This window comes from Paenibacillus taihuensis (assembly GCF_003386535.1).
Taxonomy (GTDB): domain Bacteria; phylum Bacillota; class Bacilli; order Paenibacillales; family Paenibacillaceae; genus Paenibacillus_Z; species Paenibacillus_Z taihuensis.
The window spans coordinates 1-57,671 of sequence record NZ_QTTN01000018.1 but is presented as its reverse complement, the minus strand read 5'-3'; the positions used below and the strand labels follow the sequence as shown (position 1 = coordinate 57,671).

Below are 57,671 nucleotides of genomic sequence, written 5' to 3'. Positions count from 1 at the left end.
CATTTCTTTCGGAATCGTCAACCTCCTGCTTCTCCTGTACTCACATCGCAGAGAGCTGCGCCGGTTTATCAGTGCGCTCGAATTACATATCAAGCGATAAAGAACGGCTCCCCCGCGGGAGCCGTTTGTTGTTGTTGCCGCATATGCGCATAGGACGGGCCGGCTTGGCTATATGATCTAAGAGGACTTGGCTTGTTTGTGCGAAGCTTGTTTGTGAAAGGAATCTGCAGCAAAGGAGTGCGCCGTTTGGAGATCATCGAAAAAGCCGTTTCCGCGAGTAGAATCGCGAGCAGGCGGAATGGGGCTTTGATGCGGATACGCCGCAGGATCTGGTGGACTTTGAAAGGTTTTTGTAAACAAGATTCGTAAATGTAAAGCGTCTTCGTGTAATATCGGCCATTTTGTCGAATAAAATGTAGTGTTTACAAGATAATAGCCGAGTATTATAATCAAAATCATAAAAACTGTTTATTGTTTACTTTACATTTTTGTATTTTTGTAAACTTAATGACGATTACATCTCAGGGGAGAGGTGCTTCTTGAACGATGAACGGACGCGTGCTTAATGTAGGACTGATCGGCCTTGGCGAAGTCGCACAGGTGATCCATCTGCCGGTGCTTCAGTCACTGCCGGAGCAATACCGAATTGCGGCATTATGCGATATTTCGCCGAAGCTGCTGGCGCATATCGGCGGCCAGTACGGAGTAGACAAGCTGTACACCGATATGAGGGAGCTTGTCAGGCAAGAGGATCTTGATGTTGTGTTCGTTCTCAACAGTGATGAATATCACGCGGAGTGCGCGATTGAAGCGGCGAATCAGAAGAAGCATGTGCTGATCGAGAAGCCGATGTGTCTGACGTTTGCCGAAGCGGATGCCATTATTGAGGCAAGGGATCGCAACGGGGTTCATATCATGGTTGGCTACATGCGTCGTTACGCGGCGTCGTTCGTGCAGGCGGTTCAAGAGATCGGCGGCCTAGGCAATATTACATACGCAAGGATACGAGATATTATTGGGCAAAATCATTTCTTTATCCGTCCGACGAGCCGGACGGTCATGTTCGACGATATTCCGGATAGCGCGAAGGCGGACCGCAAGGAGAGAGCGGAGCGGCTGGGGCGCGAGGCGACAGGACTTGAACCGGAGTCGCCGTTGTTTGGCTTCTATCGGCTGCTGGCCGGGCTTGGCAGCCATGATCTGTCGGCGATGCGCGAGGCGATCGGCATGCCCAAAGCTTGCGTTGGGGCGAAGCTGTCGATTCATCCGGACAGTATTTTCTTAAATGCGATTCTCGATTATGGGACGTTCTCGGTCACTTACGAGACGGGGATGGACCAGCAAGGACGCTTCGATGCTCATGTGGAAGTGTACGGGAGCCGCAAGACGGTGAAGGTGCAGTATGATACGCCGTACATCCGTCATCTGCCGACGAAGCTGCACATCTACGAGACGGAAGGCGAAGCTTATACGGAATCAGTCATCCGTCCGACCCTTACCGATCCGTATACGCTGGAGATGAAGTATCTATACGATGTCATTACGAACGATCACGCGCCGAAGACGACGCCCGAGGATGCGCGCGAAGATTTGGAAGTATTCCGCATGATTATGAATGCGCTTCAGCTTCAGTCCTAGGAAGGTGGGGATTCTGTGAGTCAGAGTCAAGATCAGCGAGGTCAGTTGCAGCGGGAATATAACGGTGTCTATACAGGTGAGCGCAATGGCTATATTGCGTTCCCGCTTGGCGGCATTGGTGCAGGAAATCTCTGCTTGGAGGGTACCGGGGCGCTGTCGCACTTCGCCATGCATCATCGGCCGAACAATATGAATGAGCCGATGGTCTTCTCCGCACTGAGTGTGAAGGGACCGGGCGGTGTAATGGCGCGAGTGCTGGAAGGTCAGGTACCGCGGCGTAAAGTATTCGGAAGCCGGACGAAGGATTATGAGCCGGGACCGGGAAGCGGGCTGTACGGCAAACATTACGGGCTGCCGCGGTTTGGGGAGAGCAGCTTCGAAGGCAGGTTTCCGTTCGGCAAGGTAAAGCTGAGCGACGAGCAGGTACCGGTTGCGGTGACCATCACCGGCTGGAGTCCGTTCGCCCCGCTGAATGCGGATGATTCCAGCTTGCCGGCGGCAGGCTTGGAGTTCACGTTCGAGAACACGACTAATGAGCCGCTCGAGCTGGTGTATTCGTTTCATGCAGCGAACTTCATGACAAGCTGGGGCATGGAGGGACAGCGCGTGCTTCGTGCCGATGGTGACGTTGCGGCGGGATTCGTGCTGGACCAGCCGGCTACTGCGGGAGAGCCGTGGAAGCAAGGTGCATTCAGCGCGGTAACCGACGATCCGCGGGCGAAGGTGGATTGCGCTTGGTTCAGAGGCGGCTGGTTCGACTCGGTGACGATGATCTGGAACAAGGTATCAGCGGGACAGTGGCGCGAGAATTCGCCTGTCACGGAAGGCTCACCAAGCCCCGGCGCAAGCCTCTACGTGCCGCTGGAATTGCTACCGTATGGGCGGCAGACGGTGAGGGTTATGCTGTCGTGGTACGTGCCGGTGTCGAATTTGAATGCAGGTGTACCAGTCGAAGCGGTTTCTAAAGCGGCAGGTGCGAGTGGAGGCAGTGGCTCGGCCGGTTACTATAAGCCGTGGTACGCAGGAAGGTTCGCGGATATTACGAGCGTAGCAACCTACTGGTCAAGCGAGTATTCTCGTCTGCGCGCGGAGAGCGAGACCTTCACGGACAGCTTCTTCGGTACATCGCTGCCGCCAGAGCTTGCGGAAGCGTCTGCTGCGAACTTGTCGATTCTGAAGTCGCCGACGGTGCTTCGGCAGACGGACGGCAGGTTCTGGGCGTGGGAAGGCAGCGAAGACTTGCAAGGCAGCTGCCACGGTACATGCACGCATGTGTGGAACTATGCGCAGGCGCTGCCGCATTTGTTCCCTGAGCTGGAGCGGACGATTCGCGACACGGAGTTTGTGGAAGGCCAGGATGCGGCGGGCCATCAGAATTTCCGGGTGCCGCTGCCGATCCAGCCGGCCGACCATAACTTCCATGCCGCTGCCGACGGGCAGTTGGGCGGCATTATGAAGGTATACCGGGAATGGCGAATTAGCGGAGATACAGCGTGGCTGCAGGTTATGTGGCCTAAGGTGAAGCAAAGCCTGCGTTACTGCATGGACACGTGGGACCCTGACAAGACCGGCGTTCTCTCCGAGCCGCACCATAACACCTATGACATTGAATTCTGGGGACCGGATGGCATGTGCTCGTCCATCTATCTCGGCGCGCTGAAGGCGGCTGCCCGGATAGCGGAAGCATGCGGCGACGCAGTGGATGCCTATGCTTATGAGGAGATTTTTCAGCGTGGCAGAGACTTTCTGGAGCGGGAGCTGTTTAACGGGGCGTATTTTGAACAGCGGATTGTATGGGAGGGACTGCATGCGCCTTCGCCGCTGGAGACGAAGGATGCATGGAACGTCAATTACTCCGCCGAAGCCCGTGCGCTGCTTGAGGAAGAAGGACCGAAATATCAGTACGGCCAAGGCTGCTTGTCCGACGGCGTTATCGGTGCTTGGCTGGCGGAAATGTGCGGCCTCGGCGAGATTCTCGACCGTGCTATGGTACGGAGCCATCTGCTGAGCGTCTACAATTACAACCTTAAGCGCAATCTGACCGAGCATGCCAATCCGCAGCGGCCGGGCTTTGCGCTTGGCGCTGAAGGCGGTCTGCTGCTGTGCACATGGCCGAAGGGCGGCAAGCTGTCGCTGCCATTCGTGTACAGCGATGAAGTGTGGACGGGGATCGAGTATCAGGTAGCGTCCCATCTTATGGCTCTTGGCAGTGTGCAGGAAGGACTCGATATTGTGCGCACCTGCCGCGACCGCTATGACGGGCGAACGCGTAATCCGTTCAACGAGTACGAATGCGGCCATTGGTACGCTAGGGCGATGGCGTCCTATGGATTGCTCCAGGGCTGGGGCGGCGTGCGTTATGACGCAGTCGAGCAGGAGCTCTATATATCTCCGCGCATGGCTGGGGATTACAGCGTGTTTCTCTGTACCGCGACCGGATATGGTCATGCTGGCGTGCGGAACGGGGAGCCTTTTGTAGATGCAATTGCAGGACAGATCGCCGTCCAAAGTATGAAGCTTGAGCTAGTGTAACCTTTTGCAATTGCTAGCTTTGCCGGAAGGAAGCCATCATTTCTAATCATTCTATTTATCGAGGAGTGTTATGGGCATGCCGAAAGTGTTGACAGAAGCGCAAGTGCAGCATTTTAAAGAAAAAGGCTGGGTGAAGGTTGAAGGTGCCTATCCGCGCGAGGCTGCGCTGAAGGTGCAGGACTTTCTATGGGATGAGCTGGCGAAGAAAGGCATACATAAGGACGATAAGAGCAGCTGGACGGAGCCTGTCGTTCGGCTGGGCAATTATTTGCATCCGGTGATGGATGATCTGAACTCCGAGCATCTGACTGGGGCGATTGAGGATTTACTTGGAGAAGGGCGCTGGCAGGACGGGAAGAAGATGCAGGGCGCGATGTGGGGCGGCTATATTATCAACTTCGGGCCGGAAATTCCGGGCGGTTGGCATTATGACGGCAGTCACTTCCGTCACTACTTGGACAGCTGGGAGCAAGGGCTGCTGCTGGTCTGCCTGTTCTCGAGTGTGAAGAAGGGCGGCTCGGGCACGCTTGTTGCCGAGGGCTCGCATAATATCGTCGCGAAAGTGCTGGCGCAGCATCCGGAAGGCATGGGGCTGGGCGAGGCGCTGCGTGAATGTGCGAAGCATCCGTGGCTGGCGGAGTTGATCGGCAAGAAACAGCCGGCTTCCGATGATATCTACGCGGATTCTCCGGAGCAGGACAAGCGGGAGCAGGCAAAGCTGTCGAAGAAAGAGCATCTGGCGAAGTTTATGGACAATACGTATGAGGATCCGGATGGTTATTCATTGCGCGTTGTGGAGACGACAGGGGAGCCGGGGGATTTGGTGCTTTGCCATCCATTCCTGTATCACGCTCCTTCGACGAACGAGCTTGGCGTTCCGCGTTTTATGTGCAACCGCGTGTCTCCGACGCATGAACGGATGAATTTCAACCGGGAGAATCCGGCGGATTACTCGGTTGTTGAGGTAATGATTCGCGAAGCGCTCGGCCTGAAGGATGGAGAGCGCTGCGAGTGGGCTAGAGCAGAATAGAGAGTTGGAATAGATCGTCTGGCGGGTGGCCTCGTGTTGGAGTGGGGCTGCCTTGCTGGACGATTTTTTTTGTTTTATCGGCGGAGTCGTAGTATGGTTAGTAGGAATTGATGTACGTGAGAAGGTGTTTGGTTTATGGGGAAGACGTTATTAACTGCGCTGCTTGGCGGCGTGCTGTTTAAACTGCTGCATGCGCCGATTCCGTGGCTGCTCGGGCCGATGCTGGCAGTCTTGATTGGTTCGAAAATATTCGGCAGAGCTCCGGCGTCGGCGTACAAATGGCCGTCCTCCGTAAGGAATGCGGGGATGATCATTGTCGGCTATACGATCGGGCTCTCCATGACAGCCTCGGCGCTTGCGGAAATGTCCCATCAGCTGCTTACGATGATGCTGATGATTGTGCTGCTGCTCTTGTTTTGCGCAGGCATGGCGTTCACCGTTGCGAAGCTGTCGGGCACGGATTTCAAAACCGCCCTGCTCGGCAGTGTGCCCGGGGGGCTGACACAGGTGCTGGCGCTGGCGGAGGAAACCGAAGGCGTCAATGTCACAATCGTCACGGTCACCCAAGTCATCCGGCTGATGATGATTATTGTGTGCATTCCGATTGTGGTGTTCAGCCCGCTCTTCGGAGGCGGCGCGCACGGCGCTTCGGCTAGCGTAGCTGACGGGGCTGGGGCGCTGCACCACGCGGCTGCGACGTGGAGCGGGCTGTTCCCCGGCATGCTATGGTTCGCGCCGGTGGCGGTATTGTGCGCGCTGCTTGGCGCGCGGGTTAACTTCCCGACCGCGTACCTGCTCGGCCCCGCGCTTGGCACCGCGGTGCTGCAGCTGAGCGGCCTTGCGGGACCGGGCCTGCCGGCGCTGTTCATTGATGCGGCCCAGCTTATGATCGGCGCGTACGTCGGGCTGCTTCTGAAGCCCGAGCAGCTGGAGCATAAGGTGCGGACGATCTCGCTCGCGCTTGGCAGCGGGCTGCTGCTGATCGTCGGCGCGTGGGGCTTCGGCTTGCTGCTGACGAAGCTGCACTCGGTATCGCTGCCAACGGCGCTGCTGAGCCTGGCGCCGGGCGGCATGGACCAGATGGGCATCATCGCGCACGAGATCGATGCCGACTTGTCCATGGTCGCGGGATACCAGCTGTTCCGGACGTTCTTTATCTTCTTCGCAATCCCGCCGCTGCTGCGGCTGTTGTTCCGCCGCTCGCTTAAGCGGGGCGCGAGCGGAGGGTAGAGCGATTAGTGGTCGCGCTTGGCTGAGCTGAATTGAAAGAGCTGAATCGATCTGGTGTCGATTCGGCTTTTTTCGCTGCTGAGAGACCGAAATACGCTCTCTCAGCATTCGAAAATGGCGAAAAACCAGGTGAGAGAGCCATATACGGTCTCTCGCCACCGGAGTCGCACCAAGTAACCCGGTTTCGGCCGCCGAGAGAGCGAAATACGCTCTCTCAGCATTCGAAAATGGCGAAAATCCAGCTGAGAGAGCCATATACGGTCTCTCACTGCCGGAGTGGCACCAAGTAACCGGATTTCTGCCGCTGAGAAACGTATACGATCTCTCAGTTCGTATGACGTGTACCCGAGAGTCGGAGTATCCGCCTCTCGGTCCCGCCACGAGGCGAAAGACAAGCTGAGAGTAGGGAAATCCGACTCTCGGTAAAGAAATGCCCAATAAATCGGTGCTTTGTATGCCCGAGAGTCGGAAAATCCGACTCTCAGTCTCGAAGCAGGACTAAAAACAACCCGAGAGTCGGAAGAACCGACTCTGATCCCCGCTCGCGGCAGGTCCCCGCCACCTGCCGCCGTCTCACCCCACAAACCCAAAAAACGGCCATGCCAGCGCAACCCGCGCTTCCATGGCCGTCTTCCTATACCTTCACACTCGCCATCGTGCTCTCGCCGAACACGACCTTCGTCGCGAGGCGGACCGTCTCGTATGCGCGGCCCGGCTTGCTTAGCCGCTGCAGCAATTGCTCCGTCGCCCGCAGGCCGAGCTGATGCTCGTCGTGCGCGACGGTGGTCATCGTGTAGCCGAGGAATTCGGCTTCCTCGATCTGGTCAAACCCGGAGACGGCGAGGTCGCCCGGGATGGATTTGCCGATCTCGCCGGCATACTTAATGACGTTAAGCGCGATTTTGTCGTTCACGCAGACGAACGCGGTAGGCAGCTCTGCCATTTCCTTCAGCGAGCGCGTGAACCCCTCGTAATGCTGGAAGCCGTCCGCGCTTGCCGATGTGATGCAATAAGCCGGATTCACGGACAGCCCTGCATCGAAATGCGCGCGCTGGAAGCCGAACCAGCGCTCCATGAAGCTGCGGCAGGAGCCGATGTCGCCGATAAATCCGAGCTTCCGGTGACCCGCTGCAATAAGCTGGCGTGTGATCTGGTAGATGCTGTCCTCGTTCTCCATGAAGACGACGTCTGTCTGAAGGCCGGATAGCGGCAGCTCAGGATTAATGTTAATAAATACTTTCGGAATCGGAAGCTGGAGAAGCTTCTCTGTGTAGGGCTTGTCCATGCTGCCGGCTACGATGAAGCCGGCAATATCGCCGCTCGTCAATACGGCAGGAAGCACGAGCGAATCGATATCTTCATTCTTAACGAAGCTAATCTTCAGCTCATAGCCGCCGCTGCTCGCAACTTGCTCCACGCCGCTCATGACGTTCATCCAGAATCCGGTGCCGTGATGCAGCTGGTGCTTCGTAATATAAGCGATGTTCTGCGGCTTGCCAGGCGAAGGCTCGGAGGACTGCGACTGTGCGGCAGCAAACTGCTTCACTTTCTTATAGCCCATCGCTATAGCCTGCTCGATGACGCGCTGCTTCGTTTCATTCGTTATGCTGGGATGGTCGTTAAGCGCCTTGGATACGGTGTTTCGGGAAAGGCCGAGACTTAACGAAATATCGTGGGTCGTCACCTTTTTGCTCAAACGTATCAATCCTTATTCATAATAGAGTCCTTGATTCAATTGTAGAATAGCGACTCGTTTTGTCAATAAACAAAATACCAAAAATGTAATGTTACAAACTGAGAACTAAAATAAACAAATGTCATATTTACAGAAGGCTTGTAGGTGCATTATAATCAAATCCGAAGGAAAATATTACATAATATTAAGAAATGTAACATTTTAAGGTTACAAAACTCTCGGAAGAAGGAGGATCTTCGGTACACGAAACGGTGGAATGTTTCCAACTCTGTCACAAGTACACGCCCCAGATTAAGCAGAAAGAAGCTTCAGTATTGCAGCAATTTTGAAAGCGCTTAAATCTATTTCAGAGGTGAACGTGAACATGTATAGAATTCGCCGATTGGCCGCACTATTACTGATTATGAGCATGATCGCGGCAATGATTGCCGTACCTGCAGGCGCTGAAGCAGCCAGCGACCAGGCTTTATTCAATTTCGAGAATGGCACGCAAAACTTTACAGGAGCAGGCGGTGCATCGCTCTCTTCCAGCAGCGAGCAGTCTTACGCAGGCGCGCAATCGCTGAAGATGAGCGTAAATGTAACAGGCGCATCGACTAGCCCTTTTGCGAAGCTGGGCAATCCTGCGGGACTTACGGCGGGGAGCACCTACGAGTTTCATATCTGGGTGCCGAGCAATGCGAATATCGCAGGCGTTCAGCCCTATATGATGGACAAAAACTGGTCCTGGACCGGTTCGCTCGTTTCCTACAGCAGTCTGGCAAAGGACAGCTGGAACACGCTTGCGCTTACGATTCCGGCGTCCGCGGCGAATCCGTTTAACGAGCTTGGCGTGCAGCTGCAGACGAGCGGCGATTTCAACGGCAGCATCTATATCGACAGCATCGCTCTTGTCGGCGGCGCGCCTGTCGAGACGCCAAGCCCTGCAAGCCTGAGCGACCTTCGCGTGAACGGCGTAACCGTAGCCGGCTTCTCGGATAAGAAGCTCTCCTATATCGCGCATGTTCCGAACGGTGCGACGGCTGCAGCCATTACCGCGACCACATCGGATCCTGAAGCAACAGCGGCAGTGAGCGGCGGCGGCAGCCTCGCGGTAGGCGAGAATGAAGTGTCTGTGCTCGTGACGGCGAAGGACCAAACGACGCAAACGTACACCATCAAGCTGATCCGCGATCTCCCTGGCGGTGGCAGCAACCGTATCTTCGTGCAGGGCACAAACTTCTATGCCGGCCATGAGCCGATCTGGTTCAACGGGGCGAATACGCCTTGGGATAACTGGAATGATTTTGGCGGCGACTTCGATTACAGCTTCTGGGATACGCACTTCGGACAGCTTCATGATAATGGCGTCAACGCGACGCGCGTCTGGATTACGAGCAACGGCGAAGTGGGTATCGATATCGATGAGTCCGGTCATGTATCCGGCGCAACAGCGGCGCATTGGAATGATCTAGACAGCCTGTTCTACCTCGCGCAAAAGCACGGCGTCTACATTATGGCGACGCTGATGTCGTTCGACCATATGAAGGACGCGCATCCGAACTATACCAGCTGGCGCAACATGCTGATGAACGACGATAACATCGATTCCTACGTGAACAACTACGTCATTCCGTTCACGAACCGCTACAAAGCTAACCCTTATCTGTGGTCGATCGACTTCATGAACGAGCCGGATTGGGTGTACGAGGAGAGCAAGCTGCCTTGGGAACAGCTGCAGAAGCTGTTCGCGAAGATGAGCGTGGCGGTTCATGAGAACAGCAAGGTGCTGACGACGGTCGGCATGGCGATGGTCAAATACAACAGCGGCACATGTACGGAAGGCTGCCAAGGCAACAAAGTCGGCGATGCGGAGCTAATGGGCGCAGCAGGCGGCAACCCGCTGGCGAAGCTGGACTTCTGGGCACCGCACTATTACGACTGGATGGGACAATACTGGGGCGTTCCGATGTATATGACGCCTGAACAATTCGGTCTTAGTGCAGACCGTCCGAGCGTCATCGGCGAGACGGCGGCACTTGGCACGGCAGGGCATACGCTGGAGCAGGATTATTTCAGCGCGTATGCGAACGGCTGGCAGGGGATGATGCCTTGGACGTCCAACGACGTTGACTGGCTCGGCGACCTGGCGAAGGTGGGTCCTGCGGCAAGCAGCTTCTACAGCCAGCATCCTGACCTTGTATTCCCGCCAATTCGCTCGAACAATGCTGATCTAAGCGACTTGCAGATCGACGGCGCAACAATCCCAGGCTTTGCGGCGAACACGTTAAACTACAGCGTACAAGTGCCATTCAAGACGAAGGAAGTCACCGTAACGGCAACGGCTGCGGATGCCAAATCGACGGTTACAGTGGATGGCGGCACGAAGCTGAAGAAGAACGTGAAGAAGCTGAAGGAAGGCGCGAATACGGTCACGGTGCGCGTGAAGGCGGAAGACGGCACAGAGCAAACGTACAGCATCATCGTAATCCCAACACGCGACTAATTCTTGCACAAGGAAGGCTGGTCCGAACGTCTTAATTGACTGCCGGGCCGGCCTTCAATAGTCATAGAATAGAGGAATCGATTGACGGGAAGCGGACCGATTACGTAAAATAATGAAAAATCAGACAGAAATGTAAATGCGCAAAAGATTTTGGCTCGTGCTGCCGTGGGGGGACAACCGAATTTTGCTACCCAAATCATCGTACTCGCTCAAGAACAGAGCCTATTTCTTCCTCGTGCTCAGTTCGATCATTCCTCTTGCCCTGATCGGTTATATCTCCTATATCTCTATGATTTCCTTGTTGAACAACAATATTGACGACGGTATCCGCAGCAATATGAAGCAGATCCAGATCAGCCTTAGCAATGTATTTTCGAATCTGGAAGATTCGGCGCTGCAGCTGGCGATGTACAACGGCCGAGTGGCCGACGATATCGAGACGTATATCGAGACGAAAGATATTCTCACCAAATACGAGAAGAAGAAAGCGGTAATCGAGAGCATCTCGCTCATCAACGCGGCGAAACCGGATATCGGACTTATTTTCTTCTACTACGCGAATAAGCATCAGGTCATGTTTGAGAATCAGAGCGTGCAGGACGGGTTCCGTTTAACGAACCTCCCTGCGCTTGCAAGCGGCATTAATGCCACCTTCTACGGACCGCATCAGACGATGAAATCAACCAAGGACAGCAACGTGTTCTCTGTCGCACGCAAAGTGAATCTCATTGAAGGCGCAGATCTCTACGTCTATATGGAGACGAGCATTAAATTGTTTGAGGATTTGCTAAAGTCTCAGCAGTACAAGCTCGCTGTTACTTCCATTATGCTTAATTCACAGGGCAAGATCATGTACAGCCAAGGGCAGAAGGATTTTCCGCTCGGCTCCTATGTGGAAATCAGCAAGCTGAACGAGACGGGCAAATCCGACTCCATTAAGAAAGGCTACTATGTCTTCGCAGAGAAGGGCGAGCAGGGCTGGTACATTCTATCTGCCGTCAAGACGAAGGCGTACAGCTCGGACGTGCGCAAGTGGTTCGGCAAGTTTGCGCTGCTGGCGGCGCTGTCGATTGCGATCAGCTTGCTTCTCGGTCTATCCATTTGGCGGATCGTCTACAGACCGCTGCGTACGATTCATCGCGAGATCAGTCTGATGTCGCATAACAAATTCAACTCCGAGTTGAAGAGGACGGGCATCATCGAGTTCGACAGCCTGCTCATTCAATTTCACGATATGAAGGATAAAATCTCAGATCTGTTCGTAGAGCTTGAGGAGAAGGAACGCAAGAAACGGGTCATTGAGGTGGAGAAACTGCTGCATCAGATCAACCCGCATTTCTTGCACAATACGCTCAATACGGTGCAGTGGCTGGCGCGGATGAACGGGCAGGACGAGATCGACCGGCTTGTCGCGCTGTTCACGCGAGTGCTGCATTACAACCTTGGCAAGGAAGGCGGTATCGTCTCCTTGAGCGAGGAAGCGGAGGCGCTTCAGAACTACGTCGACTTGCAGCGTATCCGGTATGCGTACCATTTTGACGTGCAGATTAAGGTCGACCCGGAGCTTGGCGATGTAGCGGTGCCGCGGTTTATTATGCAGCCGATTGTGGAGAATGCGATCTACCACGGACTGAAGGACGAGAGCGGTTATATCCAGATACGCGCATACGAGGAAGCAGGCAAGCTGACTATTACGGTGCAGGATAACGGCGCAGGCATGACGGAACAGGAGATCGAGCGGCTGCTGGAGCCGCAGGCAGATGCGCACAAGAAGGTCGGCATGGGCATCGGCTTAAGCTATGTCCGGTATATGCTTGAAGTCAATTACGGCAGCATGGCTTCGATGGAGATTAGGGGCGAGAAGGATCAAGGAACGACCTTCAAGCTTACGCTTCCGATAAGCCGGGCATGAACCTGAGGGGGAATCGCGATGATCAAAACGTTAATTGTGGACGATGAAATATTCGTGCGAAAAGGACTCATATCCGTACTTCCTTGGCAGAAATTCGGCTTTAAAATCGTGGGAGAAGCAAGCGGCGGCGAGAAGGCACTCGAGTTTCTGGCGAACAATCGCGTCGATATTGCTTTTATGGACTTGACGATGCCCGGCATGTCCGGCTTTGAGCTGATGAAGGCGACGCGGGATGCTTACCCGGACCTGAGGGTCGTCGTGTTGACCTGCCATCAGGATTTCAACTATATCCAGGATGCGATGCGCCTCGGTGCGATTGATTATATTGTGAAGACGCAGCTTGAGAAGGAGACGCTGGATGATGTGCTTGAACGGATCTCCGCGCGAATCCGGCATGACAGCAAGGAGCGGGGGAGCTTCGTTCCGGCGCCGGCTTTTGTGAATGAGCAGGGGAAGCGTTACTCGGACGAGGTTGTTGCCAGCATTAACAATGCGATTCAGTACTTGAACGATCATTTGTTTGACGGCATTAATCAAGAGGAAGTGGCGAAGGCGGTCAATATGAGCAGAGGGTACTTCAGCGTCTGCTTCAAGGACATCACAGGAACGCCGTTCAGCGATTACTTGCGAGGGCTCAAGATGAGCAGTGCGGAGGCGCTGCTGCGCAAGACGGCGAAGCCGATCTATGTCATTGCGGACCAGCTCGGCTTCCAGGACGAGAAGTATTTCAGCAAGCTGTTTCGGGAGCTGAATGGCATGACGCCATCGGAATATCGGGAGCGAAATCGATAAATGTTCGCATGTTCGCAAACGCTTTCATACACAAGGGAAACTTTTCATCAGTTAGTAGGAATGTTGTCATGTAAACGCGTTCAATTGATTACCAGACTCCTATCAGAAGAGGAAGATCGTCTATCCCGCGATCTTCCTCGTTTCGCTTAGTATAGAAATCAAGCAAGTCATCTTATTCAGGGCTGAGGGGGATTCAGGGTGAAAAAGAAATTAAAAGCAGTAGCATCTGTATCACTGGTCACCGCACTAATGTTGACAAGCGCAGCTTGCGGCAACTCTAGCAACGACGCGAGCAATACAAAGGAAAGCAATACGGCTGATAATGCGCAAGCGGCTAATTCGACGAACAGCAGCGGCAATACGGGGAGTTCGAACAATGCGGCGGCGAATACGACTGCGCCCGCTGAGAAGCCCGATCCGTTCAGCAAGATGTCGGAGATGGTCGAGTTCACGACAGGCATCTCGCTCTCTGCGGAAACGAAGCCGCCTGCAGGCGAGAGCTTCGAGAACAACGATGTTGAGAAGTGGTTCGAGCAGAACCTGAACGTGAAGCCGAAAATGGCCTGGTCGACAAGCGATCAGAACTTCGCGTTCGAGCAGAAGATCAGCCTCTTGATCGCGGCGAACAACATCCCGGACGTTCTGTCCATCAGCGTTGACCCGAACGGACTCAGCATCCTGAAGAAGCTGATCAAGGCGGACATGATTGAAGACCTGACGCAAGTGTATAACGATTATGCGTCCCCGAACTTGAAGGACAGCATCGCACTTGGCGGACCGGACGCGTTGAAGTCCGTATCCTCGGACGGCAAGCTGTACGCGATTCCGTCGATCGCCGACGTGGAGACTGCGATTCCGGTCATCTGGACGCGTAAGGATTGGCTCGACCAGGTTGGGCTGAAAGAACCGCAAACACTCGATGATGTAGAGACAACATTGAAAGCATTCAAAGATAAATTCGGTGCAGGCGTGCTTCCGTCGCAGCAAAATATTTTCGGAGCAGACACCGCTTCCTTCGACTTCGTCTTCGGTGCGTACAACTCGTACCCGGGCCAATGGATCAGAACGGCAGACGGCAGCGTAGGCTACGGCTCCGTACAGCCAGAGATGAAGGGCGCGCTGGAGCGTCTTGCGAAGTGGTACAAAGACGGCCTTATCGCTCAGGACTTCATTATGAATGACAGCAACAAAGCGGTCGAACCGATCGCGAAGGGCAAAGCAGGCGTGTTCGAAGGCGCATGGTGGTCCACATGGTATCCGCTGCCGGATTCCGTGAAGAACGATCACAATGCAAATTGGCAAGCGACTGTACTGAAGGGTGTTGACGGCATCGCGCATGCGAAGGGCTATGGCACCGTACGTTCCTTCGTTGTCGTGAAGAAGGGCTTCTCGCATCCTGAAGCAATCATGAAGATGCTGAACTACGCCCAAGAAGCGAACACGAAGAAGCTGGACTGGTACAACAAGCTGACGATCGACGACGGCGCGAAGTACTTGAACGCGAAGATGCCGTTGCTGCCGGTAAGCGTGAGTGCGAAGGATCCGCATGAAATTTCGGTCCGCTACAATGCCATTATGGACGTTATCAACGGCAAGACGAAGATGGAAGATGCAGATCCAGAGACGAAGGTGCAAGCGACTTCCATCCTGAACTTCAACAAGGCAACGGACAAATTTGCGGATATGGGCCTATGGAGCCTTGCGAACCAGTTCGCCATTGGCGCGGCTGGCCTTGTGAAGAATCCGGTTCAGCAGACGCTGCCAGCGTTCATCGGTTCGACGGATCTGATGCAGAAGAAGAAGGCGTCCTTGGACGACCTGGAGAAGAAGACGTTCCTCGAGATCATTACAGGCAAGAAATCCGTGGATGAGTTCGACAAGTTCGTAGAGCTGTGGAACAACATGGGCGGCAAAGATATTACGGCGGAAGTGAACGATATTGTAGGCAAGTAACGGATCACAAACAAGTGCTGAGCGAAGCAAGTCATCAGCTGCAGCGTCTCGGCACTTGTTTGATATGAACTGAGGTGAACTTCAAGTGAAAGCAAGTGGCAGAGTGCGCAACAAGGAAACGATCCATTATCACTTTATGCTCTTTCCGAGCATCGTCATCTTGGCTATATTCAGCATCTATCCTACACTCGGTTCGATTATGGCTTTCAAATATTTTGACCCGATTGCAGGCATTTGGGGATCTCCGTGGGCGGGTCTCGATCATTTCAAGATGCTGTTTCAAATTCCGGAGTTTAAACAGATCACGATTAATACGATCACCATCTCGGTGGTTAAGATCATTCTCAATGTCTCGTGTGCGCTGGCGTTCGCGCTTCTGCTGCATGAGATCAAGAGAAGATGGTTCAAACGATCGGTGCAGACGATCGTCTACTTGCCTTTCTTCCTTTCGTGGGTCATCATGGCCGGTATTTTCAAAGATTTCTTCTCCATCGACGGGATGGTCAACGGCGTCGTTCATAAGCTGACGGGCGGCGAGCCGGTCATGTTCTTCAACAGCAACGTCTGGTTCATGATCATCGTGTATGTAACAGATGTATGGAAGGGCTTCGGGTTCAACGCCATCGTGTTTCTGGCGGCGCTGACGAGCATCAATCCGAACCTGTACGAGGCGGCCGATGTAGACGGCGCTTCACGGTGGGCTAAACTTCGGAACATTACGCTGCCGAGCATTAAAGGCACGGTTGTGTTAATTCTCATATTGAGCTTGCAGGGCATCCTGAGCGGCGGCTTCGACCAGATTTTCAACTTGTACAACCCGCTCGTGTATCAGGTCGCCGACATTTACGACACGTATATTTACCGGATGGGCTTCCAGAGCAATCAGTACGAATTCGCGACGGCGGTGGGCCTGTTCCGTTCGGCAGTCGCTTTCATCTTCATTCTGATCTCGCAATGGCTGGCTGAAAAATATGGCGAATACAAGGTCTTCTAAGGCGGAGGTGAATAACAGTGGGGATTAAGTTAACCCGAGAGGATATCGCAATTAATACGGTCGTATATGCTATCCTGACCTTTCTGGCTGTCATTACGCTCATTCCACTGCTTAACATCTTCTCCATCTCGCTCAGTGACAGCGCGAAGGCAACTGCAGGGCTTGTGACGATCTACCCGCTCGGGCTGAGCTGGAATACGTACATCACCATATTCAAGGACCATGCGATACTAACGGCGGCCGGCGTTTCATTTGAACGTGTTTTGCTTGCGCTCGTCATTGACATGGTGCTCGTCGTGCTCGCATCCTACCCGCTCTCCAAGACGACCAAAGCGTTCCGCTCTCGGAACATCTACATGTGGACGGTTATCGGCACGATGCTGTTCGGACCGAGCACGATCCCGATGTTCTTCACCGTCAAGGATATGCATATGCTCGGCACGATTTGGGCGCTCGTCATTCCGGGTGCTGTCGGCCAGTTCTACATCATTCTCATGATTAACTATTTCCGAAGCATCCCGTCGGAGCTCGAGGAGTCGGCGAGCATGGATGGCGCGGGACCATGGCGCAGATTGCTCCAAATCTACGTGCCTCTGTCGATGCCCATTATGGCGACGATTGCACTGTTCGTCGTCGTCGGCAACTGGAACGCTTATTACGATGGTCTCATCTATGCGATTCAGACGAGCGATTATCCGCTTCAGACATACATTCAGCAGCTCGTCGTCAGCTATGACACGACGATTCGCGACATCGAGCAGGTGAAGAGCTTGCTCGCCGTCTCCAACCGCAGCCTTACTGCAGCGAAGCTTGTCGTTACGATGATTCCGATTCTGATCGTATATCCGTTCATGCAGAAATATTTTATTAGCGGTATTATGTTAGGCTCGGTGAAGGAATAGCAGCTTATAGGACCGTTCAATAAGTCATGCAGCGATGCGTTGACTTGTTGGGCGGTTTTTCGTTTTGGGATGGCGCGCCAAAGAGGCCTCATGGCAGGGGAAGGGCGGGAGCGGGAGCAAAGGCGATCCGGTTTTTGTGAACCGTGCCGCTAGGGGTATCAACGATTTGCTCTAACGGTTGAAGGAGCGGCTATTTCGTGAAAAGTGCGGCTTTTGAAATGTTAACGGTTGTTACAGCGGCTATTTGCTGCAAATGGGTTGATTTTGAGCAGAAAACCACCAAATAGGCGCGCTGACAACCGTTAGAAAATGTAGTTGACCTCTCGGAGCGATATAGGCGCTGTGACAACCGTTAGAAGTCGTAGCGCCCTAATATTGGAAAAGTGCATCAACCAATGTAAACGTTTATGGTATAAAAGAACTATAAACCTATGATGAAGCGACACAATGTTGGAGGAGCTATGGCGAATATTGATAATCAATCCCTATACAGGTCGCTGTTCGATCACAATCCGGAAGCTCTTCTTGCTCTTAACTTGGATGGTGTGCTTGTAGAAATCAATTCGGCTGCCGTGCACTTGTTAGGATACGAGGCGGACGAGCTTCGCGGAATGGAAATGAACAGCTTGATGACTTCCGAATGCCGTGCGGAATATCGGCAGCTGTTTGCTGACGTGGCGGCAGATGGCGTTCATCGTAAATGTGTCCTCGTGATGATGCACCGGGAAGGAAGAAGACTTGCTCTGCAGCTAAGCGGATTTCCTTTCTTTACAGACGGAATGATTGCTGGCATTTACATACAACTTCGCGAGTCTGCCGCAAGCGAGCAGCTATCTGATGATTTGCAGCTGACAAGGGGGCAGCTAAGCTTCTATATCGACAATGTCGAGGAAGCTTGTCTTGTGCTGGATACGAACCTGCATGTGCTGCGGATGAATAGAGCGTTCGAGAACATCTTCGGCTGGCGGGAGGAAGAGATTATCGGCTTCCAGATCCCGACCATTCCCGAGCATCGGAAAAGCGAGAAGGAAGCCATTCGCGACCGGGTGCTTGCCTCTCGGCAGGTCATTTCATATGAGGCGGAGAGGCTGCGAAAGGACGGCAGCCCTATCATCGTGAGCAACTATGCCTCCCCGCTGCTGGACAGCAAAGGTAACGCGGCAGCGATCGTCCTCATCTCGAAGGATATTACGGAACGCCGAAGAATGATCGAAGCGCTGCAAGAGAGCGAGAATCGGCTGCGGATCGTCATCAATGCGATGCCAGACCTTGTCTATTTCAAGGACGGCGAAGGCAGATGGATCGAAGCGAATCAGATTGCGCTCGCGACGATTCAATTGGACAAGGACAGCTATAAAGGGTTCACGGATCTGGAGCTGGCGGAGAAGTGTCCTCATCTGCGCGATGCCTTCCTGCTGTCGGCGCAGGGAGACGAAGTTGCATGGGCGCGAAGAACGGTCGTTCGAGCGGAGCGATTGATCACGAACCATCAGCTAGGCGAAAGCGGCGAAGAGAAAATCTACGACATTGTGAAGGTGCCGCTCTTCCATGAGGACGGGCGTCGCCACGGCCTGCTGACGATCGGGCGCGATATAACCGAGCTGAAGAGGACGGAGGAGCTGCTGCGGACGTCGGATAAGCTCGCTGTTGTCGGTCAGCTGGCGGCAGGCATTGCCCATGAGATTCGCAATCCGCTGACGACGATCAAAGGGTTCATCTCCCTGCTGAACAGCCAGACTACGGAGAAGAACAATTGGTATTTGGATGTCATGCGAGGCGAGATCGAGCAGATGGAATGGATTACAAGCCAGTTCATGTCTGTCGCGAAGCCGCAGTCGATGTCTTATAAGCTGCACCGGATGGAGCTTGTCCTGGCACAGGTGGCCTCGCTGCTCTATCCGCTTGCGCTCATGAACAATGTGCAAATTCACCTGGAGACAGAGGCGGACGTTCCGGATGTGGAATGCGATGAGAATCAGCTCATCCAACTGTTTATTAATGTGGTGAAGAATGCGATCGAGGCGATGAGTGCCGGCGGTCAAATCGAGATTATCATCACACAAAGGGACGAGCGCCATGTCTCCATTCGTGTCACCGACCATGGCTGCGGCATTCCTGCGGACCGCATAGCGCGTCTCGGGGAGCCTTTCTACAGCATGAAAGAGAAGGGGACGGGGCTTGGCCTTATGATCTGCTACAAAATCGTGAAGGAGCATGGCGGGAAGATCAGCATCGAGAGTGAGCTCGGCCTAGGAACGACGGTTGATGTGGTCCTGCCATTCAAAGGTAGAGCACGCTGATTTGTGCATTGACATCGTTATATATACGATTTAATCTATATATATTATATAAAATATATATTAGATCGAGAGGATGTTCAAATGATGCGTGCCATTCGCCCTTCTTCCGTTCCTCTAGTTACAGTTGATCCTTATTTCAGCGTCTGGTCTGCGGCTGACCGCCTGACGGACGATTATACGCGACATTGGACCGGCCAGCGCCATGCGATGACCGGCCTCGTGCGTATCGATGGGAAAGTATGGCGCTTCGCCGGCAAAGTAGAGCCGCGGGCAGATCGGTACTATACGGAGCCGTCAGCGATGGAGCAGACCGGTGTAATCGTTACGCCGCTTAGCACGGTGTACACGTTCGAAGCGGGAGGCATCGAGTTGTCGGTGCGGTTCTTGTCGCCGCTGCTGCTGGATGATCTCGATGTGCTGTCGCGTCCGGCTTCCTATGTATCATTCGAAGCGAAGTCGATAGACGGAAACGAGCATGAACTGAGTCTGTATTACGACGTGACGGGCGAATGGTGCGTCGATTCTCCGAAACAAGCGGTCCGATGTGAATCCGCGGACAGCGGCGAGCTGCTGGCGCTGCGCATGAGCCACGAGCAGCAAGCTTATATGAACCGTTCGGGCGACGACCACCGCATCGACTGGGGCTATTTCTATTTGGCGGCGAAGCGCTCGGATTCGGCCCGGATGTATGCGGGCTCGGACGATCTGCGCAAGCGCTTCGCCCGGGGCGAGCAGCTGAAGGGCGAGCCTTCGGATGCGCCGGCGGCACAGGTGGTGGCGGATGCCAGCCCGGTGATGGCGGTTGTGTTTGGCAGCGGCAGCGTCGGCGCGTCCCCGGTCAGCCATCTGGCTGTTCTCGCATACGATGACGTCTATGCCGTCGAGTACTTCGGCGACCGGCTGCAGGCGTACTGGCGCAGGAATGGTCAAGGCGCGGAAGAGATGCTCGCAGCAGCCTTCGCGGAGTATGATTCGCTGCGCGAGCGGTGCGCGGCATTCGACCGACAGCTGCTCGAAGATGGCGAGAAGGCAGGCGGCGCGCGCTACGCTGATCTACTCGCCTTGTCGTACCGGCAGTCCATCGCCGCGCATAAGCTGGTGACCGATACGGACGGAGCACTGCTGTTCCTGTCCAAGGAATGCTACAGCAACGGCTGCATGGCGACGGTCGATGTCAGCTATCCATCGATTCCGCTCTACCTGCTGTACAACCCGGCGCTTGTCGAGGGCATGATTCGCCCGATTTTGAAATATTCGCAGACCGATGCGTGGCCGTTCGAGTTCGCGCCGCATGACATTGGCCAATATCCAATCGGCAACGGTCAAGTCTACAGCGAAAACGCGCGCGAAGGACAGATGCCGGTTGAGGAATGCGGCAATATGCTCGTTATGGCGGCGGCCGTCTGCCTCGCCGGCGGGAACCGCGAGTATATCTTCGATCACATGACGCTGCTCGGCGAATGGGCATCGTACCTGCTGGAGCATGGCCTCGATCCGGAGAATCAGCTGTGCACGGATGATTTTGCCGGCCATCTTGCCCGCAATGCGAACCTGTCCGTGAAAGCGATTATGGGCGTTGCCAGCTATGCTATTCTGAAGCAGCTGCAAGGGGAAGCGGAGGAATCAGCCCGTTACCGCAGCGCGGCGCAGGACATGGCTGCGAAGTGGGGCGAGCTCGCAGCGGATGGCGATCATACGAAGCTTGCTTTTGGCCAGGAGAACGAAGGCACTTGGAGCTTGAAATATAACTTAATCTGGGATGTGCTGTTCGGCACGAATCTGTTCGACCGCGATATGATTCGCAAGGAAGTGGCTTGGTACTTGAAGCAGAGCAACAAGTACGGCACGCCACTCGACAGCCGCGCGACCTATACGAAGTCCGATTGGCTTGTATGGTCGGCTGCGCTCGCGGAGCAAGGCAGCGACTTCACGGCGCTCGTTGAGCCGATCTGGCTTATGTTGAACGACACGCCGGACCGTGTGCCGTTCTCGGATTGGACGGATACAATCACGACACGGCAGCTGAACTTCCAACATCGCAGCGTCGTTGGCGGCATCTTCATGAAGGTACTGAAGGACAAAGGAACTATGCAATTATAGGGAATTCGCCCGAGAGGCGGCGTAAATCAGCGATTTGCGCCGTCTTTCTTCATGTTTCCGCGCATTATAAGCGGATACTTCCATTAGACAGCAGATGGCGGCAGGTGGGATAATAGCTGAAGACATGATAGATCAGACACGGAAGCATAAGATAGGAGAGAGAAAAGCAAGATGAGCATGGGAGTAGGAGTAGGAGAACAGCAGGCGGGAGCGCTGCCGACTTGGCGCAAGCTCAGCCTGTTCGCGCTGGCGTGGCCGATTCTGGTCGATTCCGTTCTGCGCATGATGCTGGGTACAGCAGACGTGTTTATGTTAAGCCGCATTTCGGATGAAGTCGCCGGTGCGGTGGGACTTGCGAATGAAATGATTATTTTCTGCGCGACGATGTTCGGGTTTGTTGCGATCGGCACAAGCGTAGCGGTGACGCAGTATCTGGGTGCTGGGCAGAAGGAAACGGCGAGCCGCATATCGGCGCAGGCGATGACGATGGTGTTTATATTCGGCCTTGCGATTAGTGCGGTGCTCTTCTGCTTCAGTAAGCAGGGGCTTGAGCTGATGAATCTGGATCCGGCGCAGGTCGCCATTGCGAACAAGTATTTGAGACTGATTGGCGGATTCATCTGGATTGAGGCGCTCTCTTACGCCATCGCGTCGATCATTCGGGCGAATGGCAATACGAGAGGCGTTATGTACGTCACGTTCGGCGTCAATTTGCTGCATGTGGCAGGTAACTTCCTGCTTATCTTCGGACATTTCGGATTCCCGGAATGGGGCGTTACCGGTGCGGCGGTGTCTACCATTGTGAGCCGCGCGATCGGCGTTCTTGTCTTGCTATTGCTATTGTACCGCACAGTGCCAAGCAAGATTCGTTTGAAGGACTACTTCCGTTTCGAGAAGCAGCATGCTTCGAAAATCCTCGGCATCGGGCTGCCGTCCGCAGGCGAGCATCTCGCATGGCAGTCGCAGCTGATGATGATTATGGTGTTCATTAACATGATCGGCCAGCAAGCGCTGAGCGCCCATGTCTATGTGTACAACATCACGGCGTATTTCATGGCGATGTCGATGGCGATCGGAATGGCGACGGAAATTATCGTCGGCCATATGGTCGGCGCGGGCGAGAAGAAGGTGGCCTTCTTCCGCTTGCTGCGAAGCTTGAAGCTGAGCATTGGATTAACGGCAGGTTTGGTGACGGTCGCGGCGTTGTTCCGCTATCAGCTTCTCGGCATGTTTACGAACAATTCGGATGTCATCGCCATTGGCGCCAGCATCCTGCTCGTTTCGATTGTTCTCGAGCCGGGGCGCGTCTTCAACATCGTCGTCATCAACTCGCTCCGCGCAGCCGGCGACGCGAAGTTCCCGGTCCTCATGGGCATCTGCTCCATGTGGGGCATCTGCGTGCCGCTCGCATACTACCTCGGCATTCATCTCGATATGGGACTGATCGGCATTTGGATCGCTTTTGCCGTCGATGAATGGGTGCGGGGACTGATGATGCTCGCACGTTGGAAGAGCGGTATCTGGGCGCGTAAGTCGCTCATCAGTCACGAGCATGTGAATGCTGCCTAGGGCAGTAGAGGCTTAAAACGAGAAGAAGCGTTCGGCAAGTCACGGGGGTGGCTTGCTGGACGCTTTTTTTTGGTTGAGAGTCGGGTTAGCCGACTCTCACGCGCGAAAATGCCTGATGCGGACCTCGACAGCCGGGCTTTCCGACTCTCAGCACGAATAACCAGCATTTCGCCCGCCGAGAGAGCAAATACGCTCTCTCGAGATCCGAAAAGGCGAAACCCCGGCCGATTCCGAAGCGGAGAGATCAAAAAACGCTCTCTCAGCACAGAAACCCGGCGTTTCGCCCGCCGAGAGAGCAAATACGCTCTCTCGGAGCCCGGGCGTTAACGAATTGATCTAACAGATGTAGGAGCGGCTATTTCGTGAAAAAGGTGGCTTTTGAATGGCTAACGGTTGTCACAGCGGCTATTTGCCGCGAATGGGTTGTTTATTAGCTGGAAATCACCAAATAGGCGCGCTGACAACCGTTAGAAAATTCAGATGGTCATTTGGAGCACATTAGGCGATGTGGCAACCGTTAGAAGTAGGAGGGCGGAAATATTCGTCTTCCATGTTAGGTTTGATGCAAACATAGTGCTCTCGGGGCTAAAATCGGCGTAACCTGGCCCATTCCGGAGCCAACTAAGGGAGCAAAATATCGCTCTCTCAGCCCGGAACCCCGGCGATTCGCCTGTAGAGAGAGAATTAATCATTCGGCTGCCAAACCCTCAGCCCGGTGCCGTCGTGGATGTTCATTACCCGATTGTCGAAAAAGAACGTTAAAAATATAGTTTTGTCAGTCTATTCAAAATTTTATTGGAATCGCTTACAATAGCAGGTGGGATGGGGATATCTGGAAGACCTACAATGACATAGGAGTTGATGACACCGTTATGAAGCTGCCTGTCGTACACATGTGTGGGGATTTCGTCGTTCGACGTAATTGGAAGCTGGAGCTGCGCCGCTTGGAGCAGCATGAACTGGTCTACTTCCCGATTGGAACGGGAACGACGTACCATATCGCCGGGAAAGTTTATACGCTAGACAAGCCTTGCTGGGTCATTACTAGGGCGGGCGTGGAGCATGGGTATCAGTTCAGCGAGACATCGGCGACAAGGCATCAATTTATTCATTTTACGATAGATGAATCGTTCGAGCTTGCGCTGCTGGATGCAGGCGGACCGGACGTCATCCCAATCCGCGAAGGCGGGTTTGAGGAGCAGATGATTCGCCACCTGCTCGAGGTGTCGTATACCGGCAAGGACAGCAGTCGCAGCGGATTCCTGCTTGCCGCGCTGCTCAATGAACTCGACCAGCTAAGCGGTGCCAAACAAAAAGAAACCGTCGCCGGTTCCTCTTATTCCCTTATGGTCAACAAGGCGCTTGCCTATATGCGCCGCCATTTGGCCGAGCCCATCTCGGTCGCAGATATCGCGAAGCACTGCAAGCTGTCGCAAGAGCATCTGTCCCGATTGTTTGCGCGCGAGGTGGGCATTCCGCTTCGCCAAATGATCATCCAGCTTCGGCTGGAGCGCGCTGCCTATCATCTGCGTCACAGCACGCTAAGCATTAATGAAATTGCATCCCAGTGCGGCTACACCGAAAATCATTACTTCTCCAGAACGTTCGCCGCTTACTTCGGCATCTCCGCTTCTGCCTATAGAGGCAAATATGCGTCGCCTGCTGAACGGCATGTCGTGTACGAGCAGCATATCGACGCCAATTACCCGATCAATACCTACATCTACGTCAACACTAACCCTTGATACCAGTCATCGTAATACCCTCAATAATGTAGCGCTGCATAAGCAGGTAGACAACGAGAACCGGAATGACCGCAATCGTCGATCCTGACATCATGAGCGTCCAGTCCGTCACATACAGCCCTTTGAACGTACTCAGCATGAGCGGAACCGTAAACTTGTCCGTCGTGCTTAAGAAAATAACCGGACGGAAGAAGTTGTTCCATGTCCCGAGGAAGGCGATAATCGCAAGCGCGGCCAGTGCCGGCTTGACGAGCGGAAGCATAATTCGCATGTAGATTGTCAATTGGTTTGCTCCATCTACGTACGCCGATTCCGATAAGTCGCGCGGAATACCCATGAAGAACTGGCGCAGCAGGAATACGCCGAATGCGCTGAACAGGGAGTCCGGAATAATAAGCGACAGATGCGAATCGAGCCAGCCGAAGTTCTTCAGAATGATGTACAGCGGCACGATTGTGACTTGCTCCGGCACCATAAGCATCGACAGGAAGGCGATGAAGAGGACGTTGCGGAACGGGAAATTGATTTTGGCAAAAGCAAACGCGGCCATGGAGCAAGTGAGCAGCTGACCGATAACGATTAAAATCGAGATGTAGGCGCTGTTGAAGTAAGCCTTTCCGAATGGCATCGCCGTCAAGGAACGGTGGATGTTCTCCCAGTGCCACGGCTGCGGAAACATCGTCGGCGGGATGAGGAAGATTTGCGACATATCTTTGAGGCCGCTGGTTACCATCCAATAGAATGGGACGATCATGAGCGCCGAAGCCACGATGAGAATGAGATGGAGAATGATGCCTGGGATATTGAGTTTGAGTGAAGCGCGCTTAGTGACTGCACGCTGCTGCAGCTGTGTAATTGATTCGGTCTTAGCAGATTCCATGTTCATCCATCCTCCTTATTCGGCGTAATGTACCCATTTACGGGAGTAATAGGTTTGCAGCACGGTCAAGACAAGGATAATGATGAACAGAATAACGGCAGCCGATGCGCTCTTGCCGAACTGGAAGTTCTTGAAGGCAAGCTCGTACAGGTGGTAGACCATCGTGTAGCTGGCCTTTGCCGGTCCGCCGCTTGTCATGACGAAGGCGGTATCGAACACTTTAAAGGAATCGATAACGGCAATGATGGTGACGAACAGCGTCGTCGGCGACAGCAGCGGCACCGTAATGCGCCAGAACTGCTGAATTCTCGTCGCACCGTCAATCATTGACGCCTCGTAATAGTCTTTGGAAATGCCCTGCAAGCCGGCGAGGAACAGCACCATATTAAAGCCGATGCCTTTCCAGATGCTTACGAGCGCAAGCGATGGCAGCACGAGATGCAGGTCGGTCAGCCATTGCGGACCCTTGACGCCAAATACTGTTTTGAGCATGACGTTAATCAGACCGAAGTCGCCATTCAGGAGCCACATCCAGACGATTGCAACCGCAACCGAACTCGTAACGACTGGCATGAAGAAGAAGAGACGGTACAAGACGCGCATCCGCACGTTATTGAGGGCGACTGCGGTAAGGAGAGAGAGGAAGATACCTGCCGGCACCGTCAAGACGGAGAACAGCAGCGTGTTCTTCATTGCTTTCTGGAAGTCGGGATTGTGGAAGGCGTAGTTGAAATTGTCAAAGCCGACGAATGTCGCCGCTTTGAAGCCGTCCCAGTCGAGCGTGCTGAGCACGAACGCGCTAATTAGCGGGATCAGCGAGAAGGTAAGGAGCCCAATCAGCTGCGGTGCTATAAAGAAGTAGCCCCATATGGTGTTTGAACGTTTAGGATTCATAACGGACCTCCGAGGTGCTCGAATGGAATAGGAGAGAAGGGGCGGAACGAATTCCTCCCCTTCACTTAACCTTGCTATATTACTTGCCTGTTGCTTCAGCGATCTTCTTATTCACGCCTTCAGCCATTTTCGTCAGCGTCGTCGCCGCGTCTTGCTTGCCGAGCAGCAGCAAGTCGTAGTTGTCCTTCACGACGTCAGATGCGCCTGGTACCGCGGATTCCGACGGCCAGAGCGCGTAGCCGATTTCACGAGCGTCAAGGAAGTACTGCGCGTGCGCAGGCTGAGCATTCTTATCGAGAACGAGATCATCTACACCGGAGACGGAAGGAACGGCATTGCCGCCCTTCAGACGGAACGTTTGGCCTTCCTTCGATACGAAGTAGGACAAGAAGTCATAGGTTTCGTCCGGATGAGCTGTCTTCTTGTTCATAACCATGTAAGCGGTAGGGATGCCTGCTGGCTCCATTTTCTGACCAGTATTTGTAGGCAATGGAACGATATCGTATTGAAGCGCTGTGTTGGCGTTATATTCCGGTACCCACCAGCGTCCAGCGATACCGAAGCCGACTTGGTTAGCCATGAACATGGCATCTGGACCTTGGCCCTTCGGCAAGGAACCGGAGAACACGAAGTTCTTGTTCTTCACGTTATCAGCAAGGTATTGGAATGCTTCCACTGTCTTCGGATCTTTATCGCCAACGAATTGGCCGCCTTGGTCTTTATCGTATACTTTGCCGCCGTTCGTTGTGACCCACGAATAGATCGGTGCGGACCAGTCTTCCAGCACGAGGCCGTACTTGCCTGCCGCCTGAATCTTGCCTGTCAGCTCGGAGAGCTTCTGCCAGTTCCATTGGCCAGCTTCGTACAGCGCTTGCGGATCTTCCGTAATGCCGGCATCCTGAAGCACTTTCTTGTTGTAGTAAATAACAAGCGGGTTACAGTCAACCGTTACGCCGAAGATTTGGTCGCCCTTCTTGGAACCGCCCCATAGGCCTTCCGCGAAGTCGGAAGCTTTGATCGGGCTGCTCGGCTTGTCCATCAGCTGTGTCAGCTCGGCAATCGAGCCGTTCGCAATCAGCTTCACGACGGTTTGGTCGCCTGCGTAGAACGCATCTGGCGCAGTGCCGCCTTGCAGCTGAGTAATGATCTTCTCTTCATAACCGTCGTTCGGTACAGCAACGAGCTCCCATTGCGTCTTCGGATGATCCTTGTTGTACTGATCGGTTAATTCGTAGAAACGTTTCAGCTCGCCAGGGTTGCCCCACGTGCTCCATTTCAGGTGCAGCACTTCGCCATCAGAACCAGATTTGCCGCTGCTGCAAGCAGACGCAGACAGTGCAATGGATAAAATGACGATCGAGCCTGCTGTAATCTTCAAACTTCTCTTCATTTCCGAGTCGACCCCTTCCAAAATTGAAAATCTTCCAATAATGGCGATATCGTGACTGTTCGCGGATGTAAGCAGATTATAATCCTGAATGGTAGCGGTTTCAATGTGCGTAATTCGTACAAGATATGGACTTTTATGATATTGGGCGTATCATCCTTAACGTGCTTAAAGCTTGAAAAGCCTTGTCACGCTTGGGCGAAAAGGGTATAAAGAAGGTAATGCGCGCTTCCAAGTTTTTGGAAGCTTAGGAAGGGAGAGGTTTACGTGGTTTTATCAATTTCAAGTCGAGTGAAACTGAACAATGGCGTGGAAATGCCGTGGCTTGGTCTAGGTGTATGGCAAGGTAAACCGGAAGATGGCCCCCATGTGGAGGCAGCGGTGCGGACCGCAATCGCAGCGGGCTATCGCAGTATCGATACGGCGTCAGCTTATTTGAATGAAGGCGGCGTTGGCCGGGCTGTTCGCGAGAGCGGCGTGCCTCGGGAGGAGATCTTCGTAACGACGAAGGTGGCGAATCCGGATCACGGTTATGACAAGACGCTGCAGGCTGTAGATCGGTCAATCAGCGAGCTGGGCCTCGATTATGTGGATCTGTTTCTGATCCATTGGCCGGTTTCGATCAAGGCGTCGTTCCAGGACACATGGCGGGCGCTGGAGAAGGTGTACGCCGAGGGCAAAGTACGAGCGATTGGCGTGAGCAACTTCCAGATTCGCCATCTCGAGACGCTGCTTGCCGAATGCGAAGTTGTACCGGCGGTGAATCAGGTGGAATATCACCCGCGGTTGACGCAGGTAGAATTACATCAGTATTGCAAGAGCAAGGGCATTCAGCTGGAAGCTTGGAGTCCGCTTATGTACGGCCGATTGCTGGACGAACCTGTCCTTCTGGAGATGAGCGAGCGCTACGGACGGACGCCTGCGCAGCTTGTCCTGCGCTGGGACTTGCAGAACGGCGTCGTGACGATCCCGAAGTCGGCCAATCCGAAGCGGATCTACGAGAACGCCGATCTGTTCGGCTTCGAGCTGTCGGCTGACGATATCGAGCGGCTGAACGTCCTGAACCGGAACGAGCGGTCGGGCATGGACCCGGATAAGTTCGAGCAGTTGTGGAGCTGGTAGAGAGGGGCAAAAACTCTGCACGCGTTGCATTGCTTTGAATAACTGTATATATCCAGTTATTCAGGCCCAATCGCGGCGTTTTGGTCGAAATGAATGGATAAATCTAGCTATTTTCCGCCAATCCGTCCTGATCGAGTTCTATCCGACCCAAATAAATGGATATTTCCATTTATTTGCCCTAACATGCAAAAAACACCCTCGGAGCCCGAGGGTGTTTTGCTTTTGCTGGATTGCTTTTGACTACCCTTATGGCAAAATGTTGCCAGCCGAACGGTAGATCGCGTACCACTCTTCGCGCGTCAGGCGGATTTCGCTTGCCTTGATGCAATCGAGGATGCGGTCAACGCTCGTTGTACCTGTAACTGGCTGCATGTTCGCCGGGTGACGGAGCAGCCACGCGATTGCGATCGTCGTATTGCTTACGCCATACTTCGCTGCAACCTCATCGATTTGAGCATTCAGCTCAGGGAACTTGTCGCTGCCGAGGAATACGCCTTCGAAGAAGCCGTATTGGAATGGCGACCAAGGCTGAATTGTAATATCATGCAGGCGGCAGAAATCAAGAATGCTGCCGTCGCGGTTGATCGCGGAATCGTTCACCATGTTCACGTTGATGCCGTTCGAGATCATGTTCGCGTTCGTGATGCTGAGCTGCAGCTGGTTCGCGACGATCGGCTGCTTAACCACTTTCTTCAGCAGCTGGATTTGGAGCGGGTTCTGGTTCGATACGCCGAAGTGACGCACCTTGCCCGAGCTTTCCAGCTTATCGAATGCTTCCGCAACTTCTTCCGGCTCAACCAGTGCATCCGGACGGTGCAGCAGCAGGATGTCCAGGTAGTCTGTTCTTAATCGCTGCAGAATCTTGTCAACCGAATCCAGGATATGCTCCTTGGAGAAGTCGAACTGTCCTTGGCGGATGCCGCACTTGGACTGGAGAATGATTTTCTCCCGAATATCGTCATTCATATGTATGGCATCTGCGAAGATCTCCTCGCATTTACCTCCGCCGTAAATATCCGCGTGATCGAAGAAATTTGCGCCTGCCTCTAGTGATGTTTGGACGAAACGCTCTGCCTCAGTCTTGCTGAGCGAGTTGATGCGCATGCAGCCGACAGCCAGAACGGGAACTTCTAATGTGCTTGTACCAAGCTTCATCGTTCTCATTGGAATTGATGTCCTCCCCTTCGTTAGGAAAATGGAAATGCTGTGCATCCCCTACCGATTGTGACATAACGGAGGTGCCATCGCAAGGAGGCAGATTCAAGAACATCTGGTCGGAATTATGGGCTTGGCTGACCGGCGATTCTATGATATCGTGAAACATAGTGATTTCAACGTGAGAGAGACGTCAGGCGGCCGAGCATGTATTATCGGTCGCCTGTTTTGCGCGGTGGTCCGCAGTATACTAACGCGCCAGCGTACTAGAGTGATAGAGTGCTTGGATTCGATGGGAGCTTCAAGCAGCAACGACAGAGGTTTAGGCAAGTTTAGTTCGGCGGTTCGGTTAGGCGCACAACATGAAGGAGGCATCATTGTAGCTATGAATGTGAAAACACTGATCATCTGCTTGTATGTCATGATGATCTATTGGCTATCCTTACACATATCGTTTCTGGATACGTTATTTTTCCCGACGCTTGGCGCGTTCAGCTTCTTATTTATATCTCGGCACTTTACGATGAGGGAACTCTCGAAAGTCCTCTTAGGCGCGGTTATCACATCGATTATCGGCACCGTTCTCGTATCGGTGTACTCGAGTGCCATTACATTATTTATTAATGTGGCCATTGCCATCTGGCTCATTAAGAAGTTCAAGTGGAACGCGCCGCCGATCGCGGCGATTGCTCTCATTCCGTTCTTCTCACATTCCCCGCATAAGTGGGCGATACCGATTTCCGTACTGGCTGCACTGCTCGGACTCATGGGCGTGCTCTATGTGGCAGGGCTCGCGGAACGCAGGTTCGGACAACGGCTGGAGCTGCTCGCAGGCAGCCGGGAAACTGCGGGAGAACGCGATATTGCGAGCTAAATAGAGGTATGCTGTCATCCACAGCCTGAAGAGGCTGTGGATTTTAATATGTACAAATTGACTTACTCAAATTTGATTGGCTAAAATAATAGAAGCAAACTTTGTTAGCGGCGTTAAAGGCAGCAAATGGCGCAGGAGGCAGACGCAATGGATTCAATCGGACTCATACTTGAAGGCGGAGGCATGCGAGGCATCTATACGGCCGGCGTGCTTGATTATTTCGCGGAGCAAAATCTCTTTTTTCCATATACCATCGGGGTGTCGGCTGGGGCATGCATGGGGGCCAGCTACCTCTCCCGGCAGATTGGCCGGAACCGGGAAGTAAACGTGAATTGGGTGACCGACCCGCGCTATATCTCGTGGAGCGGTCTCTTCAAGAAAGGCGAGCTGTTCGGGATGGACTTTATCTTCGACGAGCTGCCGAACAAGCTGGTGCCGTTCGATAGCGACGCCTTCAACGATAGTCCGGAGGAATTCGTCATCGGGACGACCGATATCGAGACAGGCGAGACGGTCTATTACCGCAAGAGCGATCCGGAGTTCGATCTGCTGACCGTACTGCGTGCATCGAGCTCGCTTCCTTTTATCGCACCGATAATTGAGTACAAGGGACGCAAGCTGCTGGACGGCGGCATCTCCGATCCGATTCCGGTACGTCAGGCGGAGCGTGACGGCTATAAGCGCAATGTGCTTGTGCTCACTCGCAATGAGAACTACCGCAAGTCGAAGAATAAGTTCTCCTACTTCGTTCGCCGAGCATACCGCAAGTTCCCGAAATTCGTGCAGAAGATGCTGACGCGGGATACGACCTATAACGGTACGCTGGACTATATTGCCGAGCAGGAGAGCAAGGGAAATGTATTCGTTATTCGGCCGCAGCAGAAGCTGACCGTGGGCCGTCTGGAGCGCGATTCGTCCAAACTGGACGCGCTGTATTTGCAAGGTTATGAGGAAGCGAAGCAGCTGGCGCCGAAGCTGAAAGCGTGGCTGGAACAGGAACAGGAACAGGACTAGTTATAGATTAGATCATAGAAAAACCCGACCGCGTGAGGTCGGGTTTTCCTGATGTTTATAGATGCTTTTTAATGAGAAGCTCTCCGCCGCAGACGGTATTGCTTCCAATGGAAGTACATGAAGCAACCCATGCAGAATCCGCTTAGCGCGAGCACGACGGCGACGGTCAGCATGCCGAGGCTGATATAGCTCAGCAATGTGAGATCCAGCCCATACGCAATCAGCGTGACCGCGAGGAAAATGATCGCGAGCAGGTTGTTGAAGCGCAGCAGCTCGCGGCTTTCCGTTCGGACGCTCACAGGAAGAAGCGGGGCCAGTACGCGGACGAACAAGTTGTAACGGATGCCATACGTACGGCTGATGAGCTGTACGATGAGCGGCAATATAAGAATCCATAGCTGTCCGGTCAGGACGCTGGCGATGATACTGATCAAGATGCCCAGCTGATTGCCGCGAATGCGGTGGAGCGGGACTTCGTCTACGCATTCAAAAGATAAATTCACATTCGGACGTTCCATTCGAAGATCCTCCTCCATTCTGTGAACCCTGTTTGGTGAGGCTTTGCGTTCATTATACACCAATTCTGAGTTTTCAGGTAGGATTAATCGAGTAAAATTTTGAGCTGAAGATGCCATTTTTGAATGAGCGCGCGGCGGTACGATCGGATTAAAACCTAAAGATTCGTACGGCGCTTGTTATTACGAAAATAACCCTCTCTCAGCTGTAAGGAACTCCAGGCACGCTATTTGCTTTTTGACAGTCAATTAAGGCTCATCCGACTCGAATAGGGTGGCTACGGTTCCTTAGAATCCGAAAAGCCGCCATTTGGGGCCAATAGCGTTGCTGGAGTTCCTTAGCGCCCGCCGCGGCTGCAGCAACTCTTTACACCATTTCCTGCTCCATCCGCGCTTTATACTCCGCCGGCGTGTAGTCCGTATACTTCTTGAACGACTTGCAGAAGTGAGCCGCATCGAAGAAGCCGGTATCGAGCGCGATGTCGGTTACCTGCAGATGAGTCGTTCGCAGCAGCCGCTTCGCCTGCTCGATGCGGATCTTCATCAAGTAGCGGCCGAGCGGAATGCCGGTGACGCCTTTGAAGATTTGATTGAGGTACCGCTCGTTAAGCTCGTACTTCTCCGCGATTTCCGTAAGCGGGATCGGATCGCCGTAGTTTTCATTCAAATCCTTAATGATCTCCTGAATCATCGGCTCATGCTTGAGCGTCTTCGACTTCGTCGGTCCGTGGAACAGATTGACCGCACGATAGATTTTGACAAGAATGTGAATGAACAGATGTTTAATGAGATGAGTCGAAGGCTTGCCCGAGCGCATCTCTGTAATGAGCGCTAGAAAATCTTCCTCTAGTCCAGGCAAAGCCAGCGGCTTCGATTGCAGACCGATTGTCTGGTAGATCTGACGAAGTTGGACATTCAGTGCTTCCTCTCTGAATCGGAAGGCGAGGAAGATGACTTTGAAGCTGCCTTCGTCGCAGCTGCTATTACGGATTGTATCAGGCAGGAAGAGCAGATCATTCTGCGCCACTTGCACCGTTGTTCCGTCCTGCCGAATCGTATTCGTTCCTTGTATATAGTAGCTCAGCTCGAAATCACGTCCAGGCCCGTCCCAGCCTGTATCCCGCCAAATCCCGCCGGAATGCAGGTTCATCCCCGCCCATTCGGTATCGATTAAGGCAATGAATTGCTCAAGCCCGGTAAGCATCGTTTCGTTCGTTGTCAAAATTTATCCACCACTTTTTCTTACTTTTTTACAATCGCACTTCCATTATACAATACAGCCTCGCGCATGCAACGTATAATCAAGTCATAAGTCAACCACATTAAAGGAGTGAACATAAATGCTATTGAAATTGACAGAACAAGAGAAATTGACAGGTGTACCAGAACAGGAAACAATTGAGATTGCCATTGAGCAAATTAAGAAAAATGGATATATCGGTTTTGAAAGCGTACTCTCCCCTGGGCAAGTACAAGAACTGAAGGATGCATTCCTTCCGATCTTCAATGAGTACATCGAGCGTTTCGGCTACAACACAGGTACGAACCGTGCACAGATGCATCTGCCTTTTTTACAACCATTCATTAACGACTATATGATCGCTAACGCATTCGCAATGCCCGTTATCAAAGCCGTTCTTGGCGAAGGCGTTCGCTGTACGTACCTCGCGTCGGATACAGCTTGCCCAGGCTCCGACTACCAGAACGTTCACTCGGATATGCCGCCGCTGTTCCCTGAGCTTGGCGTAGCGCTTCCTGCTTATAGCCTTGTTATGAACATTCCTCTCGTGGATGTTAACGGCGAGAACGGTCCGCTTGAAGTATGGCCTGGCGGTACGCACCTTGATCCAGAGAACACGAAGCATACGTCGATCGACGGTCCAATGCTGCGGGCTGCGCAATCGATGTACTCGGAGAAAATCCATATGCCGGCTGGCTCGGTCGTCATCCGCGACATCCGCATGTGGCACCGCGGCACACCGAACGTAACGAACGAGAACCGCACAAACATCGCGCTTATCTACAACAACGACTGGTACGGCGCTGGCGGCTCGATCCACGTTCCGCAAGAAGCGTACGATGCGGCTTCCAAAGAAGTGAAGAGCCTGTTCCGCTGCGAAAGAGTCGGCGCACCAGTGAAAATGCCTTGGCAATGGTAATTTGCTCGAATTTGCGATAGAAGAAGGGCTGCAGCTTATGTTGCAGTCCTTTTGTTTGTTTAGCCGATTCGCCGCGCTAACGAATAATCCCGAAACTGGATGGGCAAATCAATCGTGACGGTCGTTCCAGCGCCGGACGTGCTGTCGATGTTCAGCTCCGCCTGCCCGCCGAACAGATGCTCAATCCGCTATGCTGAGAGAACGTATGCGATCTCTCAATGACTAATTGGAGTGTTTCGAGTGCTGAGAGAACGTGTGTGATCTTTTAGGCGGGCTTGGCGGGGCGGGACAGAGCGGGGCAGCTCGGTTGGAGACGGAGTGAACGAGAGTCGAAAAACCCGACTCCGGCACGCGACTCTCCGCGTTTTTGTGCCTGAGAGTCGAAAAATCCGACTCTCAGAGCTCGCGCATCCCGATTAGCGGCGGTTTGGTTGAGTGAGAGTCGGAAAATCCGCCTCTCGCACGCAACTCCCCGCGTTTTTGCGCCTGAGAGTCGAAAAACCCGACTCTCAGAGCTCGCGCGCCCCGATTAGCGGCGGTTTGGTTGAGTGAGAGTCGGAAAATCTGCCTCTCAGTTTCTCCCTTCGCCCCGTGCCTCCCGCCACCCCGCGCCCTCGCGTACCATCCGCCGCCAAGCAACCATCTCCACTAAAATTTACCCACCCCAATTCCGCATTTTCTCCCACGCGAGTTTTGTCGTTTCAAGGTATGATTAGAGTTGGTAGTTTTCTGGCCTTTTCGAACGATACTTTGCGTAGATTTCTCTGTGAAACGTTAGCTTTTGCCTCAGAAGGATGGACGGCGACAGCCGTTTACACTTGCCTCGCGCCACTGGCGAGAAAGGATGACCGACCCGCTTATGAAGCCTAATCTGCGGTTTAGAAACGTTACCTTCAAGAACAGAATCATCTTCATTTTCTTGATCAGCACGTTAGCTCCACTCTTATGTCTCGGAATTATTTCCTTCTATACCATCGACTCCATTATCGGCAACAAGGTCGAGAGCGCGCTTCAGAGCAACTTGAATCAGGACCTGATGACGCTGGAGAATGCGCTCAATAACTTGAACCACGTTTCCCAGCAGCTCGCTTACGGCGGGGGAACGAATAAACTGCTCGAGCAGCTGGCGGAGGAGACGGAACCATACGAGCGGCTGCGCTTGACGAATGAAATCAAGAGCGAGCTGAACGTCATCAGCTTCTCCAATCCGAACGTCGGTCTCATGATGTACTACAACCCGAAGACGGACTACTACAACTTCGAGAATTTCAGAGTAAGAGGAAGATTCACGCCGGATCAGCTTCCGGTGCTCGCGAAGTTCTCGGAGATTACCTATTACGGGCCATATAAAAGCTACAACGGGTCGATTAACCAGTATGTGTTCAGCATTATGCGGAAGGTCAATATTCCGGATCAGGATGCTTACCTATACATAGAAACAGGACGCAACGCCATTCAGTCGCTCTTTGCGCCGCAGAACCGCAAGAACAGCCCGCGCCGCCTGCTTATTCTGGATACCGAAGGACGTGTCGCATTCAGCGAAGTGCCTGATGCTTTTCCCGAGCAGACGATGTTCCCGGAGTCTAGTTCCAAGAAGCTGTCCGGCTATCACGGTCATTATTTCTGGAACCGGGAGTTCAGCAATCAAGGCTGGAGCATCGTATCCGTCATGCCGGAGAACGAGCTGAACCGGGAGCGGAACCGGTGGCTGGTGCAGATTACGGGCATCTTCCTCATTTTCCTGGTCGTTGCGGTGTTCTTCTCTTGGCTGCTGCGCAAGATGGTCTACCGGCCGCTCGATAAGTTCCATTCGGAGATTAAGTCTCTAATTGACTCGAATGAGAAGGAACATGCGGAAGTGACGCATATTCCGGAGTTCGATTATTTGCTCTATCAGACGCGCAGCATGAAGGGGAAGATATGGGCGCTGTACGAGGAAGTCGAAGCGAAGGAGAAGCGGCGGGCTGACCTGGAAGTGGAGAAGCTGCTCTATCAGATCAATCCGCATTTCCTCATGAACACGCTCGATACGGTGCACTGGCTCGCTTTGATGAACGGGCAGACGGAGATTGATAAGCTGGTGCTCTCCCTAAACAAACTGCTTCATTATAACCTGGGCAAAATGGGCGAGGCATCGACGATCGGGGACGAAATCCAGGCACTGAGAGAATATTTGCAGCTGCAGAAGATCCGCTACGATTTCCAGTTCGATGTCGATATCGACGCTCCGGAGCAGGCGCTCTCTATCGCTTGTCCGCGCTTCTTACTGCAGCCGCTGGTGGAAAATGCACTCTACCACGGGGTTAGCGATGACGGATATATCTACGTGGGCATGCAGCTGAAGGAACGAGAGCTGCACATTACGATTCAAGATAACGGCGCAGGCATGCAGCAGGAGACGATCAACCGGCTGCTCTACGATGATACGAAGGAAAGCCATAAGGTAGGCATGGGTATCGGTATGAGGTATGTGAAGCGAATTCTGCAGGCGACCTATGGCGAAGCTGCGCAGCTTGAGATTAGAAGTGAGATTGGCAAAGGGACCGTCGTATCGCTGCGGCTCCCCGCGGGAGGTGAACAAAGCGCATGATTCAAGTATTAATCGTAGATGACGACAAGCTGGTGCGCAAAGGGCTTGCCTCCGCGATGCCCTGGAAGGAATTCGGAATGGAGGTTGCCGGCGAAGCGAACAACGGCGAGAATGCGCTGAAGTTCATGGAAGAGTGCAAGATCGATCTGCTTATTACCGATCTATCCATGCCGGTCATGTCCGGCATCGAGCTGATGCGGATCGTTCGTCAGCGATATCCCCAGGTTCAGATTGTGGTGCTAACGCTGCATCAGGACTTCGAATATGTGCAGGAGGCGCTCCGCCTAGGCGCGATTGATTATATCGCGAAGGTGCAGCTGGAGCGCGAACAGTTCGAGGAGGTACTCAGCCGCATCAAGACGCTCATGGGGCAGAAGGACTCGCAAGCCAAAGCAGCAGCTGAGACAGACGAGGCGTGGACCGATGAGCTGTTTGTACTATACGCGCTGCAGTCGCAACAGGACGAAGCCATACCTCCCGCGAACGCAATGGAAGCGGAGTCCGGGATCTGGTACTGGAGCGGCGGATTGCCGGAAGGATACACGCCTGAACCGTCCAACTATGCGCTCGTCTGCTTTCGGAACATGCTCGACATAGATCGCAAGACGACGCTGCAGCTGCTGCGGAATTATCGCAAGAGTGATCTGTTCTATGACTATGACCCAGCGGTGGCATACCAGTCCATCGATGCGGCTGAGCTTCTACAAAAGGAGCGGGGCGAGAGCAGCGTCAGCATGGATCAGATCAAGTCCAAGTGGCTGTCCGCGGACTGGATCTACGAAGATGCTGCATACGAAGCCATGCTGCAGGAACTGAAGCATGACAAAATGCCGCCGATCCGGCTTGCCCGCATCTTCTTCTCGCTGTCCGACGAGTGGAACCGGCTGTATCAGCAGATTTTGCCCGAGCCGATTCATATAGAAGATTTCTTCTCGAGCTGGTTTCACTTCGAGGCATGGCTGCGGGGCGTGCGGGACAGCATTCGGGAGGCGAATACGAAGCCGCAATTCTCGAAGGAGATTCAGACGAGCATTGTGAAGGCGATGAACCTCGCGCAGCAGAACATTACCGAACCGATTCCGGCCGCGGATATCGCGCAGATGGTCAGCATGAGCAGCAGCTATTTCAGCCAATGCTTCAAGCAATACGTCGGCCAGACGTACACCGACTATGTCCGGGATATCCGGATGGAGCGCGCGAAGACGTACCTGCGAACGACGACGAAGACGATCCAGTGGATTGCCGAGCAAATCGGCTATAGTGACGAGAAGTATTTTAGCAGGCTGTTTCGTGAACAGGTTGGCGTCCTGCCTAGCGAATTCCGGCAGATGGCCGAGAACTGAAGTCTTTCTTACGTACATAAGGGTAGAGAAGTGTCCGAAAGCGGGGTAGACGGTTTTCGGACTTCTTTATTAGCGTGCGAAGAATCGTCTACCTGATCCGAAATGGCGCTCTATCCTAAGGCTGCGAAAGGCCGTGCTATATTGAAAATGTCTTAAAGACGATGAATGAGCCGGGGGCTCAGCTTGACAATAAACTCTAGGGGGAGCACAGCACGATGAAGAAAAGTCTATTATCGGCCATGGCTGTCATGCTTGTGACGGCGAGCTTGTCCGCTTGCGGCAGCAGCAATGATGGCGGCAATAACACGAGTAACGCGGGCAACAATGCGCAGGGCAGCAACCAAACAGATAACAGCGGCAATGCAGCGGCGACCAACACAGCAAGCGGCAACAGCAGCAACGCGGCAGCAACCGAGGAAGCGGTAGATCCGTTCGCGAAGTTCGCCGAGCCGGTCGAAGTATCCATCGGCAGAGCGATCGACCCGAACTACAAGTTCGACGGCACGGATACGGCGGAAGACAATGTGTACACGCGCTGGCTGAAAGATAAATTCAACATCGAGATCAAGCATGCGTGGGAAGCGGCGCAAGGAACGGACTACCAGCAGAAGGTGAGCCTTGCGATCTCCAGCAACGACCTGCCCGACGCGATGGTGGTTAACGAAACGCAGCTGAGACAGATGGTGAAGGCCGGCCAGCTGGCGGATCTGAAGGACGTATACGACAAGTACGCTAGCCCTGAGCTGAAGGCGACTTACGACTCCAACCCGGGTCTGCTCGACAGCGTTACTTTTGACGGCAAGCTCTATGCACTTCCGGAGACGACGCTGCCATCCGCGCCGCTCACTTGGATTCGCAAGGACTGGCTCGACAAGCTCGGATTGCAGCCGCCGAAGTCGCTTGCGGATCTCGAGAACATTGCGAAAGCGTTCATCGATAACAAAATGGGCGGCGACAAGACGATCGGTATCGTCGGCACGCAGCAGGGCGGCACGCTCTACTCGACGTTCCTGAGCTCGACCGACCACTGGTACAATTTCTCCCCGTTGTTCTTTGCGAACGATGCTTATCCGGGCATTTGGACGAAGGATAAAGACGGCAATACCGTATATGGCTCCACAACGGAAGAGACGAAGAAAGCACTTGAAATGATGAGAGATTGGTATGCCAAAGGGATCCTCGATAAGGAAATGGGCGTTCGCAAAAGCACGGCCGAGGTTGTGGCGAGCGGTCAAGCAGGTATCTTCTTCGGTCCATGGTGGTCGGCATACAACAACATTCCGGACAACATCAAGAACGATCCGAAAGCCAACTGGCGTGCCTATGCAGCACCGCTTGATGCAGCGGGCAAGTTCAACTCGAACCAAGCAACAGGTAGCAGCTACATCGTTGTAAGTAAAGAAGCGAAGCATCCGGAAGCGATTATCAAAATGACTTCGATACACAAATGGGGCAAGGACGAGGAGTTCAACAAGCTGACTGCAGGCAAGCAAATGACATCCCAAGAGGTGCCGCTGTTCCTCATTCTCGGCGCCGGCGACCAATTGGAGTATGCAGTTAATTCGCTGCGCAAGTACTTGAAGGGCGAAATGAAGATCGAAGACTTCGACCAAGCGAATTACGGCTGGGCCTACGAGATGGCGAAGCACGTGAAAGCGATCAAGAAAGAGCCGTTCGACAGCTACGATATCGGCACGTTCGACCAGCAGGCAGATACAGGCTTCTTCACGCACATCTATGCGCATCTGAACGGCGGATCGACTTTCGTTGACGCCGATGTGAACTGGGTACGAAGCATTGCAACCGCACAGACGAAGACGATGGAATCGAGATGGAGCAACCTGAAGAAGCTTGAGGACGAGACATTCCTGAAGATCATTATGGGCAGCGAAGACATCAGCGCGTTCGATACGTTCGTCAAGAAGTGGAAGGATCAAGGCGGAGACAAGATTACGGAAGAAGTTAACGAGCTGAAATAATCGTTTGAATCAATCAGAAATGCGGTCAAGACGGGTACTTGTTACTCGTCTTGACTTCCTAATAAGGGGAAATCGGGATGCGAACCAAAGGCTTTGCGAAGCATTACTATCTCATGCTGCTGCCGGGACTGATCTGGCTGTTCATTTATAATTTATTTCCGATGTACGGCATACTTACGGCGTTCAAGGACTTCAATCCGGGTATCGGCATCTTGAAATCGCCTTGGATCGGCCTCGAGAACTTTCAATATATGTTCGAGCTCGACGACAGCAAGCTTATCTTTCGGAATACGATCTTCATCGCGTTAGCCAAAATGATCGCCAATCTCATCGTGCCGCTCATCTTCGCGCTAATGCTGAACGAAGTGAAAAATAGATTGTTTACGAGAACGGTGCAGACGATCGTGTACTTGCCGCACTTCTTATCCTGGGTGATCGTGGCGGGCATGATGCTGGACATCTTCTCGTATAACGGTCCGGTCAATCAGATTTTGTCCAGCTTAGGACTCGGCAAGAGCTTGTTCTTCGCAGATGCGCATTCATTCCCTGCTCTGATCGTAGGGAGCGACGTGTGGAAAGAGTTCGGCTTCAATGCAATCATCTTCTTCGCGGCGCTGACCTCCATTAATCCGGAGATGTACGAAGCCGCTGCGATTGATGGCGCATCCCAGTGGAAACGGCTCACCCGCATTACACTGCCAAGTATTCTGCCGGTTGCGGTCCTTCTCGCCACGCTTAGCATGGGCAATATCCTGAACGCGGGCTTCGATCAAATCTTCAACTTATACAATCCGACGGTGTATTCCACCGGCGATATTATCGACACCTGGGTATACCGGGCGGGACTTATCGATATGCAGTATGGCCTCGCGACCGCGGTGGGCTTGCTCAAGTCGGTTGTCGGTCTCTTCCTTATCTCGCTGTCGTACGGGCTTGCTTACCGGTTCGCCAATTATCGAATTTTCTAGTCAAAGGATGAAAGCTTATGGTTACCGAGCGCTCGGCGGTCTCGAAATGGTTTAACGGATTAAATATCGTCCTGCTCCTCGTCATTATGTTCATGTGCCTGCTGCCGGTCTGGTACACCTTATCGATCTCGCTAAGCGACAAAGCCGCCGCGTCGGCAGGGATGGTGTTCCTCTGGCCCAAAGGGTTCACTTTCGGCTCTTATGAAACGATTATTCATGACGGCCAGTTCTTCCGGTCCTTCTTCATCTCCGTGCAGCGTGTCATCTACGGGGCGGCGATCTCGTTCTTCGTCATTCTGCTGATGGCGTATCCGCTCTCGAAGAACGGAAGCGACTTCCGGGGAAGAAACGTCATTATGTGGATTCTCGTGTTCGCGATGCTGTTCAATGGCGGCCTGGTGCCTTGGTATCTGACGATGAAATCGCTCGGCATGATCAACAGCATCTGGGGCTTGGTGCTCGGCGGCGGCCTTCCGGTGTTCAACGTCATTCTCGTCATGAACTACTTCCGCAATATGCCGAAGGAGCTGGAAGAATCGGCGCTTATGGACGGAGCTGGACCGTGGCGCATTCTGTTCAACATCTTCCTGCCGCTTGCGATGCCTGTGCTGGCGACGGTGCTCGTCTTCACGATCGTGTACCATTGGAACGAGTTCTTCCAAGCGCTGGTGCTTATGAACAAGTCGGTCCATTATCCGCTGCAATCCTATATTCGGCAGGTCGCAGTCGTTATCGATCCGACCAAGATGGACGAGGAGTCGGTGAAGCGGGCGTCCGAGCTGTCCAACCAGACGCTCAACGCGGCGAAGATCTTCATCTCCATGCTGCCGCTGCTCGTGATTTATCCGTTTCTGCAGAAGTATTTTGTCAAAGGGATCACGCTTGGCTCTGTAAAAGGATAAGGAAACGGATGGTGAGGTCAGGTGGTGAAACGGGCAATACGCTATGCCGGGCTTCTTGTGGCGGTGTGCATGTTGGGCTTGGCTGTGCTTGCCGGATGCAGCGGCTCCTCTTCGGATAAAGGTGGAGCTGCTGCGGATGCTGAGAATTCGAAGGGGGCATCGGCGACGGCAACAACAGCGGTGCAAGTGAAGAAGCTGACCGGACCGACGCCAGTTCCGGCCTGGTCGGACAAAGCCGTCATGTACGAGGTGAACGTCCGGCAGTATACGAAGGAAGGAACGTTCAAAGCCTTCGAAGCGCATCTTCCGCGGCTCAAGGAGCTGGGCGTCGATGTGCTGTGGCTGATGCCGATCTATCCGATCTCCAAGACGAAGCGCAACGGCTCGCTCGGCTCCTATTATGCGGTTGACGATTATAAGGCGGTTAATCCGGAGTTCGGCAGCGCGGACGACTTCAAGGCGCTGGTGGATAAGGCGCATGAGCTCGGCTTCAAAGTCATGCTCGACTGGGTCGCGAACCATACCGGTTGGGATAATGCGTGGACCAAGAATGCCGGCTGGTATACGACGGACGAGGCAGGCAATATTGTTCAGCCAGTAGGGACGGACTGGGCGGACGTCGCTGACCTGAATTATGAGAGTGCGGATATGCAGGCAGCGATGATTGATGCCATGAAATATTGGGTCACGGAGTTCGACATCGACGGCTATCGGTGCGACTATGCCAGCGGCGTGCCGACCGCCTTCTGGGAGAAGGCGCGGGCGGAGCTGGAACAGGTGAAGCCTCTCTATATGCTTGCGGAGGATGATCAGCAGATTGGGCTGCTGAACCATGCGTTCAACGCCAACTACGATTGGCAGCTGTATAGCATGATGAATCGAATTGCCAAGGGATTGGGAAATGCCGATCAAGTGAGCAAGTATGGGGAGCGCATGGCGAAGATGTTCCCCGGCGGCACCTATTCGCTTAACTTCACGTCCAACCATGACGAAAACTCATGGACGGGGACGGAGTATGAGCGGCTGAAGGATGCGGTGAGGCCGATGGCGGCGCTTAGCTTCACGATGCCGGGCATGCCTCTGATTTACTCCGGTCAGGAAGCGGGTCTGAACAAGCGGCTGCTCTTCTTCGACAAGGACGAGATTCCGTGGAATGATCTCGGCATGACGCCGTTCTATCAGAAGCTGATTCAGCTGAAGCACGATAATCCGGCGCTCTGGAACGGCAAGGCAGGCGGACCTTATCACACGCTGGCGGTCAGTGACACGAAGCATCTGGTCGCGTTCGAACGAACGAAAGACAGCAATACCGTTATCGTTGCGATGAACTTGTCCGGCGAGACGGTGAAGGGATCGTTCAAGGCAGAGGCGGCTACGGGCAGCTACAAGTCATTCCCTGACGGCGCGCAGGTTGTGGTGCAATCGGAACAGTCAATTGAGCTGGAGCCGTGGGCATATGTGATTTATACGAAGTAAGGAATAGTCGTTGCCGCGTTTGCGGCAATTCCTATTTCTATCACAAGAGGAGGCTTAATAATGTTGAACGCATTTCGGAAGCTTGGCTTAAGCAAGTCGTTTCTGGTCCTTACCGTTCTCATGCTTCTCGTCTCACCGCTCGCACTCACCCCGCAAGTCGCGAGAGCGGCAGGCGGCCCTGACCTTGTCGTCACCAACATCACCTGGTCACCTGCAAGTCCAACTGCCGGCAATGAGGTCACGTTCAGCGCAACGATCAAGAACCAAGGTGCTGATCCGAGCCCAGCCGGTTCAATCCACGGCGTATTATTCACCGTGGACGGCACATCCGTCAGCTGGAGCGACAACTACTCGTCGTCAATCGCAGCTGGCGCGTCGGTTACGGTCACCGCAACAGGCGGCCCGAGCTCGAAGGCGAGCTGGACGGCACAGTCCGGCACGCATACGGTGCGTGCGTTTGTCGATGACATTAACCGCATCGCCGAATCCAACGACGGGAACAACACGCTCGATCAGAGCATCACAATTGGAAGCGCTTCCGGAACGCCTGATCTTGTCGTGACCGACGTAGCGTGGACACCGGCAACGCCGCAGACCGGCAATGAAGTGGTGTTCAGCGCCGTCGTGAAAAATCAAGGCACGGCAGCAACGCCCGCCGGTACAGTGCATGGCGTCCTGTTCACTGTGGACGGCACTTCCGTGAGCTGGAGTGACAACTATACGTCGTCCATCGCGGCAGGCGCATCGGTAACAGTCACGGCAACAGGCGGCCCAAGCTCGAAAGCGAGCTGGACGGCTGCTTCCGGTTCCCATACGGTGCGGGCGTTCGTGGATGATATTAACCGGATCACAGAATCGAATGATGCGAATAACACGCTGGATGAGACGATTACGATTGGTTCCGGCACGGGCACGGCGGACTTGGTCGTAACGGATATATCCTGGTCGCCGGCATCGCCGCAGACAGGCAACGAAGTGACATTCAGTGCAGTAGTGAAGAACCAAGGCACTGCAGCTACGCCAGCCGGTACGATTCATGGCGTGTTGTTCGCCATTAACGGGACAACGGTCAGCTGGAGCGACAACTATACGTCGTCGATCGCGGCAGGTGCATCGGTAACGCTTACGGCGACAGGCGGTCCGAATTCGAAGGCGTCATGGACGGCGGTGGCGGGAACGCAGACCGTGCGAGCTTTTGTCGATGATATTAACCGGATTCCGGAATCCAATGATTCGAACAATACGCTCGATGAGAGCATTGCCGTCAGCGTGCCAAGCAAGCCTGATCTGGTCGTGACGGACATCAGTTGGTCTCCGTCGGCTCCGGCTGCAGGGGACGCGGTGACGTTCAGCGCCGTCGTGAATAACCAAGGTACAGCGGCTACTCCAATGGGCGCGGCAAGCAATGTCTCTTTCTATGTGAACGGCACGAAGGTAAGCTCCGTCATCAACTACACGACGTCCATCGCAGCTGGTGCATCTGTTACGTTGACGCAGAATAGCGGCGGCTCATGGACGGCGGCGAACGGCATCCATACCGTGAATGCAATTGTCGATGAGACAGCGCTCATTAGTGAGCTGGACGAGACGAATAACAGCTACAGCGAGAGCTTGACTATAGGCACGATTCAGAGCTATGGCGCAACGGTGCCTTACGATAGCTATGAAGCGGAGGACTTGACGATTGTCGGCGGTTCGGTCACCGGTCCGAGCACGACATGGACAACGGCGGAGTCGGAAGCGTCGGGCAGACGAGCAGTTCGTCTCGCGCAAGGACAGTCCGTTGAACTGACGCTCGCCAATGCTGCGCAGGGCATCGTCGTGCGCTACTCGATGCCTGATAGTGCAACAGGCTCGGATATTTATCAGAACCTCAGCATCTATGCGGGCACGACGCATGCAGCCGATATTCAGCTGACGAATCGCTACTCGCATCAGTACGGTCAATACGGCTCTGACGGTGGCGAGATGCAGTGGTCGAATACGCCTGGCACGAACCATCACCGCTATTTTGACGAATCTCGTGTATTACTGGGGCAGCAATATGCGGCAGGCACGAAAATTAAGCTGCAATGGGATGCGAATGATTCCAATCCTTCCGGCAACTCGTACGTGCTGATCGATCTGATGGAGACCGAAGCGGTGCCGGCGGCGCTTACGAAGCCATCCGATTACGTGTCGATTACGAATTACGGCGCAGTCGCGAATGATGGTGCCGATGACACGGCAGCGATGACCGCAGCGATTGCCGCAGTGAACGGAACGACGATCAAGGGCGTCTGGATTCCGGAAGGCAACTTCGACTTCAACACGGGAACAAGAGGCACAACGAAGATTAAGCTGCCAAGCGGCGTATCGATGAAAGGCGCTGGAATTTGGCGTTCGACGCTGCAAGGCGCGTATGCGGGCTTGCTGTTGCAGGGGGGCAATGTAACGTTGTCCGATTTCACGATCAAGGCGGAGGAGACGTATCGTTCGAATGCATCGGGTATTGCTGGCATTGAGGGCAATGCGCTGAACTCCACCATTATGAATCTGTGGATCGAGCACACGAAGGTCGGCCTGTGGCTGAATGAAGGAACGGCGAATGCGCTTGTGTCCAAGCTGAGAGTTCGCGACACATGGGCGGACGGCATCAACATTAACGGCGGCACGCTGAATACGATTGTGGAGCAAAGCAGCTTCCGCAACAACGGCGATGACGGCATGGCAATGTGGTCCAAGTCGTTGAACGGCGGCGCGGGCACGGTGGAGGGCAGCACGTTCCGGTACAACACGGTGCAAATTCCGAACCTGGCGAACGGCATCGGCATTTACGGCGGCAAGAACAACACGGTCAGCCATAACCTCGTGATGGATACGATCGATAACGGTTCCGGCATTCAGTTCGGCACGAACCATGCTCCGACTGCTTTTACAGGGACGCTGACGATTTCGGATAATAAGCTGGTGCGCAGCGGCTCCTATCATCACGATTATGGCTACCAAATCGGCGCGATCTGGGGCTATTGGGTGAACAACAACGGTCTGGCGTCCGGGCTGACCGTTAATGTGACGAACAATGTGATCGACAGCAGCACGTACTCCGGCGTATTCATCGAAGAGCCGAGCGGCAGCACGGCGATGAATTTCACGTCGAACACCATTAACAATTCCGGCACGTACGGCGTCTATGTTAGAGGGTCGGCGAACGGCTCCGCCGCATTCAATTCGAATACGGTCAACGTCGCGCCATCAGGCAAGTTCAAGAACGATTCGGCGAGCTTAACGGTGAGCGGATCGGGGAACAACTGGTAGTCTGGCTGTGAAAATAAAGTCCGCAACCGTGCGTGGTTGCGGACTTTGTGCTGCCTTGGAAGGTGATAAGAATATAGCGTAATCCTAACGAATAGGCGCTGTGGCAACCGTTACGGTTGTCGCTTCCACGGATTCGAGCGGCGGATCAGATGGAGAATGGTCCACAGCAGCAGAAGCGCCGTTACCGGATGAACCGCGGCGAGAACGCGCGCATCCAGGTTGACCGAGATGTATTGGAAGATAATAAACACGTACAGGACAGCCGACAATGTAATCGTCCGCCAGCCCAAGCGGCCAAGCGCTGCGAAGATGATCATAATGACAGGCGTGAATTCAAAATAATGAATGAACGACTTGTGCATCGACCAGTCGCCGTTATTGAAGATGGCCAGACCGGCGAGGAATACTTGAACGAACAGGGACGCGGCGAACAGCCACGCCAATACATAATAGATGATTTGAGAAGTGCGTTTCATGCGGTTTCAGCTCTCCTTTTGGGATTAGGTTAGATCCGGCTTTTGCGTTTGCCGCCCGGTTTCCATATGGACAAAATAAACATGGCAATCAGCGATAGCGTTTGTATGATAATTCCGACCCACAGCGATACATGATTGACGGTGAAGCCTGACGCATGCCAAGCGTCCAGCCCATCGGCGTCGATGCGGGCAAGTCCGTGCATCGTCCATTCATATAACCCGTATAGGCCAACAACGATGGCGAGCAGCGTCAGCACTTCTTTGGCAATAATCCAGTAGTAGCGGAAGAGTCCCCACGGAGTCTGGACCGACAGGATAATGCCGGTTACGGTCGTGCCGATTGTAGAGGCTCGCACGCTCGATGTCGCCAATAGGTGCATGATATAGTAGCAAGATTGCAGCACGGTGCCGTTATCCGTGACGGAAGCGGTCAAGGCGAGAATGATGAAGACAGCCTGCACGCCGAGCATGATGGAGGCGAAGAGGATATGGAGCAGCAGCCAGATCCTTCGCTGCGTTAGAGATAATTTGTTCGGTTGATTCATCGCGTTAAAGACCTCCTACAGATTGAAGCGGTAGCCGACGCCCCAGATCGTCTCGATGTATTGCGGAGCGGACGGATCGCGTTCAATCTTCTCCCGCAGCTTGCTGATATGGACCGTGACGGTCGCATGATCGCCGAGCGCGTCCAGCCCCCAGATCCGCTCGAACAGCTCCTCCTTGCGGAAGACGCGGTTCGGATTGCTGACGAGGAAGAGCAGCAGATCGTATTCCTTCGCGGTAAAAGAAACCTCGGTCTCGTTCACGTAAACGCGGTGCGACTGCCGGTCGATGCGGATGCCGTGCAAGGTCAGCTCATCCCGCCGCCATTCGCCGCTGCCGACGAGCCGGTCATAGCGGGCCAGATGTGCTTTTACCCGCGCAACAAGCTCGCCAAGCCCGAACGGCTTCAGAATGTAGTCGTCCGCGCCGAGCCCGAAGCCGCGAATCTTGTCCACTTCCTCTTTCTTCGCGGAGACGATCAGAATCGGCAGATTGCTTGCTTCGCGCGCTTTGCGGCAAATCTCATAGCCGTCCAAGCCCGGCAGCATGAGGTCGAGCAGCAGCAGATCGTATTCGCCCTGCAGCGCCAGCTCGAGCCCTTGGTCGCCGCGGCTCGCGATGTCAGCTGTGAATCCGCTAGCCTCCAGATAATCCTTCTGCACCTCGGCGATAACCGGATCGTCCTCGATAATTAATATCCGCTTCTTCACAGCTGGTCTCCTTTCAGTCGGTCACCATCATCACTATCATCATCATCGACGGTATCTATGCGAGTGACTGGCAGCCTCATCTCAATCGTCGTGCCTTTATTGATCATGCTGCGCGCCTCTACCGTACCGCCATGTTCGTCAATAATTTGCTTCACGATGGCGAGCCCGAGTCCGCTGCTGCCGGCGTCGGTGCGGCGCGACTGCTCCGCGCGGTAGAACTGGTCGAACACATGCGGCAGCGCTTCGGCCGGAATGCCTGTGCCGTTGTCGGTCACGCGGATCGCGACGACTGAAGGCACCGCCGTCGCGGCTGAACTGCCGCTGTCGTTGTCGAGCACATGCAGTTCGAAGCGAAGCTCTCTTGGCTCGTGCTCCATGTGCTTGAGACTGTTGCCGACGATATTGAGCAGCGCTCGGTTCAGCTTCTCGCGGTCTGCCCGTATCCAGACCGGCTTATGCGTATCTGCGCCGCCAGGCTCAAGGCTGCTCGCATAGGTCAGCGAGACGCCTGCCATTCGCGGGTCTTGGCACAGCTCATCGACGGTCATCCGCATATATTCCGCGGCATCAAGCCGCTCCCAATTGAACGGCAGCTTGCCGATATCGAGGGTCGAGTAGAGGAGCAGTTCCTCGATCATCCGGTTCATGTCGCTCGTCTTGCTCGCGATCATGTCGATATATTTGCTGCGCTTCTCCACCGTATCCGCGATGCCATCCCGCAAACATTCAACGCATCCTTGTATGCCGGTAATCGGCGTCTTCAAGTCATGCGAAATGTTCGCGAGCAGCTCTTTGCGGCTTTGCTCGAGCTGCAGCTGTGCGCCGATGGAAGCTTGCAGCCTTCCGCGCATCTCCTCGAACGATCGGCTCAGCTGGCCGATTTCATCCTGCCGATTCAGCGACTGTTCCTGCAGCCTGTGCTCCAGATTGCCCTCGCGAATATGGCTTGCCGCATCTTTCAATGCATAGAGCGGCTTAATGATGCTGCGCGACACGAAGTAGGTGAGCAGGCCGTTCGTCAGAATCAGCGTGCCGATCAGCGTCAGCAGCACAGTCGGGAAGAAACGTCGGAAGAAGCGGGCGACCGGCTCCATGTCCAATACAATGACGACCGTTCCCGGCTGCCCGTCCGGCTGCGTGAAGGCAATCTGATTCAGGCTCAGTTGGCCGTTATTGCCGCCGCTGCCGCCACCGCTGCCGCGCTCACGCTGCCAAGGAGGACCCCATCCGGCGCCGCGACCGTGTCCGCTTTTTACTTCATCAGCGAGCTGTTTCTTTACTTCATCCGCATTCAATCCAGCAGAAGCATAGGCAACTGTATTATTGCTGCCGCTCAGGACGAGAAGTCCAGCTTCGACATCCGCCAGCTCCGTCTCCGTTTCTTTCAGGAAGACAGCGTCCGCGAGCAGCTTCGGATCATGCTGCGCAATGAACCGCAGCCCTGACGTCGCTTCGCTCCGGCCGTCGAACAGCCCCCGAATCGCCGCGAACGGCACGCCGGTCTTGCCTCCGTCAGCCTGATCAGTGCCGGAATCGCGCATGAACACGCTTGCTGCGAGCAGCACGGTCAGGATGAGCAGCAACGCAGGGATGGCGATCATGGCGATATAGGAGAGGACGAGTTTTTTTCGAATGGACATAAGCTCACGCCCCTTTCTTCCCTAATTGTAAACGGCAGGTCTAAACGGCTTCTAAACCAATTCTAAAAAAAGTATAAAAAGGCTTCTCATGTGAACATAACGAAATTTCATACCGGAAGCAAAGGAGTCGCAGAACGGGCTTGTGTCTACCCTCCTATTTATGCTATAAATTAGGTAGATTTAGCACTCGGAACATTAGAGTGCTAATGAATAGGATGCTACGAATTGGGAGGGACCTTTAGCCAATGATTAAGCAAGAATTCAAAGCAGAATCCAAGCGTCTGCTCGAAATGATGATCAACTCCATCTACACGCAGCGTGAAATCTTCCTGCGGGAGCTTATCTCCAATGCCAGCGATGCCATCGATAAAATTTACTACAAAGCGTTGACCGACGACTCGCTCGTCTTCAACCAAGCGGACTACTATATTAAAGTGACAGCGGACAAAGCGAACCGCGTGCTCACGATTTCCGATACAGGTATCGGCATGACGCAAGAGGAGCTCGAGAACAACCTCGGCGTTATCGCGAAGAGCGGCTCGCTCGCGTTCAAGAAGGAGAACGAGAGCAAGGACGGCCACAACATTATCGGCCAATTCGGCGTTGGCTTCTATGCGGCGTTCATGGTTGCGGACAAAGTGACGGTAACAAGCCGGGCTCTTGGCGCGAGCGAAGCGTTCAAGTGGGAATCCGAAGGCGCGGACGGCTATACGATCGTACCGAGCGAGAAAGCTGCAGTTGGTACCGAGATCGTGCTTCATATTAAAGCGAACACGGAAGAGGACAATTACGACGAGTTCCTCGAGGAATACCGTCTCCGCTCGATTATCAAGAAATACTCCGACTTCATCCGTTATCCGATCAAGATGGACGTGGCAGGCCAGCGTCCGGTGGCGGGCAGCGAGCCGGCAGAAGGCGAAGCGCCGGAGCTGGAGTCCTATGTAGAAGAGCAAACCGTTAACAGCATGGTGCCGATCTGGCGCAAAAATAAAAGCGAGCTGAAAGCCGATGACTACGAGCAGTTCTACCACGAGAAGCGCTACGGCTTCGACAAGCCGCTGAAGCATCTCCATATTAGCGCGGACGGCGCGGTTGTGTATCAGGCGATTCTGTACATTCCGGAGAGCACGCCTTTCGACTATTACACGAAGGAATACGAGAAGGGGCTGGAGCTGTACTCGAACGGCGTCCTGATCATGAACAAGTGCGCGGACCTGCTGCCGGATTACTTCAGCTTCGTGAAGGGCATGGTGGATTCGGAGGATCTGTCTCTGAATATTTCCCGCGAAATGCTGCAGCATGACCGCCAGCTGACGCTAATTGCGAAGAACATCAAGAACAAGATCAAGAGCCAGCTGCAAAGCTTGCTGAAGGACGAGCGCGACAAGTACGAGACATTCTACAAAGCGTTCGGCAGACAGCTGAAGTTCGGCGTATACAGCGACTATGGCATGAACAAAGACACGCTGCAGGATCTGCTTCTGTTCCACTCCTCGAAGGAGAACAAGCAGGTGACGCTGGACGAGTACGTTTCGCGTATGCCGGAAGATCAGAAGTTCATCTACTATGCGACAGGCACGTCGATCGAGCGCATCGAGAAGCTGCCGCAGACGGAGCTTGTGCTGGATAAAGGCTACGAGATTCTGTACTTCACCGACGATATCGACGAGTTCGCGATCAAGACGATCATGAGCTACAAGGAGAAGCAGTTCAAGAACGTATCGAGCGGCGACCTCGGCATCGAATCGGATGCGGATGATGCGTCGAAGGATGCAGAAGAGAGCGGCAGCAAAGTATTGTTCGAGCAGATGCAGACGCTTCTTAGCGGCAAAGTGACCAAGGTCAAAGCATCGAAGCGGCTGAAGAGCCATCCGGTCTGCCTCACTAGCGAAGGCGAGCTGTCGATCGAGATGGAGAAAATCTTGGCGGCCATGCCGAACAACCAGGACGTTAAAGCGGACAAAGTGCTGGAGATCAACGTGAACCATCCGGTGTTCCAGTCGCTGAAGGAAGCGGCGGAGAAGGATGCGGAGAAGCTGAACCTGTATACACAGCTGCTGTATAACCAAGCGCTGTTGATTGAAGGGCTGCCGATTCAAGATCCAGTGGCGTTCACGAACGACATTTGCAAAGTAATGGTATAAGGTGCAGGAGTTGCCGCCCGCTGCTTGAGTTGATCAAGCGGCGGGCGGTTTTTTTGTGCTGCAGCTGAGCTGAGTTGAGAGATCCGTATGAGGTCTCTCGCATGGGAAAGGCGACGAATATGGAGTTGGGAGTGCGGATTTGGCATTCTCAGAGCTGCGGATGGCGGGAAAAGAGTGGTCTGGTATGCTGAGAGATCCAATTAGGCTCTCTCACGTGGGAAAAGGGGCGATGACGGAGCTGAGAGTGCGGATTTGGCTCTCTCAACTCTCGTCGTAGGCAGGGGCTGGAGGTTTCTCGTGCTGAGAGTCGGAAAATCCGGCTCTCGCAGCGCGGGGGAGCGGGGATTAGGAGGTTTCGTGTGCTGAGAGTAGAAAAATCCGACTCTCGCGCTCGATAAGGCAGCGAAAACGACGTGAGAGTAAAAAAATCCGACTCTCACGCGCGGAATGGCAGGGAATCGCTGAGCCCCGGGCCTCTCACCCGCGCCACCTCAAGCATGCGTAGGCGTCTTCCTCACCAGCGTAACAATCCACAGGATAAGCGGAATGCCGATCGCGCAGATCGGGATGACGATGAGCCGCCATAGCTTTTGCAGCGGCTCGATGGAGTCTTCGTTCGGGATGACCGCCGCGATGACGAGGATCATCGGCGCGGTGAACCAGATTAGTTTTCGCCAGTTGTGAATGCGTGCGCTTCGTGCCATTTCGGAGCTGGTGAGGAAGAGATAGAACGACAGCTTGGCAAATACGCCAAACACCCAGATGAAGATAACGAAGATATCCAGGTTCTGAATGAAGTTGAAGATATCGATGGTTCGCACCAGCATGAAATACGGGAACCGCATCTTTGCCGCGACATTAGGGCCGAACACGAGCAGGCACGTAATGGCGGCGGCGATGACGAATAAGAGTGTGATGGCCACGCTTAACAAGGAGGCCGGCATCGCTTTACGCGGCTTATCCAAGTACGAGACGATAACGAGCAGCATGAACGATTCGCCGAAGAAGGAGGCAGGGGGATAGGAAGCCTTCAATATTGCCTGCCATCCGGAATCGGCGTAGAAAGGCTTCATATAATGCCATTCGATATTGCCGAGATTGAGCAGGAAGCTGACGACGAGCGCCGCAAGCGTAACCGGGCCTGCAATTTCACAGAACCTGCCGATACCGCTAAGGCCTCCGTTTAACGTCATATAGAGCATTAGTGCCAGCATCAGCAGCATAATGACCCATACAGGCGTACTATCCAGCAGAATGAGGTGGATGAAGTCGGCAAAGGTCCTCATGACATCGCCAGCAAGAATGAACCATGCGGTCAAATAAGGCAGTATGACCAGCCGGCCCAGCCACTTGCCGAGCAGCTTCTGGCTGAATTCTGCCAAGCTCTCATTCGGATGCAGCATGCTCAGGTGTACGACAAAGAACGTCATGGCTAAGCCCATCAGTCCGCCGATGAGTATAGACAGCCATGCATCCTGTTTCGCATCGGTGATGGCGGGAGAAATGCGCAGCCAAACCGCCATAACAACCTCAATCGTAGCGACAATCCAAAATAGCTGCATACGAGTCAGTTTCATGAACCTATTCATCTCCTTTCTGCAAAGCATCACCTAATCATCGTACTGCCCCCGTCCCAAACTAGAGCATCCTGTCAATGGTTGTATTCGTTTGGCCTGGATCTTTTGCTTGCAGCTCGACCTTGACCACAATGCGAAGTGCGGGAAACGTACGGCTCCATTTGCCGTGGAATGACTTCCATCGACGCGGGTGATCACGATGAACGAACTCCCCGAATCCGAAAATATCCATCCGATACTGCTTCTGCACCTTGTCGACCATTGCCTGGACTTCCTCCTGCGTCTCCCGGCTGAGATCCTTCTCAATCTGTTTTAAATCGCCGCTCTTTGATGGGTTTAACGACGAGTTGTTCTCGGTCATAATACCGGTGCCCTGCAATGTAACCGTAATCCGAGGCGGGTCCAGCATCTCGAAGCGCAGCTTCTTGCTTAACGCCTTCGCGCTAAGACTGACCTCTTCTTTACCTGGCCCGACACGGGCAGTGATGGTCAGAGCGGATTGTCGGCCAATAATCCAATTCGCATAGGACGATTCCTTGGCATTCAAGAAACCGACCAGCTTAAGGTTATCATCCTTGTTCATAATGGCAGAGCCGACATAGCGATAATGATTGTTCGGCGTGACTTCCACCGCGGGCAGCAGCGGCTGCATCGTTTCGCAGAGCGCATCCGCAAGAAACTGTCTGTAGTAATAAGGCTTTGCGCCAACCGCGCTCTGCTCGCGAACGAGCATGGTGCTGATATAAGGATCGAACATCGGCTCAATGTTCAGAACGTCCTTCGCCATTCCGCCTTTCACGACAAGAATGCTGGAACGCATCTCCGACTTCGGGTTACGGATAAACATATCCGTCAGGCTGCCGAGGCCGTTCCTCGCGATCCGCTCGCCGATGAGAATCGTCTGGCGATGCGCATAGAACAGCGTACGCGGCAGCTGCGCTTGCAGGCTTTGTCCGGCATCCATCACGTTCTTACCTGTGCCGCCCACGACGACGAAGCTTTTTTTGTTGCCACCGCCGCCTTCCTGAGAACCGCTGATGGCCGCAGGCACCGCGATTTGAGAGGTGACCTCGAGCTGCCCCTGTTCGTTATAATCAAGCCCTGCAGCAGTGATAAAAGAAAGCTCGTCGGGCTCCCGTAAATTCCAGCAGCCTGATGTAATCACGAGCAAGATAACGATAACCGCGCTTAATTTCATCATGCGACTCATGCTTGATCGGAACCGCCTTCCGGTGAGTTCGAAGAAACCAGCTTCCTTGGCCAGCGCAGCACGATATCCTTGAGCTTGCTCGCGACCAGCGGCGTTACCGGAGTCAGATAAGGCGTGCCGAACGGTTTCAGCTGAATCAGATGAATGAGCATCGCGATGATGCCGAGCGCAACGCCGAATAAGCCGAACAGCGCGGATAGAATGAGCAGCGGGAACCGAAGCAGCCGAAGCGGGAAGCTGAAGCGGTACCTGGGGATGACGAATGAGGAAATCCCGGCTGTGGAGACGACGATAACGATCGGCGCGGAGATAATGCCTGCGCGAACGGCGGCCTCGCCGATGACCAAAGCGCCGACAATACTGACCAGCGGCCCGATCTGCTGCGGCAGCCGGATGCCGGCTTCCCGAAGCCCCTCGAACATGATTTCCATCAGGAAGATTTCAATAATCGTCGGGAAGGGCGAAGCTTCCCGCAGTCCCGTAATGCTGAGCATCAGCTTGGGCGGAACCATCTCCGGATGGTAATTGGTTAGCGCCACATATATAGATGGAAACAAGATCGAGAATATGGCGAATACGTACCGGATCCAGCGATTCAACGAAGCGAACAGGAAGCGCTCGTAGAAGTCGTCGGGAGCCTGCAGGCCGTCCCAGAATGTCATGGGGACGACGATGACATCAGGCGTCCCGTTCACCAAGATGGCTACTTTTCCTTGCATAAGGCTTGAGGATACGACGTCCGGACGCTCCGAAATGATCATTTGCGGAAAGGGCGAATAGTGCGTGTCTTCGATCGATTCCTCAATATAGCTCGACTCCAGCACGCCATCCAGCTTAATTCGCTCGATTCGTGACCGGACTTCGGTCACCACATGCGCAGCGGCAATCCCTTCGATATAGGAAATAACAACCTCGGTTTTGGTTAATCGGCCGACTTGGAAGGACTCCATCTTCAAATCAGGCGTCGTTATGATTCTGCGCAGCATTGTCGTATTCGTGCGAACCAGCTCCGTGAAGCTCTCCCTCGAACCGCGCAGCGCTGCTTCATTGTTCGATTCTTCGACGCTTCTCTTCTCGAATTTGGTGCAACCCAGCAGCATGGCGCAAGACTCGCCGTCAGCTAGAACCGCAGCGTTTCCTTTCAGAATGGCATCCACGATCTCGCCGCTGTCCGTTAACTTCTGATATTGCATGACAGCGAATAAGCCCAGCTCGCACATCTGACCGATACTGTCGATCGTACCGAGCCCTTCGGGCAGTCCATCGTAGAGCAGCGGCTTCAGGACGTTCGTCGTCATGACCTCGGTATCCATCATGCCGTCCACGAAGACGAGCAGCAGCTTGGAGCCGCCTTTTATGGTGAACTCACGGAATTGGATATCGGAGCAGTTCTGGAATTGTTGCCGGAACAATTGCTCGTTCTCCTGTAGACGCGTACCGATGTTCATAAGCCTTCCTCAGCTTTCTATCCGGGGTTAGTGACAATAGGTTTCCCTGAAATGCGAAGATTACCCATTCACCGCACTACCGCCGCCGGACTACGCTAGACAAAGCGAGACAACACCATACAAAGCAAAAAAAGAGACCCTGCGCGGCAATGTCATTAAGTTAACTCAATGACATTGACCGAGAATAGAAATGGAATCCAAAATGGCATGAGGGAAACCCCTGTGCCGTTTGTTTTTTTGGTGCAGTCTGAAAAAAGTGTACAGCAAACAAGCGGATAGACAATCCGCTTAAAAAATGTTCATTCGAACCGATTTATGCTACTCTGTAGACGAAGCTTACAGATGATTTATAGCGTGTTTTGCGCGTATTCTGCTGCCCTGGTCGAATCGGGCGAATCGGCAAAACGTTTCTTCGAATCAGTGCTTCAACATCAGACGGGGGTTCATCGTCTCTTGAGCGCAGGAAATGTCTACAAACATGAACGGCAAC

The 57,671-nt window shown here is 53.9% G+C and carries 41 protein-coding genes (1 of these 41 running past the window's edge); 27 read left to right on the top strand and 14 right to left on the bottom strand.

Annotated elements, in window-relative coordinates:
- The 5 genes from A8990_RS15930 to A8990_RS15910 form a co-directional block, all read left to right on the top strand.
- Positions 1-100, top strand: partial view of a glycerol-3-phosphate acyltransferase gene (locus A8990_RS15930; RefSeq protein WP_116190034.1) — the 3' end only. The gene continues 518 nt to the left of window position 1, outside the view; 100 of the gene's 618 nt are visible here — the last part of the coding sequence; its start codon lies beyond the left edge, outside the window; its stop codon occupies positions 98-100.
- Between the two features lie 446 nt (positions 101-546).
- Positions 547-1,638, top strand: coding sequence for a Gfo/Idh/MocA family protein (locus A8990_RS15925; protein WP_116190033.1), 1,092 nt, complete (start codon positions 547-549; stop codon positions 1,636-1,638).
- A gap of 15 nt (positions 1,639-1,653) precedes the next feature.
- On the top strand, positions 1,654-4,170 hold the full coding sequence (locus A8990_RS15920) for a GH116 family glycosyl hydrolase (RefSeq protein WP_116190032.1): 2,517 nt from the start codon (positions 1,654-1,656) through the stop codon (positions 4,168-4,170).
- 76 nt (positions 4,171-4,246) lie between these two features.
- Positions 4,247-5,200 carry a phytanoyl-CoA dioxygenase family protein gene (locus A8990_RS15915; RefSeq protein WP_116190031.1) on the top strand — a complete coding sequence of 318 codons (954 nt, stop codon included), beginning with the start codon at positions 4,247-4,249 and terminating at the stop codon, positions 5,198-5,200.
- A gap of 135 nt (positions 5,201-5,335) precedes the next feature.
- Positions 5,336-6,430: an AbrB family transcriptional regulator gene (locus A8990_RS15910; protein ID WP_116190030.1), complete on the top strand. Its 1,095-nt coding sequence runs from the start codon at positions 5,336-5,338 to the stop codon at positions 6,428-6,430.
- Positions 6,431-7,064: 634 nt separating this feature from the next.
- On the opposite strand, the gene A8990_RS15905 is transcribed toward A8990_RS15910, so the two are convergent.
- Positions 7,065-8,126, bottom strand: a complete 1,062-nt coding sequence (locus tag A8990_RS15905) for a LacI family DNA-binding transcriptional regulator (RefSeq protein WP_181909602.1) — start codon at positions 8,124-8,126, stop codon at positions 7,065-7,067.
- Between the two features lie 364 nt (positions 8,127-8,490).
- Here A8990_RS15905 and A8990_RS15900 point away from each other — a divergent pair, with 364 nt between their 5' ends.
- From A8990_RS15900 to A8990_RS15855, 10 genes are all read left to right on the top strand, one after another.
- Positions 8,491-10,611: a cadherin-like beta sandwich domain-containing protein gene (locus A8990_RS15900; protein WP_116190028.1), complete on the top strand. Its 2,121-nt coding sequence runs from the start codon at positions 8,491-8,493 to the stop codon at positions 10,609-10,611.
- 184 nt (positions 10,612-10,795) lie between these two features.
- Positions 10,796-12,523, top strand: coding sequence for a cache domain-containing sensor histidine kinase (locus A8990_RS15895; RefSeq protein WP_181909601.1), 1,728 nt, complete (start codon positions 10,796-10,798; stop codon positions 12,521-12,523).
- 18 nt (positions 12,524-12,541) lie between these two features.
- Positions 12,542-13,315, top strand: coding sequence for a response regulator transcription factor (locus A8990_RS15890; protein WP_116190026.1), 774 nt, complete (start codon positions 12,542-12,544; stop codon positions 13,313-13,315).
- 198 nt (positions 13,316-13,513) lie between these two features.
- The gene (locus A8990_RS15885) at positions 13,514-15,268 is read left to right on the top strand and encodes a type 2 periplasmic-binding domain-containing protein (protein WP_116190025.1); all 1,755 of its coding nucleotides are present in this window, start codon (positions 13,514-13,516) and stop codon (positions 15,266-15,268) included.
- An 85-nt stretch (positions 15,269-15,353) separates the two neighbouring features.
- A complete protein-coding gene (locus A8990_RS15880; protein ID WP_245996052.1) occupies positions 15,354-16,262 on the top strand; it encodes an ABC transporter permease in 909 nt (302 codons plus the stop codon).
- 17 nt (positions 16,263-16,279) lie between these two features.
- The gene (locus A8990_RS15875) at positions 16,280-17,164 is read left to right on the top strand and encodes a carbohydrate ABC transporter permease (protein WP_116190024.1); all 885 of its coding nucleotides are present in this window, start codon (positions 16,280-16,282) and stop codon (positions 17,162-17,164) included.
- 461 nt (positions 17,165-17,625) lie between these two features.
- Positions 17,626-19,464 carry a PAS domain-containing sensor histidine kinase gene (locus tag A8990_RS15870; protein ID WP_181909600.1) on the top strand — a complete coding sequence of 613 codons (1,839 nt, stop codon included), beginning with the start codon at positions 17,626-17,628 and terminating at the stop codon, positions 19,462-19,464.
- A gap of 81 nt (positions 19,465-19,545) precedes the next feature.
- Positions 19,546-21,564, top strand: coding sequence for a glutaminase family protein (locus A8990_RS15865; protein WP_245996051.1), 2,019 nt, complete (start codon positions 19,546-19,548; stop codon positions 21,562-21,564).
- Positions 21,565-21,735: 171 nt separating this feature from the next.
- Positions 21,736-23,133, top strand: coding sequence for an MATE family efflux transporter (locus tag A8990_RS15860; RefSeq protein WP_245996050.1), 1,398 nt, complete (start codon positions 21,736-21,738; stop codon positions 23,131-23,133).
- Between the two features lie 872 nt (positions 23,134-24,005).
- Entirely contained in the window at positions 24,006-24,878 is an 873-nt protein-coding gene (locus A8990_RS15855) for a helix-turn-helix domain-containing protein (protein WP_116190022.1), read from the top strand.
- Here the strand turns inward: A8990_RS15855 and A8990_RS15850 are convergent.
- The 3 genes from A8990_RS15850 to A8990_RS15840 all read right to left on the bottom strand — a co-directional run bounded on the left by A8990_RS15850 (position 24,868) and on the right by A8990_RS15840 (position 28,042).
- Positions 24,868-25,758, bottom strand: coding sequence for a carbohydrate ABC transporter permease (locus A8990_RS15850; protein ID WP_116190021.1), 891 nt, complete (start codon positions 25,756-25,758; stop codon positions 24,868-24,870). The two genes, A8990_RS15855 and A8990_RS15850, sit on opposite strands and share 11 nt — an antisense overlap.
- Positions 25,759-25,773: 15 nt before the next feature.
- Positions 25,774-26,652 carry a carbohydrate ABC transporter permease gene (locus A8990_RS15845; protein ID WP_116190020.1) on the bottom strand — a complete coding sequence of 293 codons (879 nt, stop codon included), beginning with the start codon at positions 26,650-26,652 and terminating at the stop codon, positions 25,774-25,776.
- Positions 26,653-26,731: 79 nt separating this feature from the next.
- Positions 26,732-28,042 (bottom strand): ABC transporter substrate-binding protein, encoded by a 1,311-nt coding sequence (locus A8990_RS15840; protein WP_116190019.1) that lies wholly within the window; start codon positions 28,040-28,042, stop codon positions 26,732-26,734.
- A 312-nt stretch (positions 28,043-28,354) separates the two neighbouring features.
- On the opposite strand from A8990_RS15840, the gene A8990_RS15835 reads away from it, so the two are divergent.
- On the top strand, positions 28,355-29,161 hold the full coding sequence (locus tag A8990_RS15835; protein ID WP_116190104.1) for an aldo/keto reductase: 807 nt from the start codon (positions 28,355-28,357) through the stop codon (positions 29,159-29,161).
- Positions 29,162-29,407: 246 nt separating this feature from the next.
- Here A8990_RS15835 and A8990_RS15830 read toward each other — a convergent pair whose 3' ends face one another.
- Positions 29,408-30,325 (bottom strand): aldo/keto reductase, encoded by a 918-nt coding sequence (locus A8990_RS15830; protein ID WP_116190018.1) that lies wholly within the window; start codon positions 30,323-30,325, stop codon positions 29,408-29,410.
- A gap of 376 nt (positions 30,326-30,701) precedes the next feature.
- Between A8990_RS15830 and A8990_RS15825 the strand changes: the two genes are divergently transcribed.
- Positions 30,702-31,190 carry an HPP family protein gene (locus A8990_RS15825; RefSeq protein WP_181909599.1) on the top strand — a complete coding sequence of 163 codons (489 nt, stop codon included), beginning with the start codon at positions 30,702-30,704 and terminating at the stop codon, positions 31,188-31,190.
- Positions 31,191-31,337: 147 nt separating this feature from the next.
- On the top strand, positions 31,338-32,204 hold the full coding sequence (locus A8990_RS15820) for a patatin-like phospholipase family protein (protein WP_116190016.1): 867 nt from the start codon (positions 31,338-31,340) through the stop codon (positions 32,202-32,204).
- Between the two features lie 68 nt (positions 32,205-32,272).
- Here the strand turns inward: A8990_RS15820 and A8990_RS15815 are convergent, their stop codons facing one another.
- Both A8990_RS15815 and A8990_RS15810 read right to left on the bottom strand, forming a co-directional pair.
- Positions 32,273-32,722 (bottom strand): DUF4395 domain-containing protein, encoded by a 450-nt coding sequence (locus A8990_RS15815; RefSeq protein ID WP_116190015.1) that lies wholly within the window; start codon positions 32,720-32,722, stop codon positions 32,273-32,275.
- Between the two features lie 364 nt (positions 32,723-33,086).
- The gene (locus tag A8990_RS15810) at positions 33,087-33,941 is read right to left on the bottom strand and encodes a helix-turn-helix transcriptional regulator (RefSeq protein WP_116190014.1); all 855 of its coding nucleotides are present in this window, start codon (positions 33,939-33,941) and stop codon (positions 33,087-33,089) included.
- A 118-nt stretch (positions 33,942-34,059) separates the two neighbouring features.
- On the opposite strand from A8990_RS15810, the gene A8990_RS15805 reads away from it, so the two are divergent.
- The 8 genes from A8990_RS15805 (at position 34,060) to A8990_RS15765 (ending at position 47,433) form a co-directional block, all read left to right on the top strand.
- Positions 34,060-34,878 carry a phytanoyl-CoA dioxygenase family protein gene (locus A8990_RS15805; RefSeq protein ID WP_116190013.1) on the top strand — a complete coding sequence of 273 codons (819 nt, stop codon included), beginning with the start codon at positions 34,060-34,062 and terminating at the stop codon, positions 34,876-34,878.
- A gap of 859 nt (positions 34,879-35,737) precedes the next feature.
- Positions 35,738-37,468, top strand: a complete 1,731-nt coding sequence (locus A8990_RS15795; RefSeq protein ID WP_116190011.1) for a sensor histidine kinase — start codon at positions 35,738-35,740, stop codon at positions 37,466-37,468.
- Entirely contained in the window at positions 37,465-38,811 is a 1,347-nt protein-coding gene (locus tag A8990_RS15790) for a response regulator (RefSeq protein ID WP_116190010.1), read from the top strand. The genes A8990_RS15795 and A8990_RS15790 overlap by 4 nt, the downstream gene beginning before the upstream one ends.
- A 215-nt stretch (positions 38,812-39,026) precedes the next feature.
- A complete protein-coding gene (locus A8990_RS15785; RefSeq protein ID WP_116190009.1) occupies positions 39,027-40,790 on the top strand; it encodes an extracellular solute-binding protein in 1,764 nt (587 codons plus the stop codon).
- A 77-nt stretch (positions 40,791-40,867) separates the two neighbouring features.
- Positions 40,868-41,758, top strand: a complete 891-nt coding sequence (locus A8990_RS15780) for an ABC transporter permease (protein ID WP_116190008.1) — start codon at positions 40,868-40,870, stop codon at positions 41,756-41,758.
- A gap of 17 nt (positions 41,759-41,775) precedes the next feature.
- Complete coding sequence (locus A8990_RS15775) at positions 41,776-42,660, top strand: carbohydrate ABC transporter permease (protein ID WP_116190007.1); 885 nt, start codon at positions 41,776-41,778, stop codon at positions 42,658-42,660.
- 24 nt (positions 42,661-42,684) lie between these two features.
- Positions 42,685-44,136, top strand: coding sequence for an alpha-amylase family glycosyl hydrolase (locus tag A8990_RS15770; RefSeq protein ID WP_245996048.1), 1,452 nt, complete (start codon positions 42,685-42,687; stop codon positions 44,134-44,136).
- A 60-nt stretch (positions 44,137-44,196) separates the two neighbouring features.
- On the top strand, positions 44,197-47,433 hold the full coding sequence (locus tag A8990_RS15765; protein ID WP_116190006.1) for a CARDB domain-containing protein: 3,237 nt from the start codon (positions 44,197-44,199) through the stop codon (positions 47,431-47,433).
- A gap of 110 nt (positions 47,434-47,543) precedes the next feature.
- Here A8990_RS15765 and A8990_RS15760 read toward each other — a convergent pair whose 3' ends face one another.
- The 4 genes from A8990_RS15760 to A8990_RS15745 are packed head-to-tail and all read right to left on the bottom strand — an operon-like array spanning position 47,544 to position 50,802.
- The gene (locus A8990_RS15760) at positions 47,544-47,909 is read right to left on the bottom strand and encodes a DUF6220 domain-containing protein (RefSeq protein ID WP_116190005.1); all 366 of its coding nucleotides are present in this window, start codon (positions 47,907-47,909) and stop codon (positions 47,544-47,546) included.
- A 29-nt stretch (positions 47,910-47,938) separates the two neighbouring features.
- A complete protein-coding gene (locus A8990_RS15755) occupies positions 47,939-48,454 on the bottom strand; it encodes a hypothetical protein (RefSeq protein WP_116190004.1) in 516 nt (171 codons plus the stop codon).
- A 15-nt stretch (positions 48,455-48,469) separates the two neighbouring features.
- Positions 48,470-49,162, bottom strand: a complete 693-nt coding sequence (locus A8990_RS15750; RefSeq protein ID WP_116190003.1) for a response regulator transcription factor — start codon at positions 49,160-49,162, stop codon at positions 48,470-48,472.
- The gene (locus A8990_RS15745; protein ID WP_116190002.1) at positions 49,159-50,802 is read right to left on the bottom strand and encodes a sensor histidine kinase; all 1,644 of its coding nucleotides are present in this window, start codon (positions 50,800-50,802) and stop codon (positions 49,159-49,161) included. Before A8990_RS15745 ends, A8990_RS15750 begins: the two co-directional genes overlap by 4 nt.
- 245 nt (positions 50,803-51,047) lie before the next feature.
- Between A8990_RS15745 and htpG the strand changes: the two genes are divergently transcribed.
- Positions 51,048-52,946, top strand: a complete 1,899-nt coding sequence (gene htpG / locus A8990_RS15740) for a molecular chaperone HtpG (RefSeq protein ID WP_116190001.1) — start codon at positions 51,048-51,050, stop codon at positions 52,944-52,946.
- Positions 52,947-53,437: 491 nt separating this feature from the next.
- Here the strand turns inward: htpG and A8990_RS15735 are convergent, their stop codons facing one another.
- From A8990_RS15735 to A8990_RS15725, 3 genes are all read right to left on the bottom strand, one after another.
- Positions 53,438-54,523: a GerAB/ArcD/ProY family transporter gene (locus A8990_RS15735; RefSeq protein ID WP_181909598.1), complete on the bottom strand. Its 1,086-nt coding sequence runs from the start codon at positions 54,521-54,523 to the stop codon at positions 53,438-53,440.
- Positions 54,524-54,584: 61 nt separating this feature from the next.
- Positions 54,585-55,733, bottom strand: coding sequence for a Ger(x)C family spore germination protein (locus A8990_RS15730; RefSeq protein WP_116189999.1), 1,149 nt, complete (start codon positions 55,731-55,733; stop codon positions 54,585-54,587).
- Positions 55,730-57,145 (bottom strand): spore germination protein, encoded by a 1,416-nt coding sequence (locus A8990_RS15725; RefSeq protein ID WP_245996047.1) that lies wholly within the window; start codon positions 57,143-57,145, stop codon positions 55,730-55,732. Before A8990_RS15725 ends, A8990_RS15730 begins: the two co-directional genes overlap by 4 nt.
- Positions 57,146-57,671 lie beyond the last annotated feature (526 nt).

Excerpts from the sequence above, each read along its gene's own strand:
- A8990_RS15925 (WP_116190033.1), top strand. The coding sequence starts at position 547 with ATGAACGGACGCGTGCTTAATGTAGGACTGATCGGCCTTGGCGAAGTC.
- A8990_RS15915 (WP_116190031.1), top strand. The coding sequence starts at position 4,247 with ATGCCGAAAGTGTTGACAGAAGCGCAAGTGCAGCATTTTAAAGAAAAA.
- A8990_RS15910 (WP_116190030.1), top strand. The coding sequence starts at position 5,336 with ATGGGGAAGACGTTATTAACTGCGCTGCTTGGCGGCGTGCTGTTTAAA.
- A8990_RS15900 (WP_116190028.1), top strand. The coding sequence starts at position 8,491 with ATGTATAGAATTCGCCGATTGGCCGCACTATTACTGATTATGAGCATG.
- A8990_RS15890 (WP_116190026.1), top strand. The coding sequence starts at position 12,542 with ATGATCAAAACGTTAATTGTGGACGATGAAATATTCGTGCGAAAAGGA.
- A8990_RS15870 (WP_181909600.1), top strand. The coding sequence starts at position 17,626 with ATGGCGAATATTGATAATCAATCCCTATACAGGTCGCTGTTCGATCAC.
- A8990_RS15865 (WP_245996051.1), top strand. The coding sequence starts at position 19,546 with ATGATGCGTGCCATTCGCCCTTCTTCCGTTCCTCTAGTTACAGTTGAT.
- A8990_RS15860 (WP_245996050.1), top strand. The coding sequence starts at position 21,736 with ATGAGCATGGGAGTAGGAGTAGGAGAACAGCAGGCGGGAGCGCTGCCG.
- A8990_RS15855 (WP_116190022.1), top strand. The coding sequence starts at position 24,006 with ATGAAGCTGCCTGTCGTACACATGTGTGGGGATTTCGTCGTTCGACGT.
- A8990_RS15850 (WP_116190021.1), bottom strand. The coding sequence starts at position 25,758 with ATGGAATCTGCTAAGACCGAATCAATTACACAGCTGCAGCAGCGTGCA.
- A8990_RS15845 (WP_116190020.1), bottom strand. The coding sequence starts at position 26,652 with ATGAATCCTAAACGTTCAAACACCATATGGGGCTACTTCTTTATAGCA.
- A8990_RS15840 (WP_116190019.1), bottom strand. The coding sequence starts at position 28,042 with ATGAAGAGAAGTTTGAAGATTACAGCAGGCTCGATCGTCATTTTATCC.
- A8990_RS15835 (WP_116190104.1), top strand. The coding sequence starts at position 28,355 with ATGCCGTGGCTTGGTCTAGGTGTATGGCAAGGTAAACCGGAAGATGGC.
- A8990_RS15830 (WP_116190018.1), bottom strand. The coding sequence starts at position 30,325 with ATGAGAACGATGAAGCTTGGTACAAGCACATTAGAAGTTCCCGTTCTG.
- A8990_RS15825 (WP_181909599.1), top strand. The coding sequence starts at position 30,702 with ATGAATGTGAAAACACTGATCATCTGCTTGTATGTCATGATGATCTAT.
- A8990_RS15820 (WP_116190016.1), top strand. The coding sequence starts at position 31,338 with ATGGATTCAATCGGACTCATACTTGAAGGCGGAGGCATGCGAGGCATC.
- A8990_RS15815 (WP_116190015.1), bottom strand. The coding sequence starts at position 32,722 with ATGGAACGTCCGAATGTGAATTTATCTTTTGAATGCGTAGACGAAGTC.
- A8990_RS15805 (WP_116190013.1), top strand. The coding sequence starts at position 34,060 with ATGCTATTGAAATTGACAGAACAAGAGAAATTGACAGGTGTACCAGAA.
- A8990_RS15795 (WP_116190011.1), top strand. The coding sequence starts at position 35,738 with ATGAAGCCTAATCTGCGGTTTAGAAACGTTACCTTCAAGAACAGAATC.
- A8990_RS15790 (WP_116190010.1), top strand. The coding sequence starts at position 37,465 with ATGATTCAAGTATTAATCGTAGATGACGACAAGCTGGTGCGCAAAGGG.
- A8990_RS15785 (WP_116190009.1), top strand. The coding sequence starts at position 39,027 with ATGAAGAAAAGTCTATTATCGGCCATGGCTGTCATGCTTGTGACGGCG.
- A8990_RS15780 (WP_116190008.1), top strand. The coding sequence starts at position 40,868 with ATGCGAACCAAAGGCTTTGCGAAGCATTACTATCTCATGCTGCTGCCG.
- A8990_RS15775 (WP_116190007.1), top strand. The coding sequence starts at position 41,776 with ATGGTTACCGAGCGCTCGGCGGTCTCGAAATGGTTTAACGGATTAAAT.
- A8990_RS15765 (WP_116190006.1), top strand. The coding sequence starts at position 44,197 with ATGTTGAACGCATTTCGGAAGCTTGGCTTAAGCAAGTCGTTTCTGGTC.
- A8990_RS15760 (WP_116190005.1), bottom strand. The coding sequence starts at position 47,909 with ATGAAACGCACTTCTCAAATCATCTATTATGTATTGGCGTGGCTGTTC.
- A8990_RS15755 (WP_116190004.1), bottom strand. The coding sequence starts at position 48,454 with ATGAATCAACCGAACAAATTATCTCTAACGCAGCGAAGGATCTGGCTG.
- A8990_RS15745 (WP_116190002.1), bottom strand. The coding sequence starts at position 50,802 with ATGTCCATTCGAAAAAAACTCGTCCTCTCCTATATCGCCATGATCGCC.
- htpG (WP_116190001.1), top strand. The coding sequence starts at position 51,048 with ATGATTAAGCAAGAATTCAAAGCAGAATCCAAGCGTCTGCTCGAAATG.
- A8990_RS15735 (WP_181909598.1), bottom strand. The coding sequence starts at position 54,523 with ATGAAACTGACTCGTATGCAGCTATTTTGGATTGTCGCTACGATTGAG.
- A8990_RS15730 (WP_116189999.1), bottom strand. The coding sequence starts at position 55,733 with ATGAGTCGCATGATGAAATTAAGCGCGGTTATCGTTATCTTGCTCGTG.